Origin of the sequence: uncultured Jatrophihabitans sp. (genome assembly GCF_964244045.1) — a bacterium.
In the GTDB taxonomy this organism is placed as follows: domain Bacteria; phylum Actinomycetota; class Actinomycetes; order Mycobacteriales; family Jatrophihabitantaceae; genus Jatrophihabitans.
Window position 1 is genome coordinate 1 of record NZ_CAXTHK010000020.1, and the last position, 55,221, is coordinate 55,221.

At 70.7% G+C, this 55,221-nt stretch carries 58 protein-coding genes, 2 tRNA genes and 1 pseudogene (1 of these 61 only partly in view); 24 read left to right on the top strand and 37 right to left on the bottom strand.

Annotated elements, in window-relative coordinates; genetic code table 11:
• Positions 1–83: 83 nt before the first annotated feature.
• From ACFFC4_RS14750 to ACFFC4_RS14765, 4 genes are all read right to left on the bottom strand, one after another.
• Positions 84–341: a hypothetical protein gene (locus ACFFC4_RS14750; protein ID WP_375502165.1), complete on the bottom strand. Its 258-nt coding sequence runs from the start codon at positions 339–341 to the stop codon at positions 84–86.
• 139 nt (positions 342–480) lie between these two features.
• On the bottom strand, positions 481–1,053 hold the full coding sequence (locus ACFFC4_RS14755; RefSeq protein WP_375502167.1) for a hypothetical protein: 573 nt from the start codon (positions 1,051–1,053) through the stop codon (positions 481–483).
• Positions 1,054–1,059: 6 nt separating this feature from the next.
• On the bottom strand, positions 1,060–1,974 hold the full coding sequence (locus ACFFC4_RS14760) for a tyrosine-type recombinase/integrase (RefSeq protein ID WP_375502169.1): 915 nt from the start codon (positions 1,972–1,974) through the stop codon (positions 1,060–1,062).
• 82 nt (positions 1,975–2,056) lie between these two features.
• Positions 2,057–2,130: transfer RNA gene (locus ACFFC4_RS14765), tRNA-Ile, on the bottom strand.
• A 99-nt stretch (positions 2,131–2,229) separates the two neighbouring features.
• Between ACFFC4_RS14765 and ACFFC4_RS14770 the strand changes: the two genes are divergently transcribed.
• Together ACFFC4_RS14770 and ACFFC4_RS14775 are read left to right on the top strand one after the other, a co-directional pair.
• Positions 2,230–2,508, top strand: coding sequence for a hypothetical protein (locus tag ACFFC4_RS14770; protein ID WP_375502171.1), 279 nt, complete (start codon positions 2,230–2,232; stop codon positions 2,506–2,508).
• Positions 2,508–2,711, top strand: a complete 204-nt coding sequence (locus ACFFC4_RS14775; RefSeq protein ID WP_375502173.1) for a CsbD family protein — start codon at positions 2,508–2,510, stop codon at positions 2,709–2,711. The genes ACFFC4_RS14770 and ACFFC4_RS14775 overlap by 1 nt, the downstream gene beginning before the upstream one ends.
• 66 nt (positions 2,712–2,777) lie before the next feature.
• Here the strand turns inward: ACFFC4_RS14775 and ACFFC4_RS14780 are convergent, their stop codons facing one another.
• From ACFFC4_RS14780 to mftA, 7 genes are all read right to left on the bottom strand, one after another.
• Positions 2,778–2,960, bottom strand: coding sequence for a hypothetical protein (locus ACFFC4_RS14780; RefSeq protein ID WP_375502175.1), 183 nt, complete (start codon positions 2,958–2,960; stop codon positions 2,778–2,780).
• Positions 2,961–2,967: 7 nt separating this feature from the next.
• Complete coding sequence (gene mftD, locus ACFFC4_RS14785; RefSeq protein ID WP_375502177.1) at positions 2,968–4,137, bottom strand: pre-mycofactocin synthase MftD; 1,170 nt, start codon at positions 4,135–4,137, stop codon at positions 2,968–2,970.
• 64 nt (positions 4,138–4,201) lie between these two features.
• Positions 4,202–5,017, bottom strand: coding sequence for a mycofactocin-coupled SDR family oxidoreductase (locus ACFFC4_RS14790; protein ID WP_375502179.1), 816 nt, complete (start codon positions 5,015–5,017; stop codon positions 4,202–4,204).
• Positions 5,001–5,750: a mycofactocin biosynthesis peptidyl-dipeptidase MftE gene (gene mftE, locus ACFFC4_RS14795; protein WP_375502181.1), complete on the bottom strand. Its 750-nt coding sequence runs from the start codon at positions 5,748–5,750 to the stop codon at positions 5,001–5,003. Before mftE ends, ACFFC4_RS14790 begins: the two co-directional genes overlap by 17 nt.
• 3 nt (positions 5,751–5,753) lie before the next feature.
• Positions 5,754–6,983, bottom strand: a complete 1,230-nt coding sequence (mftC, locus tag ACFFC4_RS14800) for a mycofactocin radical SAM maturase (RefSeq protein ID WP_375502183.1) — start codon at positions 6,981–6,983, stop codon at positions 5,754–5,756.
• Positions 6,980–7,279: a mycofactocin biosynthesis chaperone MftB gene (gene mftB, locus ACFFC4_RS14805; RefSeq protein ID WP_375502185.1), complete on the bottom strand. Its 300-nt coding sequence runs from the start codon at positions 7,277–7,279 to the stop codon at positions 6,980–6,982. Before mftB ends, mftC begins: the two co-directional genes overlap by 4 nt.
• Before the next feature lie 17 nt (positions 7,280–7,296).
• On the bottom strand, positions 7,297–7,425 hold the full coding sequence (gene mftA / locus ACFFC4_RS14810; RefSeq protein ID WP_375502187.1) for a mycofactocin precursor MftA: 129 nt from the start codon (positions 7,423–7,425) through the stop codon (positions 7,297–7,299).
• Between the two features lie 104 nt (positions 7,426–7,529).
• On the opposite strand from mftA, the gene mftR reads away from it, so the two are divergent.
• Positions 7,530–8,156: a mycofactocin system transcriptional regulator gene (gene mftR, locus ACFFC4_RS14815; RefSeq protein ID WP_375502189.1), complete on the top strand. Its 627-nt coding sequence runs from the start codon at positions 7,530–7,532 to the stop codon at positions 8,154–8,156.
• Entirely contained in the window at positions 8,153–9,016 is an 864-nt protein-coding gene (locus ACFFC4_RS14820) for a hypothetical protein (protein WP_375502191.1), read from the top strand. The genes mftR and ACFFC4_RS14820 overlap by 4 nt, the downstream gene beginning before the upstream one ends.
• Before the next feature lie 18 nt (positions 9,017–9,034).
• On the opposite strand, the gene ACFFC4_RS14825 is transcribed toward ACFFC4_RS14820, so the two are convergent.
• Together ACFFC4_RS14825 and ACFFC4_RS14830 are read right to left on the bottom strand one after the other, a co-directional pair.
• Positions 9,035–10,024, bottom strand: a complete 990-nt coding sequence (locus ACFFC4_RS14825) for a helix-turn-helix domain-containing protein (protein ID WP_375502193.1) — start codon at positions 10,022–10,024, stop codon at positions 9,035–9,037.
• Between the two features lie 167 nt (positions 10,025–10,191).
• Complete coding sequence (locus ACFFC4_RS14830; RefSeq protein ID WP_375502195.1) at positions 10,192–11,016, bottom strand: acyl-CoA thioesterase; 825 nt, start codon at positions 11,014–11,016, stop codon at positions 10,192–10,194.
• Positions 11,017–11,136: 120 nt separating this feature from the next.
• On the opposite strand from ACFFC4_RS14830, the gene ACFFC4_RS14835 reads away from it, so the two are divergent.
• A complete protein-coding gene (locus ACFFC4_RS14835; RefSeq protein ID WP_375502197.1) occupies positions 11,137–12,174 on the top strand; it encodes an NAD(P)-dependent alcohol dehydrogenase in 1,038 nt (345 codons plus the stop codon).
• A gap of 52 nt (positions 12,175–12,226) precedes the next feature.
• Positions 12,227–13,495: a competence/damage-inducible protein A gene (locus tag ACFFC4_RS14840; RefSeq protein ID WP_375502199.1), complete on the top strand. Its 1,269-nt coding sequence runs from the start codon at positions 12,227–12,229 to the stop codon at positions 13,493–13,495.
• Between the two features lie 108 nt (positions 13,496–13,603).
• Here the strand turns inward: ACFFC4_RS14840 and folP are convergent, their stop codons facing one another.
• Positions 13,604–14,464 (bottom strand): dihydropteroate synthase, encoded by an 861-nt coding sequence (gene folP / locus ACFFC4_RS14845; protein ID WP_375502201.1) that lies wholly within the window; start codon positions 14,462–14,464, stop codon positions 13,604–13,606.
• A gap of 10 nt (positions 14,465–14,474) precedes the next feature.
• Complete coding sequence (locus tag ACFFC4_RS14850) at positions 14,475–15,416, bottom strand: glucosyl-3-phosphoglycerate synthase (RefSeq protein WP_375502202.1); 942 nt, start codon at positions 15,414–15,416, stop codon at positions 14,475–14,477.
• A gap of 217 nt (positions 15,417–15,633) precedes the next feature.
• Here ACFFC4_RS14850 and ACFFC4_RS14855 point away from each other — a divergent pair, with 217 nt between their 5' ends.
• A complete protein-coding gene (locus ACFFC4_RS14855; RefSeq protein WP_375502336.1) occupies positions 15,634–15,873 on the top strand; it encodes an alpha-hydroxy-acid oxidizing protein in 240 nt (79 codons plus the stop codon).
• Here the strand turns inward: ACFFC4_RS14855 and ACFFC4_RS14860 are convergent.
• The 6 genes from ACFFC4_RS14860 to ACFFC4_RS14885 form a co-directional block, all read right to left on the bottom strand.
• Positions 15,833–16,243 (bottom strand): PIN domain nuclease, encoded by a 411-nt coding sequence (locus ACFFC4_RS14860; RefSeq protein WP_375502204.1) that lies wholly within the window; start codon positions 16,241–16,243, stop codon positions 15,833–15,835. The two genes, ACFFC4_RS14855 and ACFFC4_RS14860, sit on opposite strands and share 41 nt — an antisense overlap.
• Complete coding sequence (locus tag ACFFC4_RS14865) at positions 16,240–16,452, bottom strand: type II toxin-antitoxin system VapB family antitoxin (RefSeq protein WP_375502206.1); 213 nt, start codon at positions 16,450–16,452, stop codon at positions 16,240–16,242. Before ACFFC4_RS14865 ends, ACFFC4_RS14860 begins: the two co-directional genes overlap by 4 nt.
• A 51-nt stretch (positions 16,453–16,503) precedes the next feature.
• Positions 16,504–18,384, bottom strand: coding sequence for a penicillin-binding transpeptidase domain-containing protein (locus tag ACFFC4_RS14870; protein ID WP_375502208.1), 1,881 nt, complete (start codon positions 18,382–18,384; stop codon positions 16,504–16,506).
• Complete coding sequence (locus ACFFC4_RS14875) at positions 18,381–18,815, bottom strand: chloride channel protein (RefSeq protein ID WP_375502210.1); 435 nt, start codon at positions 18,813–18,815, stop codon at positions 18,381–18,383. Before ACFFC4_RS14875 ends, ACFFC4_RS14870 begins: the two co-directional genes overlap by 4 nt.
• Before the next feature lie 258 nt (positions 18,816–19,073).
• Positions 19,074–19,958, bottom strand: coding sequence for an alpha/beta fold hydrolase (locus ACFFC4_RS14880; protein ID WP_375502212.1), 885 nt, complete (start codon positions 19,956–19,958; stop codon positions 19,074–19,076).
• Positions 19,955–20,806: an alpha/beta fold hydrolase gene (locus ACFFC4_RS14885; RefSeq protein WP_375502214.1), complete on the bottom strand. Its 852-nt coding sequence runs from the start codon at positions 20,804–20,806 to the stop codon at positions 19,955–19,957. The genes ACFFC4_RS14880 and ACFFC4_RS14885 overlap by 4 nt, the downstream gene beginning before the upstream one ends.
• 69 nt (positions 20,807–20,875) lie before the next feature.
• On the opposite strand from ACFFC4_RS14885, the gene ACFFC4_RS14890 reads away from it, so the two are divergent.
• Positions 20,876–22,078, top strand: coding sequence for an MmgE/PrpD family protein (locus tag ACFFC4_RS14890; RefSeq protein WP_375502216.1), 1,203 nt, complete (start codon positions 20,876–20,878; stop codon positions 22,076–22,078).
• A 41-nt stretch (positions 22,079–22,119) separates the two neighbouring features.
• Positions 22,120–23,133 (top strand): hypothetical protein, encoded by a 1,014-nt coding sequence (locus tag ACFFC4_RS14895; RefSeq protein WP_375502218.1) that lies wholly within the window; start codon positions 22,120–22,122, stop codon positions 23,131–23,133.
• Here ACFFC4_RS14895 and ACFFC4_RS14900 read toward each other — a convergent pair.
• Positions 23,117–25,231 carry a hypothetical protein gene (locus ACFFC4_RS14900; protein WP_375502220.1) on the bottom strand — a complete coding sequence of 705 codons (2,115 nt, stop codon included), beginning with the start codon at positions 25,229–25,231 and terminating at the stop codon, positions 23,117–23,119. The genes ACFFC4_RS14895 and ACFFC4_RS14900 overlap by 17 nt on opposite strands.
• 89 nt (positions 25,232–25,320) lie before the next feature.
• Here ACFFC4_RS14900 and ACFFC4_RS14905 point away from each other — a divergent pair, with 89 nt between their 5' ends.
• From ACFFC4_RS14905 to hrpB, 4 genes are all read left to right on the top strand, one after another.
• Positions 25,321–25,749 (top strand): nitroreductase/quinone reductase family protein, encoded by a 429-nt coding sequence (locus ACFFC4_RS14905; RefSeq protein WP_375502222.1) that lies wholly within the window; start codon positions 25,321–25,323, stop codon positions 25,747–25,749.
• The gene (locus ACFFC4_RS14910; protein ID WP_375502224.1) at positions 25,731–26,198 is read left to right on the top strand and encodes a DUF6314 family protein; all 468 of its coding nucleotides are present in this window, start codon (positions 25,731–25,733) and stop codon (positions 26,196–26,198) included. Before ACFFC4_RS14905 ends, ACFFC4_RS14910 begins: the two co-directional genes overlap by 19 nt.
• Positions 26,195–27,682, top strand: a complete 1,488-nt coding sequence (locus ACFFC4_RS14915; protein ID WP_375502226.1) for a long-chain fatty acid--CoA ligase — start codon at positions 26,195–26,197, stop codon at positions 27,680–27,682. The genes ACFFC4_RS14910 and ACFFC4_RS14915 overlap by 4 nt, the downstream gene beginning before the upstream one ends.
• Positions 27,683–27,783: 101 nt before the next feature.
• Complete coding sequence (hrpB, locus tag ACFFC4_RS14920) at positions 27,784–30,297, top strand: ATP-dependent helicase HrpB (RefSeq protein WP_375502228.1); 2,514 nt, start codon at positions 27,784–27,786, stop codon at positions 30,295–30,297.
• 5 nt (positions 30,298–30,302) lie between these two features.
• Here hrpB and ACFFC4_RS14925 read toward each other — a convergent pair whose 3' ends face one another.
• A complete protein-coding gene (locus ACFFC4_RS14925) occupies positions 30,303–31,190 on the bottom strand; it encodes a Rieske 2Fe-2S domain-containing protein (RefSeq protein ID WP_375502230.1) in 888 nt (295 codons plus the stop codon).
• 218 nt (positions 31,191–31,408) lie between these two features.
• On the opposite strand from ACFFC4_RS14925, the gene ACFFC4_RS14930 reads away from it, so the two are divergent.
• The gene (locus tag ACFFC4_RS14930; RefSeq protein WP_375502232.1) at positions 31,409–31,603 is read left to right on the top strand and encodes a hypothetical protein; all 195 of its coding nucleotides are present in this window, start codon (positions 31,409–31,411) and stop codon (positions 31,601–31,603) included.
• Between the two features lie 17 nt (positions 31,604–31,620).
• Here ACFFC4_RS14930 and ACFFC4_RS14935 read toward each other — a convergent pair whose 3' ends face one another.
• Entirely contained in the window at positions 31,621–32,235 is a 615-nt protein-coding gene (locus ACFFC4_RS14935) for a hypothetical protein (RefSeq protein WP_375502234.1), read from the bottom strand.
• Positions 32,236–32,444: 209 nt separating this feature from the next.
• Here ACFFC4_RS14935 and fdh point away from each other — a divergent pair, with 209 nt between their 5' ends.
• Genes fdh through nrfD form a run of 3 tightly spaced genes read left to right on the top strand, consistent with a single transcriptional unit; the run spans position 32,445 to position 37,689 of the window.
• On the top strand, positions 32,445–35,678 hold the full coding sequence (gene fdh / locus ACFFC4_RS14940) for a formate dehydrogenase (protein WP_375502236.1): 3,234 nt from the start codon (positions 32,445–32,447) through the stop codon (positions 35,676–35,678).
• Positions 35,675–36,706, top strand: a complete 1,032-nt coding sequence (locus ACFFC4_RS14945; RefSeq protein ID WP_375502238.1) for a 4Fe-4S dicluster domain-containing protein — start codon at positions 35,675–35,677, stop codon at positions 36,704–36,706. The genes fdh and ACFFC4_RS14945 overlap by 4 nt, the downstream gene beginning before the upstream one ends.
• Positions 36,703–37,689: an NrfD/PsrC family molybdoenzyme membrane anchor subunit gene (gene nrfD, locus ACFFC4_RS14950; protein ID WP_375502240.1), complete on the top strand. Its 987-nt coding sequence runs from the start codon at positions 36,703–36,705 to the stop codon at positions 37,687–37,689. Before ACFFC4_RS14945 ends, nrfD begins: the two co-directional genes overlap by 4 nt.
• A 1-nt stretch (position 37,690) precedes the next feature.
• Here nrfD and ACFFC4_RS14955 read toward each other — a convergent pair whose 3' ends face one another.
• Positions 37,691–38,341 (bottom strand): FMN-dependent NADH-azoreductase, encoded by a 651-nt coding sequence (locus ACFFC4_RS14955; RefSeq protein WP_375502242.1) that lies wholly within the window; start codon positions 38,339–38,341, stop codon positions 37,691–37,693.
• A 43-nt stretch (positions 38,342–38,384) separates the two neighbouring features.
• Entirely contained in the window at positions 38,385–38,927 is a 543-nt protein-coding gene (locus tag ACFFC4_RS14960; protein WP_375502244.1) for a YceI family protein, read from the bottom strand.
• A 117-nt stretch (positions 38,928–39,044) separates the two neighbouring features.
• On the opposite strand from ACFFC4_RS14960, the gene ACFFC4_RS14965 reads away from it, so the two are divergent.
• Positions 39,045–39,539 (top strand): MarR family winged helix-turn-helix transcriptional regulator, encoded by a 495-nt coding sequence (locus ACFFC4_RS14965; protein ID WP_375502246.1) that lies wholly within the window; start codon positions 39,045–39,047, stop codon positions 39,537–39,539.
• On the opposite strand, the gene selD is transcribed toward ACFFC4_RS14965, so the two are convergent.
• On the bottom strand, positions 39,540–40,529 hold the full coding sequence (gene selD, locus ACFFC4_RS14970) for a selenide, water dikinase SelD (RefSeq protein ID WP_375502248.1): 990 nt from the start codon (positions 40,527–40,529) through the stop codon (positions 39,540–39,542).
• A gap of 105 nt (positions 40,530–40,634) precedes the next feature.
• On the opposite strand from selD, the gene ACFFC4_RS14975 reads away from it, so the two are divergent.
• Entirely contained in the window at positions 40,635–41,237 is a 603-nt protein-coding gene (locus tag ACFFC4_RS14975; protein ID WP_375502250.1) for a dihydrofolate reductase family protein, read from the top strand.
• Here ACFFC4_RS14975 and ACFFC4_RS14980 read toward each other — a convergent pair.
• Positions 41,196–43,346, bottom strand: coding sequence for a DEAD/DEAH box helicase (locus tag ACFFC4_RS14980; protein ID WP_375502252.1), 2,151 nt, complete (start codon positions 43,344–43,346; stop codon positions 41,196–41,198). The two genes, ACFFC4_RS14975 and ACFFC4_RS14980, sit on opposite strands and share 42 nt — an antisense overlap.
• A gap of 473 nt (positions 43,347–43,819) precedes the next feature.
• Here ACFFC4_RS14980 and ACFFC4_RS14985 point away from each other — a divergent pair.
• The 4 genes from ACFFC4_RS14985 to ACFFC4_RS15000 all read left to right on the top strand — a co-directional run bounded on the left by ACFFC4_RS14985 (position 43,820) and on the right by ACFFC4_RS15000 (position 47,429).
• Positions 43,820–43,912, top strand: a tRNA-Sec gene (locus ACFFC4_RS14985).
• 24 nt (positions 43,913–43,936) lie between these two features.
• On the top strand, positions 43,937–45,232 hold the full coding sequence (selA, locus tag ACFFC4_RS14990; protein WP_375502254.1) for an L-seryl-tRNA(Sec) selenium transferase: 1,296 nt from the start codon (positions 43,937–43,939) through the stop codon (positions 45,230–45,232).
• The gene (locus ACFFC4_RS14995; RefSeq protein ID WP_375502256.1) at positions 45,232–46,995 is read left to right on the top strand and encodes a SelB C-terminal domain-containing protein; all 1,764 of its coding nucleotides are present in this window, start codon (positions 45,232–45,234) and stop codon (positions 46,993–46,995) included. The genes selA and ACFFC4_RS14995 overlap by 1 nt, the downstream gene beginning before the upstream one ends.
• A gap of 101 nt (positions 46,996–47,096) precedes the next feature.
• Positions 47,097–47,429, top strand: coding sequence for a DUF6221 family protein (locus tag ACFFC4_RS15000; protein ID WP_375502258.1), 333 nt, complete (start codon positions 47,097–47,099; stop codon positions 47,427–47,429).
• A gap of 4 nt (positions 47,430–47,433) precedes the next feature.
• On the opposite strand, the gene ACFFC4_RS15005 is transcribed toward ACFFC4_RS15000, so the two are convergent.
• Positions 47,434–47,730, bottom strand: a complete 297-nt coding sequence (locus ACFFC4_RS15005; RefSeq protein WP_375502260.1) for an ANTAR domain-containing protein — start codon at positions 47,728–47,730, stop codon at positions 47,434–47,436.
• 89 nt (positions 47,731–47,819) lie between these two features.
• Positions 47,820–49,086: pseudogene (locus tag ACFFC4_RS15010) on the bottom strand (alpha-amylase family glycosyl hydrolase).
• A gap of 88 nt (positions 49,087–49,174) precedes the next feature.
• Here ACFFC4_RS15010 and ACFFC4_RS15015 point away from each other — a divergent pair.
• On the top strand, positions 49,175–49,390 hold the full coding sequence (locus tag ACFFC4_RS15015) for a sigma factor-like helix-turn-helix DNA-binding protein (protein WP_375502262.1): 216 nt from the start codon (positions 49,175–49,177) through the stop codon (positions 49,388–49,390).
• On the opposite strand, the gene ACFFC4_RS15020 is transcribed toward ACFFC4_RS15015, so the two are convergent.
• The 7 genes from ACFFC4_RS15020 to ACFFC4_RS15050 all read right to left on the bottom strand — a co-directional run.
• The gene (locus ACFFC4_RS15020; protein ID WP_375502264.1) at positions 49,378–50,388 is read right to left on the bottom strand and encodes a hypothetical protein; all 1,011 of its coding nucleotides are present in this window, start codon (positions 50,386–50,388) and stop codon (positions 49,378–49,380) included. The two genes, ACFFC4_RS15015 and ACFFC4_RS15020, sit on opposite strands and share 13 nt — an antisense overlap.
• 12 nt (positions 50,389–50,400) lie before the next feature.
• Positions 50,401–50,931 carry a hypothetical protein gene (locus tag ACFFC4_RS15025; protein WP_375502266.1) on the bottom strand — a complete coding sequence of 177 codons (531 nt, stop codon included), beginning with the start codon at positions 50,929–50,931 and terminating at the stop codon, positions 50,401–50,403.
• 90 nt (positions 50,932–51,021) lie between these two features.
• Positions 51,022–53,010 carry a metallophosphoesterase gene (locus ACFFC4_RS15030; protein ID WP_375502268.1) on the bottom strand — a complete coding sequence of 663 codons (1,989 nt, stop codon included), beginning with the start codon at positions 53,008–53,010 and terminating at the stop codon, positions 51,022–51,024.
• A gap of 94 nt (positions 53,011–53,104) precedes the next feature.
• Positions 53,105–53,380 carry a hypothetical protein gene (locus ACFFC4_RS15035; RefSeq protein ID WP_375502270.1) on the bottom strand — a complete coding sequence of 92 codons (276 nt, stop codon included), beginning with the start codon at positions 53,378–53,380 and terminating at the stop codon, positions 53,105–53,107.
• Between the two features lie 26 nt (positions 53,381–53,406).
• Complete coding sequence (locus ACFFC4_RS15040) at positions 53,407–53,898, bottom strand: metallophosphoesterase family protein (protein WP_375502272.1); 492 nt, start codon at positions 53,896–53,898, stop codon at positions 53,407–53,409.
• 29 nt (positions 53,899–53,927) lie between these two features.
• Positions 53,928–54,512, bottom strand: a complete 585-nt coding sequence (locus ACFFC4_RS15045; protein WP_375502274.1) for a TetR family transcriptional regulator — start codon at positions 54,510–54,512, stop codon at positions 53,928–53,930.
• Positions 54,509–55,221, bottom strand: the 3' portion of a protein-coding gene (locus ACFFC4_RS15050) for an MFS transporter (RefSeq protein ID WP_375502276.1). Its footprint extends 898 nt past the window's final position; 713 of the gene's 1,611 nt are visible here — the last part of the coding sequence; its start codon lies beyond the right edge, outside the window — the gene reads right to left on this strand; its stop codon occupies positions 54,509–54,511. Before ACFFC4_RS15050 ends, ACFFC4_RS15045 begins: the two co-directional genes overlap by 4 nt.

Sequence of the window (55,221 nt, forward strand, 5' to 3'; positions counted from 1 at the left end):
AACAACGCAGAGCTGTACGCGAACGATTTACACCACTCCCCGGGGCACGACCCGCAGGAAGTGATCAAATGCTCGGCCGGCGGTCATGCCTCACCGCCGCGGCGTGCTTGCGCTGCCTTCAGCGACATTCGGAGCATGTGGGCGCGCATGAGATGGTCCGCGCGCCGCGACAGCTCGTCGGGGGTCAGCGCACCCTCGGGGTCGACCTCCCGCTCGAACTTGGCCTGTAGGCCAGCACGGGCGGGTGACGTGGCCGCGGACCGGTCGGGCTCGCGCGCCCAGCGCTCGGCGGAGGCAATACGTGCGATGAGTACTCGCTCATCGGAGGATCGTGCGGGCATGGCAACCAACGCCCCTACGGGATCGTTGCTCGGAGCCCAATCCCGAGCCGACTGCGGCGGTGGCCAAACGTCTAGCGGATGTCACGCCTGGTGCAGTCGGGCAGCTGTGTGAAGTTGGTTCCAGCATAGCGGTAGGGAGTCACTTCGGCGTCCACTTCGCGTAGGGGCCTACGAGCAGCGGTTGTGTCGAGGTAACCGGTCCGTTCGGTGACGGAGAGGTCATCACGACCTCGTCGGTGATGCGGCGGTTCGCCCCCCGTGGCAGTCCGGCGAACAGGACGAGGTCGATCGCGGAGTAGAGGACGAACTGTCCTGCGCCGTGCCGGCAGGAGATCGGGGCCCACATGTCCGGGTCCATCCCGTCGTCGGTAGTTCCGCCGTTCGCGTAGAAGGTCTTGCGGCCTTTCGTTGTGTAGGCCGTCAGGAACACCCGTTGACCTTCGGTGGCGGGCCGCTGAAGGAAGACCTCTACCAGCAGGCAGTTGAGCGGGCACCGGATGAACACGTCGACGCGGCGCTTCCGCAGCACTGGGGACAACGAGGACAGACGTTGCTCGAACTTGGCGGCCCGCGCCCTGTTCGCGGCGACGTCTATGGCCGTCTTCAGACCCAGGACCAGCTCTTCCTCGTCGGGGTCCGCGTAGCGGTACGGCAGGGCGATGATCTGTTGGGCGGTCATCGAGCGCAGCTGCACCGCGCGCTCAGCATCCACCGGGGCCTACAGCCGGTCGCCGCGGGCCAAGCGGCGGTGGGCATCGCGGGCCCGCCCGTCGGCGGCGGAGGAGGCGTAGCGGCCGACCATCTGCCGCGAGCGCCAGCCGGCCAGCCGCATCAGGTCGTGTTCCTGTCCGCCGGCGGCGAGCCAGTCGTGCGCCATAGTGTGCCGGAACTGGTGCGGGTGGATTGGGGGGATGCCGGCGTCGAGGCAGCGGCGCTCGAGCATCTGGCGGACGCCGGAGTCGGTGAACGGGCCCTTCTTGCCGAGCCACAGCGACGTGGTGCTGGCTGCGGGGTGCCGGTCGCGGATGCGCAGGTAGCGGCGCAGCGCTTCGGCGGTCTTCGGGCCGAACGGGCAGGCCCGACCGCGGCCGCCCTTGCCGATGACGTGGGCGACCTGGTGGTCCCAGTCGATGTCGTCGACGGCGATGGCCACGAGCTCGCCGCAGCGCATGCCGGTGTCCAGCAGCAGCCGGACGATGGCGGTGTCGCGGCGGTTCTCGAAGGTGTTGCCCTTGGCGGTGGCCAGCAGCTTGGTCAGCGTGTCGTCGTCGAGCACCGGTACCGGTTGTTCGGATACGGACGGCGCGGTCATGCGCTCCATCGGGGAGCGGGTGGTCTCGCCCTCGTCGGTGAGCCACTTGAACAGCTGCTGCAGTGAGCGGTAGTGCTTGGCGCAGGTGGCCGGGGCGACGCGGTCTCGCAGGTCGGTGATGTAGTTCTCGACGTGCTCGCGGGTGATCGAGCCGGCAACGGTCGGCATGCCGTGCTCGGTCAGGTAGACGGTGAACGCGGTGCCCACGCCGAGGTACGAAGCGATGGTTGCCGGCGAGCTGCCCTTGGCCCGCAGGTGCAGCCGCCAGTCGGGCAGCAGGCGGCTGAGCTCGTCGAAAGCGGTGCTCCCGGCGACCGTCATCAGGCCAAAGTCCGCTGTGCGGTCCTTGTGCAGAACACAGAACCTCTGTCATGTGGCTGCAGCCCAGCAGATCCGGGCCTTGTGGGGCGGGTGGGACTCGAACCCACGACCCAGGGATTATGAGTCCCCTGCTCTAACCGGCTGAGCTACCGCCCCAGGCGGCCCCAAAGGTAGCGCAGGGGGCCGGATGGGGTGCCTGTCACAGGGTGTGTGGACGTGGCTACCGGCGGGTAACAAACTGTGGACAGCGCAAGCATGACCCGAGAGGAGAAGCACGTGCAGATTCCGCGGATTGACCCGAAGAACGCCGCCGGCTTGGCCGACAAGGTCATCGGCCTCGGCAAGGAGGTCGTGGGCACGATCACCAGCCGCGACCGCCTCACCAAGGCCGGTCAGGTGCAGCAGGAGAAGGGCACGGAGCGGCTGAAGGCGATTCAGGCCCAGCTGCAGTCCGAGGCCCACGAGAGCAAGGCCGCAGCGGCGGACCGAGCCCAAAAGGCCGCTCAGAACACCAAAGAGACGGTGAACAGCTGATGGGCATCGGCGAGAGCATCAAGGGAACCGTGAAGCAGAAGGCTGGCGACCTACTGGACGACGAGAACCTCGAGGCCGAAGGTCAGGCGCAGGAGACCAAGGGCAACGAGGAGACCGCGTCGACCAAGGAGCAGGCCGAGGCGCAGGCCCACGAGAAGAAGGCCGATGCGCTCGAGAAGGAACAGCACAGCCTCGAGCAGTAGACGGCACCACTGACGCAACGACGCCCGGGCGAGTTCCCGGGCGTCGTCATCTGTTCGCAGCGTCAATCAATCAGCGCGGCGCTTGCCGGTCGAGCCGCTGGTGGCCCATACCGTCGGATCCTTCGCGGCAGCGCGGCGTCGGCGCCGTTGCACCGCCGCCCCTGTCACGATGGCGCCGAGCGCCGCGATGCCGATCGCGGATCGCACTGGGGTGGGCAGGTAACGCAGCACGCCGCGAGCCTCAGCCATGTCGAGGTCATACCCCCAATGTGCGGGCGAACGTGTCAGGCACGAGGACGCTCGAGCGACCCAGCTCGTGCACCGAACTGAGCCCAAGACCGAGCAGGGCAGAGTCGATCCCGCTGCGCAGCACATCCAGGACGTTCTCGACGCCGGCCTGCCCATTGGCACCGAGGCCCCACAGGTAGGCTCGGCCGATCATCACGGCCCGCGCGCCCAGGGCCAACGCCTTGACCACGTCCGAGCCGCGGCGCACGCCGCCGTCCAGCAAGACCTCGATCTGGTCGCCGACGGCGTCGGCCACCGCGGGCAGGCAGCGGATCGTCGCTGGAGTGCCGTCAAGGTTGTTGCCGCCGTGGTTGGACACCGAGATCGCACTGACGCCTGCGTCGACGGCCCGCTTCGCGTCGTCGACGCGGGTGACGCCCTTGAGCATGAACGGTCCTCCCCAGGTCTCGCGGATCCACGTCACGTCGTCCCAGGACGGGGCGGGTGTCTGCATCCACTCGCCGTAGACACCGAAGAAGGTCGGCGCCGGCTGGCCCGGGTTCTGCATGTTCGGCACGGTGAGGTCCGGGATTTTGCCCGACCGCGCGAACGCGGCCAGCCACTTGGGGTGCGTGAGCGCTTCGGGTGAGAACCGCAGCGCCTCCTTGACCGTCAACTTCTCGGGGATGTGCGGGCTGCCCCAGTCGCGGCCCATCGAGAACGACCAGTCGAGGGTGGCGATCAGGCCGACCGCGCCAGCAGCCCGGGCCCGCTCGATGCGCTCGGTGATCTGCTCGCGAGTACCGGACCAGTACAGCTGGAAGAACGTCTGCGGGTTGGCGGCGACGACCTCCTCGACGGGCTTGCTCGCGAACGAGCTGAGCCCCATTGCCGTGCCGCGCGCCGCGGCGGCACGGGCCACGGCCACCTCCCCGTCGGGGTGTACGGCCTGCACGCCGGTCGGCGAGATGATCACCGGCAGCGAGATGTCCTGGCCCAGCACCGACGTCGCCAGCTCGCGCGTGCTGTGGTGGCCGGCGGTGTGCGGGGCGAACCCCAGCTCGTCGAAAGCGGCGACGTTGTCGGCGACCGTCAGCCCTCGCTCCGAGCCGGCGACCAGCGCGCTGTAGACGGACTTGGGCAACCGCTTCTGTGCGCGGCGCTCGGCCTCGGCCACGGTCTCGAACCATGCGTTCACTGGACTGACTCCTTCATCGGGGTGCGGGTCGGCGCAGGGTGCTGGTTCACCCGAACCGGGTAGGTCACAGCGCCAGTCCTCCATCGACCGGCACGACGGCTCCGGTCATGGCGCCGCTACGTGGACCAGCCAGGAAAGCCAGGACGGCGGCGACCTCGGCCGGGTCGAGCAGGCGGTGCTGCGGCTGCTGGTCGGCGAACGCCTCGGCGTCCGGCAGGTCGTAGAGGCGCGCGCTCTCGTCCAGGATCCGGGTCCGGGTCGAGCCGGGGCTGACCGCGTTGGCGGTGATCCCGGAGTCGGCGAGTTCAACGGCGAGCGCCCGGACGAGCCCGGCCACCCCTGCCTTGGCCGCGCAGTAGGCGGCCAGCATCGGCAGGCCGCGGGTGGCGGCGGCCGAGGCGACGGCCAGGAAGCGACCCGACCGTGGCATCGGGCGCCGCAACAACGCCGGGACGGCGGCGCGGGCGAGGGCCAGCACGCCCCCGAGGTTGATGTCCAGTACGGCCTGCTGTCGGGCCGGCGGGACCTCCCAGAGCGGCACACCGCCGGCGATGACGCCGGCCACCGCGAGCGCAGCATCCAGGCCGCCGAAGCGCTCCTCGGCGTGCGCGACCGCGGCGGCCATCGCGTCGCCGTCGCGCACGTCGGCGACCCAGGACACGACACGTTCCGCGCCGGCCCGCGCGTTCGCCTGGTCGGTAACAACCGCCAGCTCGGCCATGGTGCCGAGCGCGTAGGGCAGGTCCGGGTCGTCGGCCGCGAGGTCCACGGCAAGCACCGACCAGCCGTCGTCGACAAGCGCGTGCACGGTGGCCGCACCGATCCCCCGCGCCGCGCCGGTGACGAGCGCGGCTTTCATGCCCTCACTCCGTTCGGCCATGCAAAGACGCGACGCCGACAGTCGCTGCGCAAGCGTCGCTCCGTGCCGCCGTCCTGCCGGCCCATGCCGTGACGTCGTCGAGCATTGCCGCGGCTACGTCGTCGAGCAGGGCGTGGCCCTCGTCGGCCCCGGCGCCGGTTGGGTCACCCAGCACGCCGGTGGCGGTGACGGCTCGTACGCCCCCGGCACGTAGCAGCGGCAGCAGTTCGGTCAGCGGACGTGTGTCGCCGGGGACTGCGTGGTCGCGACGCACCGACTCGGGACGCAGCGCGAGCATCATCGACGTCTCCGTGCGCCCGGCGTGCGCGTCGCCGCGGTAGCGGGGTTGGAACAGTCGGACGTCGCGGCCCTCGGTCTGCAGCAGCCGGACGGCCCGCGCCGCCGCCGCGCTGTTGCCGCCATGACCGTTGACGAAGGCGATCCGGGAGAACGTCTCACCAGCCGAGCGACCCAGCTCGAGGACCAGGTGCTCCAGCACGGCTGCCCCGATCGACAGCGTGCCGGCGAAACCGGAATGTTCGCCGCTCGAGCCGTAGGACACTGCAGGGGCGATGACGATGTCGCTGCGCGCCGCGCGCAATCGCTCGCACAGTTCCTGGGCGACGTCGGTGTCGGTCGTCAGCGGCAGGTGCGCACCGTGCTGCTCGGTCGACCCGAGCGGCACGACCAGGATGGCGCCGTCAGCGACCAGCACGCCGACCTCGGCGAAGGTCAGGTGCGCCAGGTAGGACACCGCTCAGTCGCCGGTCAGCGCCAGCCCGGCAAGCGGGTTCTCGTCGCACGCCTTGGCCGGTGGGCGCCGGTCGATGATGGTGTCGCCGGCCGGGCGGGCGGTCAACGTCAGCGTGACCGGCTTGCGGGTCGTGCGGTGCGAGTGATCGAGCGACGGCTTCGGGTTGGCGCTTGCGTCGATGAGCGTCAGAGCGCGCTCGCCGTGGCCCTTGACGCACTCCGGGTCGGGGCCGTCCAACGGCAGGCCGGTGAAGAACTTGGCCGCCATGCAGCCGCCCCGGCACGCGTCGTACGCCGAGCACGACGAGCAGGCTCCGCCGCTCTGCGGTTCGCGCAGGTCACGGAACAGCTCGGAGGTCTGCCAGACGCCCCGGAAGCCGCCCTCGGCGCGGACGTTGCCGGCCAGGAAATTGTCGTGGATGGCGAACGGGCAGGCATACACGTCACCGACCGGGTCGATGAGGCACACGACGCGGCCGGCGCCACACAGGTTCAGGCCGGGCATGGCGCCGCCGCCGTAACCGGCGAGGTGGAAGAACGAGTCGCCTGTGAGCACGTTCTCGCCGTGCGCCACCAGCCAGTCGTAGAGCTGGCGCTGCTGGGCGGCCGTGACGTGCAGGTCGTCCCAGACGTCCGCGCCGCGTCCCGACGGGCGCAATCGGGTGATCCGCAGCTGAGCGTCATAGCGATCGGCGATGGCCTTGAAGGCGTCGAGTTGGTCGACGTTCTGCCGGGTCATGACCACGGAGATCTTGAACCCGCGGAACCCGGCGTCGGACAGGTTCTGCATCGCCCGCAGCGCTGTGTCGTAGGACCCCGGCCCGCGCACCGGGTCGTTGACCTCGGCCGTCGCACCGTCGAGCGAGATCTGGACGTCGACGTAGTCGCTCGTGGCCAGCCGACGAGCGACCTCGGGCGTGATCTTGACACCGTTCGTCGAGAACTTCACGCCGACGTGGTGCTCGGTGGCGTAGTCGACGAGCTCCCAGAAATCGCTGCGCACGGTCGGCTCACCGCCGCCGATGTTAACGTAGAAGACCTGCATGCGCTCGAGCTCGTCGATGACTGCTTTGCACTCATCGGTCGACAGCTCGCGGGGGTCGCGCCGCCCGGAACTGGACAGGCAGTGCACGCAGGACAGGTTGCACGCGTAGGTGAGCTCCCACGTGAGGCAGATCGGGGCGTCCAGCCCGAACTGGAACTGCTCGACGAGCGGCAGTGGAGCGGTGGTCACGGTGAGGTCCTCTCCGAAATCATCTGCGATCCGGCCAGCGTGGTGAGCGCGGCGCGGTAGGACGGCAGTTCATCGGCGGTGACGCCGGCGCGTTCACAGGCGGCCCGGGCGCTGGGCGCCGCAGCCAGGCCTTCGAGCACCGCCAGCAGCTTCGGGTCCTTCAAGAACGACAGCCGGCGGGTGCCGAAGTGGTAGAGCAGGGCACCGAAGCGTTCAGGGCGGACGGACACCTGGGCGTGCACCGTCCAGGCACCGTCGAGGTCGAACGCCGGGCGAGCCGCGGTTGTAAGGGGCACGGTGGTCCCGGTCACCGTCAGTAAACGCCGCACATGCCGTCGATGGAGACCTCTTCGACCAGGACGTCCTCGACGAGAGCATCCTGTTCGGTCTCAGGCGTCGCCTGCGTCTCGACGGTCGTTCCCTGTGCGCTGTCAGCAGCCATGACGTGCTCCTCGGGTCGATGTGCCGGTGTTTCGTCACCGAGTGACGAATGCGTTCGTACGCTAACGTCACCTGCGTCACACCACAAGGGATTGCGCGGGATTCATGCCGAAAACAGCTGAACCGGCTCGACGCGGCCGTCCGCCCGGCACCAGCGCCCGGGCACTCGAGCTCATTGCCCTCGACCTGTTCACCCGACAGGGTTTCGACGACACAACGATCGACCAGATCGCCGCCACGGCCGGGGTCAGCAAGCGAACGTTCTTTCGCTACTTCGAGTCGAAGGCCGACGTGCTGTGGCATGCCTTCGATGCCGAGGTCGACAACCTGCGGCACACCCTGGCGGCCGTGCCGACCGAACAACCTGTCATGGACGCGGTCCGGCAGGCTGTTCTGGAGGTCAACCATTATCGAGCCGAGGACGTCGCCGAGTTGCGCACCCGGATGACGCTCGTCAGCAGTGCGCCGGAACTCGGCGCCAGCGCTGCCGTGCACTACGACGCCTGGGAGCGGGCGATCAGCACCTTCGTCGCGACCCGGACCGGTCGAGATGTGCAGTCGCTGTACCCGCTGACGGTGGGTCGGGCAACCCTGGCCACCTGCCGCGCCGCCTACGAACGCTGGGCCGCCCTCGCCGATGCCGACCTCACCGTGTACCTCGACGCCGCGTTGCAAGCCTTGGGCAGTGGTTTCGCTGACGATGTGTTGACCGGTCGGGGCTCGCGCACGTGACGGACCTGTCACCCGAGCTGCTGGCCAAGTTGTACACCGCCGACCCCGACCAGTTCATGTCCGTGCGAGCCGCGCTGGCCACCGAGGCAAAACAGTCCGGCGAGGCCGAGCTGTCTCGGAGTGTGGCGGCGCAGCGCAAGCCGACCGTCGCAGCCTGGGTCGTGAATCGGCAGGTCCATTCCGACCCTGCGACGGTCGACCGCCTGCTCGATCTCGGCACCCGGTTGCGCGCCGCACACGAGCGGCTCGACGCAGCTGCGCTCAGAGAACTGTCCGGCGAGAGACGAGAGCTGATCACCGAACTGAGCACTGCGGCGCTGACCACTGCCGACCGCGATGCTGCTGGCGCGACCCTGCGCGACGAGGTCGCCGACACCTTCGATGCGGCCGTGGCCGACCCGCAGATCGCTGCTCGACTAGGTCGGTTGACCCGTGCCGAGAAGTGGTCCGGGTTCGGCGTGGCCATGGACGCCCCGCCCGGTGCACCGGAGCTCACCGTCATCCGCGGCGGTCGGGACTCCAAGACCACCACGTCGGCCCGCCCGACCGCCAGCACAGCAGCGGACGTTCCGCCCCGTCCCGAGAAAGGCGCTCGACAGACCGCTCGGGAGAAGGCCCGCAGCAGGGCTGCCGAGGCGCTCGCTGCCGCCGACACGGCCCTGCACGAGTGCGAGCAGACCCAACACGTCGCCGCGCAGCGCATAGGCGATCTGACCACCGAGCTGAACCGCCTGCAGCGCGAGTTGGACGCTGCCAAACACGACCACGACCGGTCGAAACAGGATCTGCGGTCGGCCCGCAGCCGGCGCCGGGAGGCACAGACGGCGCTGTCCCGCGCTGAGCGACCAGCGAAGGAGTGACCGAGGGGATCGAAGCTGTCAGCGCGCGGTGGTGTCGCGGTGCGCCGAACGGTAGGCCCGTGGACTCAGGCCGAACTCGCGACGGAACGCCCGCGAGAAGTACTCGGCCGAAGCAAACCCGCATTCGAGTGCAACGCGTTCGACGTGTCCCGGCCCGTTACGGGAGGCCAGGATCTCCGCAGCCCGCTCGAGGCGCCGGCGCCGGATCCGGGCTGCCGGGCTTTCCACCCCGTTGAACGCCCGGTACAGCTGCCGTAGCGAGATGTTCAGCTGCGCGGCGATCGAGGCCGGCGTGAGGTTCGGGTCGGTGGCCTGCTCGAAGATGATCGCGTCGGTGCGCAAACGTACCTGCTCGACGGCAGCGAGATCCGGGGATGCCTTCTGCACAGCGGTGCGCAGGAGCAGCGCAGCCATGGCTGCGAGGTAGCGGTCGACGCCGACCAGGCTCGACGCGGTGTTGAGCTCGTCGCCGCCCACCAGCAGCAGCGACACCGCCGTACGCAGCAACTGGCTCTGGAACGGCGTGAGGTCGTAGGTGCGGTCGCGCATGCCCCGGATCGCGCCGGGCTCGATGCCGATGGCGGCCAGCGGGATGCTCAGGGTGAACAGGTGGGTGTTGGCCACGAATTGTTCGGCGATCTCGTCCAGCGGATCGAAGACGCGCATGGTGCCGACCGAGGTCCCGACCGGATCGAACACCGACCCGCCGCCCTCCATCCTGGCCAGGATCTGCACGCCGCGATCGAAGGACGGTGCGACCACGGTGCGGGCGGCCCGGTACAGGTCGGCACCGCTGAGCGTGGACGCCGACCAGATGCAGCGGGTGCCGCGCAACCGGGCGCCTTTGAAGAAATACGGGGCTCGGGCGTGCCGCAGCGGCGCGATCCGCAACCCCAGCGGACCCGTTCGCAACCGGCCCGTCCAGGTGTTGGGGTTGTCGGCCGAGACGTCGAGCCAGGCAACCGCGCCCGGCGGCGGAACGTCGTAGCGAGTGGTCGGGTCGGTCATCGCCGGGCACCCGAAAGCCACAACGCGCGCACGGATGTCGCGCGTGGTACGGATTCGTGGCCGCAATCGGCACCTGGCATGACCCGCACGGTAGGGAATACCGGGCAGTTGACGCAAGCACGGCGCCCCGCCACGCCGCCGCGGAACGGCTATATACGCCATTGTGCTTAGCCAGGTGAGCTACCCGGTGACCCGTACAACGCCTCCTGGGCGATGCTGGCCACCAACCGGCCATCGCGGGTGAAGACCGAGCCCGAGTAACAACCGCGGCCACTGCCCACGAAGCGCGGCTGGTAGTCCGAGAGCACCCAGTAGGTCAGATCGGCCCGGTCGTGGAACCAGACCGCGTGATCGACGCTGGCGCCGGGCCGCTCGGAGCCGCCACGGCTCGGCAGGACTCCCGTCGAGATGTCGGACAGGTAGGTCAGGACACCCGCGTGCAGGAGCGGATCGTCGAGCAGCGGCACCGCGGCCCGAGCCCAGAACCGGGTGGGCCAGACTGTTCCCGGGTGCGGCTGGAGCGGAACGCGGCACTCGAACGAGCACAAGCGGGACAGGACGTAGCTGTTACACGCCTCCGGCGGCGCCACATCGGGCATCGGCTCGGCTTGCGCGCTCGACGTCGACCGGCCGACGTGGAAGGACGCAGCCATGTTGAAGATAACCTTGCCGTGCTGGATCGCGACCACCCGGCGGGCCGAGAACGAGCGCCCGTCACGGTCGCGGTAAACGGTGAAGACGATGGGCAGCAGCGGATCTCCGGGGCGCAGGAAGTACCCGTGCAGCGAGTGCGGCCGGCGCGCCGGGTCGACCGTTGCACCCGCCGACATCAGCGCCTGCGCCGCCACCTGGCCGCCGTAAAGGGCGTGCTCCTCGCGGACCACGGTCGTGGAGCGAAACAGGTCCTGCTCGATGCGCTCGACCGTCAGCAGCTCGCGCAGGTCAACGTCCTCGACCCCGCCTGCCGGCCGCGATGCGGGTGTCTCATCCATCCCGGCATCGTGTCAGCGGCCGGCACTCGGCACGCACCCGGGCCCTATTCCGATCCGACGCTGATTGAGACAAGGACCTTGGCCGGGGATGGTCTCCTCGTGCCCGGGTAAGTGCAGGACATGAAAACTGTCAGTGCTTATGCAACCCCGGCCGCGAAGGCCCCGTTCGAGAGGATTGAGATCGAGCGTCGCGACCTCAATCCCGAAGACGTATTGATCAAGATCGCCTTCGCCGGCATCTGCCACTCCGACATCCATACCGGACGCGGCGAGTGGGGCGAGGTCAACTACCCGCTCGTCCCGGGTCACGAGATCGCCGGCACCGTCGAAGAGGTCGGCAGCGGCGTCAAGAAGTACCAGGTCGGCGACCGCGTCGGCGTCGGCTGCATGGTGAGTTCCTGCGGCACGTGTGCGAACTGCAAGGCCGGCGAGGAGCAGTTCTGCGTCGAGGGCAATGTCGGCACCTACGCGGGCATGCTCGACGGCAAGCCCACCGACGGTGGTTACAGCACGCACATCGTCGTGGACGAGAACTATGTTCTGGGCATCCCCGAGAGCATCGAACTCGACGCCGCGGCGCCGCTGCTGTGCGCCGGCATCACCCTCTACTCGCCGCTGAACCACTGGCAGGCCGGCCCCGGCAAGAAGGTCGCCATCGTGGGCATGGGCGGCCTCGGCCACCTGGGCGTGCAGATCGCGCATGCCATGGGCGCCGAGGTCACTGTGCTGTCGCAGACGTTGTCGAAGAAGGAGGACGGCGAGAAGTTCGGCGCCGATCACTACTTCGCCACCAGTGACGACGATACCTGGGACAAGCTCGAGGGTCACTTCGACCTGATTATCAACACGGTGTCGGCCTCGCTGCCGATGGCGAAGTACCTGTCGCTGCTCAAGACCCGCGGCGCGCTGGTCAGCGTCGGCGCTCCGTCCGAGCCGCTCGAGGTGCCTGCCTTCTCGCTGATCGGCGGCGCCAAGATCTGGGCCGGTTCGATGATCGGCGGCATCCCCGAGACCCAGGAGATGCTCGACTTCTGCGCAGAACACGGTATCGGCGCCCAGATCGAGACGATCAGCGCCGACCAGATCGACGAGGCCTGGGATCGCGTGGTCGACAGCGACGTGCGCTACCGCTTCGTCATCGACAACTCAACGATCTAGTCCGTCACCACCGATCCCCGCTCCCGCGCGAACCCCACATAGGATCGATCAGGTGGGGGTTCGCGCGGGAGTTGTCGTCACGGGCACCGAGGTGCTCACCGGTCGCGTCGCCGACCGCAACGGACCGTGGCTCGCCGACCAGCTGCGCCGGGTCGGGGTCGACATTGCCGACATCGTTGTCGTCGGCGATCGTCCCGAGGACCTGCGGGATGCGCTGGCTTTCCTCGCCGGCCTGGACCTGATCATCACCACCGGTGGGTTGGGCCCGACCGCCGACGACCTGACCGCCGAGGTGGTCGGCCAGTTCCAGGGTCGTGCGTCGGCCCTGGACGTCCAGCTCGAAGTGCAGATCGGCGGCATCGTCGAGCGGTTGATGGTCGGTCGCGGGTGGAAGACCGACTCCGACGCCACCGCCGCAGCAACCCGCAAGCAGGCCATGGTTCCCGAGGGCGCATCGGTACTGTCCCCAGTCGGCACGGCGCCCGGTCTCGTGGTGCCACCGGCAGTTGGGCGCGCAGGTCCGCCAGTGCTGGTCCTGCCCGGCCCACCGCGCGAACTGCAGGGCATGTGGGCCGCCGCGCTCGCCGATCCGCTCGTCGCGGCTGCGCTTTCCGGCCGCGAGGAGCTGCGGCAGGACACGATGCGGCTCTGGAGCACGCCGGAGTCCGAGCTGTCGGCCGCATTGCGCCGGCACAGCCACGAGCTGGCCGGCCTGGAGATCACCACCTGTCTCAGCGACGGCGAGCTCGAGGTGGTCACCCGCTACGCGCCGGCCGCGCAGCCGGCCTACGAGAGACTCACCGCGGCGTTGACCGGCGATTTCGGTCCGGCGCTGTACTCCCCGGACGGGCGCACCGTCGACCGCATCGTGGCTCAGCTGCTGCTCGAGCGGTCTTGGACGATCGCCACCACCGAGTCCTGCACCGCCGGTCTGCTCGCCGGGCGGCTCACCGAGCAAGCCGGGTCGTCGGCCTATCTGCTCGGCGGGCTGGTCACCTACTCCAACCTGGCCAAGCACGAGCTGGCCGGCGTGCCGCTGGAGCTCATCGACCGGGTCGGTGCCGTGAGCGAGGAGGTCGCCGAGGCCATGGCGTCCGGCGCCAGGTGGCGCCTCGGTGCGGACGTCGGCGTCGGCATCACCGGGGTGGCCGGGCCCGACGGCGGTACGGCTGACAAGCCTGTCGGCCTCGTCCACCTGTACGTCGTGGCGCCCGGTCAGTCACTGTCGCGTGCCGTGAACCTGCCCGGTTCGCGCAGCGACGTCCGACAACGCACCGTGGCCATCGCGATGCACATGATCCGCAGCGTGCTCAGCAGCTGACCGATTGCGACCAACCCAAGCGCGCTTGTCCGCTGAGATGGTCGTGATCCGTGTCGATATCACGACCATCTCAGCGGACAAGCGCGGGTTCCGGGCGGGTCAAGAGTCTCAGGCCAGGCCGCGCACCGAGCGGGCCGGCGGGCGGGTGCCGCGGATGCTGGCCACCATGTCCAGCGTCTGCCGCGTCTCGGGCACGTTGTGTGCGCGGAACACCCGCGCGCCCATCCAGGCCGACACCGAGGTCGCGGCCAGGGTGCCGATCAGGCGTTCCTCGAGCGGGCGATCGAGCGTCTCGCCGACGAAGTCCTTGTTCGACAGCGACACCAGCACCGACCAGCCGGTCGCCACCATCTCGGGCAACCGGCGGCTGGCCTCGAGCGAGTGACGGGTGTTCTTACCGAAGTCGTGCCCCGGGTCGATGAGCACGCTCTCGTGCGGCACCCCGGCGGCCACGGCCCGTTCGGCCAGGCCGACGGTGCGTTCGAGGATGTCGGCCACGACGTCGTCGTAGGTGACGCGGTGCGGCCGGGTGCGCGGCTCGGCGCCGCCGGCGTGCGTGCACACGACGCCCACGCCGAACTGGCCGGCGACCTCGACCAGCTCGGGGTCCCAGCCGCCCCACGCGTCGTTGAGCAGGTCTGCGCCGGCCCGGCAGACGGCCTCGCCGACCTCGTGGCGCCAAGTGTCGACGCTGATGACGACGTCGGGGAACTCGGCGCGTACCGCGGCCACGAACGACACCGTCCGCTCCAGCTCTTCGGCAGTGTCGACCGGCTCGCCCGGCGCGGCCTTCACCCCGCCGATGTCGACGATCTCGGCGCCGTCGCGCACGACGTCGCGCACCCGCTGGAGTGCGGTCTCGAACGCGAACGTCTCGCCGCGGTCGTAGAACGAGTCCGGCGTGCGGTTAACGATCGCCATGATCAGCGGACGGTCGTCGCCGAAGTCGTGCCCGCCCAAGCTCAACATGTGGCCGGCCTCAGCACGGCGCGGCCGCGCCGGCGGCTGGTGGGCGTTCGCGCAGCGGCACGTCGCGTCCGTCCCACGGCGGATTACGGCCGCGGTCGTACTGCCACAGGACGGCGGCGTCCGCGTCGGCGTTGCTGCGGCCGGTGCGTCGCGAGGCCACCTCGATGAGCTCCGTCGCCATCACCCCGAGATCATGCACCGCCTGGTGCGAGTGGGCGCGGGCCCCCAGGTCCACCTGCGCGAGCGCCTCGAGGCCCCAGCGCTCGTGGACATCGAGCAGCAGCGCAATCTCGACGCCGTACCCGGTGGGCACCGGCAGCGCGGCGATGGTGTCGCGACGCACGGCCCACTCCCCCGCCAACGGCTGGACGACCGCGGCCAGCTCGGGGCGCCACAGGTTGAGCAACGGCCGGGCGACGAGCTCGGTGACCCGACCGCCCTGCGGCGCGTGCAGGCCGGACCCGTCGTCCAGCAACCGGTCATAGAAGCCCTTGACGAGCCGGACGCGGTCGTCGGTCAGCAGCGGCCCGAGCAGGTCGGACACGAAGTGCGTCCCCCAGCCGGTGAGGTCGGCGTCGATGAAGACAAGCAGCTCGCCGGTGGCAACGAACAGGGACTTCCAGATCGCCTCACCCTTGCCGGGCGCGCCCCCGAGGTCGGGACGGATGCTCCGAGCGGCATGCACCTGCGCGCCGGCGTCAGCGGCGATGCGGGCCGTGCCGTCCGTCGAGTCGGAGTCGATGACCACCAGCTCGTCCACCAAGGGATGGGTCTCGACGAGGTCGGCGCGGATGCCGGCCACGATCGCGCCGATCGTCGGCTCCTCGTTGCGAGCCGGGATCACCACGCTGACGCGCCGCCCTCGTTTCGCCGCGATCAGGGTCGCGACGTCCCACTCCCGCCCATCGGAGGTGGACCGGTCGAACCACGCCTGCGCCCGAGCGTCCACCATGGCATTGTGTCCTGCGCCAGAATGTCGGCGTGCTTGCCGAGCTGAGCGCCGCCCGCGCGGCTGCGAAACAGCGGCTGCCCGCCGACGTCCGGGACTACATTGCCCGCGGCGACCCGTTCGACGCGGCAGAGGCGGCCCTGACGCGGTGGGCGCTGCGACCGCGGGTGCTGCGTGACGTAGGCACGGTGTCGACGGCGAGGTGCTCGCCGATGGCGGGGTGCCCGACGGCGAGACGGCAGCTACCGCGCTGGCGCTCGGCGCGCAGGGTGTGTCCGTCGGTCGGCCGGTGCAGTGGGGCCTTGCCGCGGACGGCGCCCGCGGCGTCGAATCGGTGCTGAGTGCCCTTGATCGTGACCTCGCCCGTATCTGCGGTCTGCTCGGCGCTTGCGATGGCGACGAGCTGAGCCCCGATCTGATCACCCTCGACGCGACGCAGGATCCATCCCGACGCCGATGACACCGGCGACCCGGTCCAGGTCGACGTCGGACGCGAGCACGGTGTCACCGCGGCGCCAGGCAACGGCTGCGATCAGGCAATCGGTCAGGCCACGTGGGGTGACCCCCTGCCGGCGGCACCGCCGATAAATCCGTGCCGCGGCCTCGAAGTCCGACGCGGGATCGATCGAGTGCAGATCGAAGCGCAGCAGCAGCCGGCGCAGATCGCGCTCCCGAGTCTCGGTGCGTGCACCCGCCAAGACCTCCGTCACGACGGGTTCAGTGACGGCGAGCGGTCCCTCATCGGCGATCAACTGGCGAAGGCGAGTGTCGACGTCGCTGCCGGTGGCACGGTCGTACTCGACCCAGGCCGAGGTGTCGGCCAGGATCATGCGTCCGGCCGGGGACCGGTGTCAGCCGGCACGTCGTCAATCGAGCCCGAACCGCGCATGGCGAGCGCCTCATCTCGAGTCATCGGCTGGCCCGCGAGGTGACGTAATGCGAGGTCAACCGCCTCGGTCTTGGTGTGGACGCCGTAGCGATCCATGACGGCTTGAACGTAATCGTCCTCGATCTCGATGTTCGTTCGCACCCTCGCCATACACCTAGGCTACACGTCACGTGTACCTAACGTGTACGACGCTGCGCGGCGCTAGCGCAGCGCTCGCAGCAGCGTTCGGGCGATGGGCACGGCCTTGACCTTCGCGGTGTCGCCGCCGTAGACAAATACCGCGAAGGCGTAGTCGCCACGCACCCCGGCGAACCACGAGTGGCTGCGCGGTGGCGTGTCGGTGCCGTACTCGGCGGTGCCCGTCTTGCCTTCGACCCCGCCGACAGATGCGAGGTCGCGACCCGTGCCCTGCGGCAGGTCGACGGTGGCCCGCATCAGCGAGTTCAGAGCAGCGGTGCGGGCCGCCGGAATGGGCGTCCCGGGCGCGGTGGTGGTGCCAGCAACCAGCGAGGGCAGCACCGGCCTGCCCGTCGAGGCGTTGCCGGCGATCAGCGCCATGAGCAACGGCGAGACGAGCACCCGTCCCTGGCCGATTGCATCGGCGGCCTTCTCGGTCGGGCCGGCCGGCGCGGGCAGCGAGCCGGAGAACGCCTTGACGGGCAGCGTCCAAGTGGCGCCGAGTCCGAGCGAGGTCGCGGCCGTGCGCAGGGCGGCATCCGGCAGCGTCAGTGCGGTGGCGATGGCCGTGGTGTTGCAGGAGTAACCGAAGGCGTTGCGCAGCGGGATGATCGGGTAGGAGAAGCCGTCCTCGTTGGTGAATCGCCGGCCGTCGACGGTGATGGTGGCCGGGCATGCGACGCGCGTCGACGGCGTCAGCGTCGGACGGCTCGCGAACGCGGCGCTGTAGGTCACGATCTTGAAGGTCGAGCCGGCCGGGAACGCGCCCTGCAAGCCGAAGTCATAGGTGGTGGCTGCGCTGTTCGCGTCGGCGAGCACGTGACCCGTCGAGCGGGATACCACGACAATCGACGCCGCGGGTGCGACGCGGGACAGCGCCGCCTCGGCCGCCGTCTGCACCGTCCGGTCGATGGTGAGCCGCACCGGCGTCCCGGGTTGCGCGCGGGTGAGGGTAACCAGGGTGCGCACCGTCTGTTGCGACCCGAACCGGGCCGCGACGACGGACACACCCGCGCGGCCGGCGAGCCTGGCGTCGAACACCTGCTGCAACCCACCGGTGCCGGTCTGGTCGCCGGTCTGCAGGCGTCCTTTCGACGCCGCGATCTGGTCGGCCGTTGCCGCGCCGACCGTGCCGAGCAGCGGTTGGCCGAAGCCGGCCGTCGGGGCGAGCAACAGCGTGTCGGATTGGAAGACGGTGCCCGGCAGGTCGTAGATCCGGGCCTTGATCGTCTCGTACGCCGGCTTGCGCAGCGTGATGACGGGGACGAAGTCGGTGGGCGCCGCGGCCTTGACCGCGGCCGTCACCTCGGCGGCAGTGGTCTGCAGCGCCGGCACAGCGGAGAGCTGCCTGGCCAACCTCGGCAGGTCGGTGACGAGCTTGGGCTCCAGACCCACCCGCACGACGGGCGTGGGTGCGAACAGCGCCCGACCGGACCTGTCCTGCAGCGCGGCCCGGGCGGGTTGAGCGCGGCGTAGGAGCAGGTGCGTCTCGGCGGTCAGCGACGGGTGCAGGTCGCTCGGCGACCAGCTGATCTGCCAGGCCTTGCCCTGCTTGCGTAGCGCCAGCGAGCCTCGATAGCGCCAGCGGGTGGCGACGCCCGGGATCGTCCACGAGGCGGTGAACGACGCGGTGGCCTTCGTGCCCTTCGTCGCCACCTTGTCGACCTCCAGCGAGCCGCGGGCGCCTCGGCCCAGACCCGCGAGGCTCGCCGTCAGCGCGGTTCGGGCATCCGCGGGCTGGTTGGTGAGCTCGGCCGCGGTAGCGACCGAGCCCTTGCCGACGGCGTTCAGCCAGCGCTGCGCGGCACGCTGCTGGGCCGACGGTCCGGACCCACCGGTGCAGGCCGTCAGCACACCGGCGCCAAGCACGACAACGGCGAGCAGGGCCGCGGCGCGACGGATCATGCGAGGCCTGCTTCCGGTCTCCGGCTGCGGGGCCTCGACTGGCGGCCCAGCAGGGATCCGCTGCCGCTTGCCACGAGCACGGCCAGCGCCGTCGGTGCGAGCAGGACAAGTGCGACGTGCGGTACGTGGTCGGCGCCGACGAACTCGAGCGTCAGCACCGTGGCCGTCACCGGCGCGCGCTGGGTCACCGCGAGGAACGCAGCCGCGCCGACGACGGCGAACGACACCACCGGCTCCCCCGCCCACACGTGGTCGGCCAGCCGCGCAGCGACCGAGCCGAGTAGCGCCCCGGTGGCCAGCGCGGGCGTGACCACCCCGCCGATGGCTCCGGACGCCAGGCAGGCCGCCGTGGCCAGCGGCTTGAGTGCGAGCAGGAGTGCGGCCAGCCCCAGCTCGATCGTGCAGCTGACGGCCGCTCCGCAGCGCGCCAACGACCGAGAGCGACTCGCGTGCAAACACCCGGCGAGTCACCCACCAGGCCAGGCCCACCACGATCCCGGTACCGGCCAGCGCAAGCACGCGTCGGAGATGGCTCGCATGCTCGACACCGATGAGAAACGGGTACGTGGAGTAGCCGTAGAGCAGGTGCTGGATCGCGTGCAGCAACAACGTCAACGCCACCCCGAGCAGGCCCGCCGCGAGCCCGGTGCCCACCGTGGCCGCGATGACGCGCAGGGTGACGGATCGGTTCACCGCGGTGAGAGATGCTCGGTCAGCCACGCGACCAGCGCGGCCTCGACCTCTGCGCGGTTGGTCTCGTTGAGCAGCTCGTGGCGTGCGCCGGGGTAGTAGTCCTCCGTCACCGTGAGACCGGCCGACCGCATTGCCTCGGCGAGGGCCCTCGCCTGCGCCGTGAACGCCGACACCGGGTCACGTTCTCCGGCAATGACGAGCACCGGCAGCGTGGACGGCAGTCGGCCGACCTCGTCGGCACTGTCGCGGACGCCGGACAGCACCGCAGCGAGATAGCCGTACGTCAGCGGGTTCTGGTCGCCGCACCACGGGTCGGCGACGTAAGCGTCCACCTCGGCGTCGCTGCGGGACAGCCAGTCGTAGGGCGTGCGGGCCGGCTCGAACTCCTCGTTGAAGGGCCCGAGCGATTCGACGGGTGTGTCGGCGAGCCCGCCGTCGAGCGCGCCCTGCAGCTGCTGCAGCGCCACCTCGACCCCGGGCATGACCCCGATCGGCCCGGACAGCACCAACCCCGTCAGCGCGTCGGGGTGGGTTTCTGCGTAGCGCAACGCGATCACCGAGCCCATCGAGTGTCCGAGCAACAACACCGGGCCGGTCGCCAGGCTGACGACATGATCCAGATCGTCGAGGACGCCGGCCATCCCCCGCGGGCCGAGCAGTCCGGCACCGGTCGACGCCGAGGTCAGGCCGTGCCCGCGGTGATCGACGGCCAGCACCGAGAACCCGGCGGCGGTGAGCGTGGACGCCACGCGGGCGTAGCGGCCGGAGTGCTCGGACGCGCCGTGGGCGATGACGACGGTGGCCCGTGCCGCGCCGTCCGGCGTCCACTCGCGGTAGCCGATCGTCACGCCGTCGGCGTCGACGAAGGTGTGCTCGGTCATCGCGGTCCTCCCAGGAAGTCGAGCAGCAGCCCCGTGACCTGCTCCGGCGCTCGCACGGGCAGCCAGTGATCGACGCCAATTACCCGTTCGTAGCGCCACGGTGCGTCGACGAAGCGCGACGACTCGGTCATCTGCGCCTCGTTGAGGAACGGGTCGAGGTCGGACCACACCCCTAGCGTCGGGCAGGTCACGTGCGGCAGCCGGTCATCGGGGGGCATGCCGAATGTCTTCGGATCGATGTTGGCGCGGTACCAGTTCAGCGCCGCGGTCAGCGCCCCCGGACGGGCGAGTGCGTCGACCTGGCGCTGCTCGTCGACGCCGTCGGACGGTTCGCGCCAGCCCCACTGCCGCAGGAAAGCCCAGTCGTCGCGCGGCAGCACCGTCTCGGCGACGTCCGGCAGCAGGAACCAGAGCATGTACCAGGACAGCTCGCTCTGCTCCCAGCCGGCATGTGACCGGGCCGACGGGTGGCCGACCGACAGCGCAACGAGCGATGAGACGCGGCCGGGCGCGAACATGCCCATCGCCCAGGCCAACCCGGCGCCCCAGTCGTGCCCGATCACGGCGGCAGACGGGATCTCGAGAGCGTCGAGCAGGCCGGTGACGTCACCGATGAGGGTGCGCATCCGATAGGCCGACACGTCGACGGGACGCGAGCTGTCGCCGAACCCGCGCAGGTCGGGCGCGAGGACGCGGTACCCGGCGCCGGCCAGCGCCGGCACCTGGTGGCGCCAGAGCTCGGCGGTGTCCGGGAAACCGTGCAGCAGCAGCACCGGCGGTCCGTCGACCGGGCCCTCGGTCGTCACTGACAGCGTGACCCCGTTGACGTCGAATCGCTCGGTGGACACCACCTCACCATCTCATCAGAGGTCGGCCTCGCCGACCCCCCTGCCCGACAGTTGGGCAATGATCGAGCGATGACCGACATCGCGACGCGGCTCGCGACCTGGGCCGACGCGCTGGGCAGCGCTTCGCAGGAGGTCGCGGCCGAAGACGTCGCATTGGCGCAGCGCTCACTGGTCGACACCGTGGCTGTCACGCTCGCCGCGCGGTCGCACCCCCTCGGGCAGGCGGCGCGGGTGCTCAGCGAGCCGGGACGGTGGGCCGTGCTCGGGCACGTACTCGACTTCGACGACCTGCACATGCCGTCGACCACCCACGTCAGCGTGGTCTGCGTGCCCGCCGTGCTGGCCGCCGGCGGCGACGCGCGCGCGTACCTCGCGGCCGCCGGCGTCATGGCCCGTCTCGGCACCGCCCTGGGCTGGCCGCACTACGCCGCCGGCTGGCACGCGACCTGCACCGCCGGCGCGCCTGCCGCCGCCGTCGCGGCCGCGTCGTCGTGGGGGTTGTCGGTGCGTCAGACCGCGGTCGCGATCGCGCTGGCCGTCCCGGCCGCCGGCGGGGTGCAGCGCGCGTTCGGCTCCGATGCGAAGTCGCTGCAGGTCGGCTTCGCCGCCGAGGCCGGGTTGCGGGCGGCGCGGCTCGCCCGGGCCGGTGCCGACGCCGACACATCGGCGGTAGACGCCTGGCTGCCCCTGGTCGGCGGCGACGTGGCGCGGCTCGACACCGAATCCGGCGCCCCGGCCCTACCCGACGGTCTGGCGATCAAGATCTACCCGGCCTGCTACGCGCTGCAGCGACCGATCAGCGCCCTCGCGGGCCTGGGCATCGCGACGGGTGACGTCACCCGAATCGTTGCGCGCAGCCCGGTCGCCACCGTCGCCCCGTTGATCCACCACCGGCCAACCACCGGGTTGCAGGGCAAGTTCAGCCTCGAGTACGCGTGCGCGACCGCCCTGCTCGACGCCCACCAGGGGTTCGCCAGCTTCGCCGACGATGCGGTCCGGCGCGCCGAGGCGCAGCGGCTCGTCCGGCTCGTCGAGATCCAGCTGACGCCGGGCGGCAACGGCTTGCTGTCCGGCGCGTTCGAGGCCGAGGTGTACACCGGCCGGGGTGTCGAGACGGCCTGGCTCGACCTGCCGCCCGGCGCCCCGCGACGCCCGCCGACGCCCGAACAGCTCGCGGCCAAGGTGACCGACTGTCTGGGCGGCCTGACCCTCGACCCGCAGTCGTGGACGTGGTCCACCGCCGCCGACGTGCTGCGCGAGCACCTCGGGTGACCTGCGCCGGGTCTACGTCGGAACGAACCGGGCTCGACGCCGTGTTGCCGACCCGTGAGCACCATGAGCGTGACGTCGCAACCCGCGTCGAAGGATCCGTCGAGAACCACGCGGCGCCTGCCCCGCGCCGCCGCCTTCTGGACCCGGCGAGCGCCGTCAGCGCGCTCGCGCCCCGCACCATCAGCACGGTGGGCACGGCGACGCTGGTGGCCGGCACCCTGGTCTTCCTGCTCGGGATCGACCGCGAGTCGCTGGCCACCTTCGTGGTCGCCGCGGTCGTCGCCGGCGTGGGCTTCGGCTCGGCGTTCCTTGGCGTGCTGCGCTCGATGACCCAACTGGCGCAGCCGCACGAGCGGGCGTCATTGCTCTCGGCCGTGTACGTCTTCAGCTACCTCGCCTTCAGCGTCCCGGCCGTCGTCGGTGGGGTACTCATCACCCACATCGGCCTGCGCGACTCCTCTCTCGCCTACGGCACCCTCGTTGCCGTCCTTGCGGTGTTCAGCCTGGGAATTGCGGTGGCCGCCAGCGCGGCGCACCCACCCGGTGCCGCAACAGGCCTGATCGACACCCAACGGCCACCCGGATGCCACGTACCGGACCCCTCCGCGAGGAAGTGTCGACGCATGGCCGCCAGGACGCAGACGCGAATGCCTGCGCGCGAGCGCGTCACCGCTGCGCTGAATGCGCCACTGGCGAGCGCGCTGGGCTGTTTCCTGCTCGACCCGGACGATGCGTCGTCGGGCGTGGCCTTCGTGCCCGGGGAGCTGGCCGACAACGGCACGGGCGGGGTACATGCCGCGGCCTTGGCCGCGGTGCTCGAGCTGGCCGCCGACCTGCTCGTACTGCCCACCCTCGACGACGACGAGCACGCGGTCACCCACGCCAGTTCGCTACAGGTGCTGGGCGGGGCAGTGCGCGGCTACCGGGTGGAGGCCCGCGCGCAGCTCGATCGACGCTCACGCCGGTTGGCGTTCGTATCCGCCGCAGCCACCGTCGACGGCATGGTCGTCGCCACGGCTCAGCTCACTGAATCCGTGGTCAAACGGAAGCAGTGAAGTCGACGAGCATCCCGTTCGCCCGAGGATCGGGCTTGCGCTCGCCCGCCACCGCGGTACCGACCATCAGGGCCAGTGCGAGGGCGAACACGAGAGCGCCGGTCACGCCGAACACCGCGACCGCGCGGGTCGGACGGGTTGCCGGCGCCCCGTGCACGTCGATCTTGCCCGGAACCGGCGGCGTGGCGCCCGCCAGGAACACGGCGGTGTCGCCGGGCGCGGGCGTCTGCACCCGGACGGTGGGATCCGCAGTCATGGCCAGCGTGGCAACCACGCCGTAGCACCGGTTCTGTCCCGGAACGGGGCTGCGGAACGGGTAGTCGCCGTCGCCGTCCGTAGCGACCATGGTGGAGCCGCCCGTCTGGCCGGTCGTTGCAAGAAAGGGCAGGCCGTGGCAGCCCGTCACCGGGGCCGGGGCCGATACCAGCCCGACGGTGACATTGCCGGCCAGCCCCAGCGTGCCGGTGACGTGGATGGTGCCGTCCATCGGCACACCCTGCCGGCCGTCGTAGGCGCTGTTGGTGACGCGCACGGCGGGGGCGATGACCGTGACTGTCGTGCCGGCGGTGCCGGGTGCCGTCGACACCACCACCGAGCGGCCTTCCTGGGTCACCGTCGAGCGAGCCACGAGCGCATAGCACCCCGTCGCGGTGACTGCCGTCGTGCGCACCGCGGCCGTCAACCGGTTGCCCCGCGCGGCCAACGCGACGTCGGCCGAGCGGGCGACCACCTTGGCGCGGGTCCACGTCAGGCCTGTGTCGCAGTGCCCGCCGGCCGCGGCGGGCAGCGGGCCGTAGGTGGTCACCGTCGAGGACACCGACGCGCCGGCCGCCTGGGTGGCCGTCACCGTCGCGGTGAGCGCACCGACCCGCGAGATGCCGGAGCCCACCGATTGCGTCACTTGCAGCGCCGACACCACCGCCGCCTTGGCCGGGTCGGCACTGACCGTGGCGGTCACCGCGGGCGTGGCGTCGGTGGTGACGACACTGCCGGCGAAGGCGTAGCAGCCGGGTTGCAACGCGCCGGTGCTGCCGATCGGCTTCGGGCCGTCGCCGACGAAGGCGAAGGTGCCGCTCCAGACGCTTGTTGCGCCCGCGAAGTTCGCGTCCGAACAGGTGCCCCCGGCTGGCGGCTGCACCGGGCCGAGGACGGTCGTCGTTCCGGTGCCCGCGTACCCGTCCGTGTCGGTGACAGTGGGGATCGGGGTCAGCGAGCCGCCGGCCAGCACCAGGGCCGCGCCGCCGGTGATGCTGAGCTGCGGGGTGGGATGCAGTACCGGCACGACGGACGCGCGGGCCACGAAGGGTTGCGGCGCGCCGAGGGTCACCGATGCAGGACCGGATCCGATCAGACGCAGGCCGGTTGGTTCGGCCACGGTGGCGGTGAGCGGGCCCCCCTCCTGGGCGACGGGGAGGCGGGTACTCGCACGTCCATCGGCACCGGTGACGACGGTGCTTGCGGTGCCTTGGGCGGCGAACGACACCGCGATGCCCGGAGCGGGCACGCCCGTAGCGGACCGGACGGTTGCGATCACCGGGGCGCTGGACCCGGGCTTGGCGCGGACGTCCGACACCTGCACCGTGTACGGGCCGGCGAAGCGGCGCGCCGCGAGCGCCAGCGCCGAGGCGTCCGCGGCCGAGGTGCCCTGCTGACCGAGACACTGCTGTTGGGCGGCGCCGCCACCGAATGACTGGGCGACGAGCGCGCTGGTCTCGGCTACCTGAACCGGCGAACCGACACCCGGATGGCCTATGAGGTAGGCCAGGACGGACAGCTCGGTCGCGCTGAGCCCGCGGCTCCCCGGGGCGAGGTCGCGGGTCGCGCCGCTGAGCGGTGCCGCGCCGTAGGACGACCCGCGGGCCACGACATCAGCCACCGAGAACGCCGCCGTGCCGTCGACCGTCCAGGACGCAAGGGCTACCCGGCGCCCGTCAGACAGCGTGCAGATCACCCCGGAGCGGTAGTTCGCGCCGGTCGCTCCCCAAGGGGTGTCGGCCTGTGCCGCGACCGTCGGCAGCAACAGGACGAGCAGGACGCCCACGACGGCCCTCCACGCGGTGCCGGCGCGCAGCAGCGAACGGCATGGACGTCGGGGCATGGGTTGGATCATGAGGCGTCCCAACCCGCTTTCCTGACAGCACGCGCCGCACGGCCGGCTGTGAACGTCGGCGCAGTTACAGTCCCAGCATGCCTCACGATGTCGCCCTGAAGACGATGAACCTCGCGCACCGGCTGCTCATCAAGGCGAGCCTGGGTCGGTTCGGCTACGACGCTGGGAACATGCCGGTGCTCGAGCTGACCACCGTCGGGCGTAAGAGCGGCGCCGCGAGGTCGGTGATGCTGACGGCAGCCGGGCAGGACGGCGACCGGCTGATCGTAGTGGCCTCGCGAGGCGGCGACCCGACGCACCCGGCGTGGTTCCTGAACCTGCGCGACAACCCGGACGTCGAGGTCAAGCTGCGCGACGGCCCACGCGTCCCGATGCGGGCGACGGTGCTGAGCGCCGACGAGCGCGCGCGGGTGTGGCCAGAACTCTCGACCCGGCACCCGATGTATGCCGCCTACCAGAAGCGAACCGACCGCGAGATCCCGCTCGTATGGCTGGCGCCGCGCTGACGGCGCCGCTCGCACTGGTCGGTACCTGGCAGCTGCACCGCCGCCTGGCCGATCTGCGCACGGGCACGGCGGGCACGATGACCGGCACGTTGGCGCTCAGCGTGGACACCGAAGGCGTCGAGTGGTCGGAGTCCGGCGTGCTGCATTGGACGGGCCGCGACGTCGAGGTGACCCGGCGCTACCTGCTGCGTGACGGTTCCGACGGCTGGTGGGTGTACTTCGACGACGGTCGGCCCTTCCACCCTTGGACGCCGGGCCGAACCGTCGAGCACCCGTGCCGCGCCGATCTGTACCGGGGCCTTGTCCGGGTGGACTCGCCGCACCGCTGGCGCATCGCCTGGGACGTCATCGGGCCGGCGAAGCACCAGCGCATCGTCAGCCGGCTCGTCAGGCGCGGCGTCCCGAAAGCCGCCACACTCGAGGCACCGACCCACCAGGAGGACCGATGACGAACCTCGCCAGCAACCTCGTCGACGCCGCGAGCGAGCATGCCGGCCGCACTGCGGTCCGGCTCGACGACGCGACGCTGACCTACGCCGAGCTGCATCGGGCGGCGGCCGCGGTGGCGGGTGACCTCGTGGCGCGGGGCATCTCGCCGGGCGACCGCGTGGGCCTCGTGCTGCCCAACGTGCCCGCCTACCCGGTCCTGTTCTATGGCGCGCTCTACGCCGGAGCAATCGTGGTGCCGATGAACCCGTTGCTCAAGGCACGCGAGGTCGAGTACTACCTCAAGGACTCCGGCATGTCGCTCGTGTTCGGGTGGGACGGTGGCGGCGACGCAGTGCCGCAGGGCGCCGAGGCCGTCGGCATACCTTCGGTCATGGTCGGTGCGCTCGGACCTGATGCTCTTGACGGTTCACCGATCGACGATCCGGTCGAACGCGCCGACGACGACACCGCAGTCATCCTCTACACCTCGGGCACCACCGGGCAGCCCAAGGGCGCCGAGTTGACGCACCACAATCTGAACAGCAACGCGAGCACGACCGTCACGGCACTGGTGCAGACCGGGCCGGACGACGTCGTGATGGGCTGCCTGCCGCTGTTCCACGTCTTCGGCCTGACGTGCGGGCTCAACGCGTCGGTGATCGCCGGCGCGTGCCTGACCCTTATCCCTCGCTTCGACGCCGGCAAGGCGCTGGAGGTCGTTGCCCGCGACCGCGTGACGGTGTTCGAGGGCGTCCCGACCATGTACGCGGGCATGCTGCACCACCCCGACGCCGACAGCGCGGACATGTCCTCGCTGCGCACCTGCATCACCGGCGGCTCGGCGATGCCCGTCGAGATCCTGAACTCCTTCGAGAAGGCCTTCGGCTGCGAGATCTTCGAGGGTTACGGGCTGTCCGAGACGGCGCCTGTCGCGTCGTTCAACCAGCCGGGCCACGAACGCAAGCCCGGCACGATCGGCTTCCCGGTGCCCGGGTGCGAGATGCGCCTTGTCGACGACGACGGTGCCGAAGTCGAGGACGGCGACCCCGGCGAGATCGCCATCCGCGGCGAGAACGTGATGAAGGGGTACTGGGGGCGGCCCGACGCCACCGCCGAGGCCATCCCCGACGGCTGGTTCCGATCCGGCGACATCGCCACCAAGGACGACGACGGCTACTACACGATCGTCGACCGCAAGAAGGACCTGATCATCCGTGGCGGCTACAACGTCTACCCGCGCGAGATCGAGGAGGTGCTGTACGAGCACCCCGCCGTGGCCGAGGCGGCCGTCATCGGCATCCCGCATTCCGAACTCGGCGAGGACGTCGGCGCCGCGGTCGCGTTCAAGCAGGGCGAGTCGGCCACCGTCGAGGAGCTGCAGGCGTTCGTCAAGGAGCGCGTCGCGGCCTACAAGTATCCACGCGAGATCTGGGTCGTCGACGAGCTGCCCAAGGGCCCCACCGGCAAGATCCTGCGTCGCGAGGTCAAGGCCGCGCAGGACTGACCTCTGCCGACAACCATGGGTGCGGATCTGCAGGTGTAGTACGCCGTGTTACACCGGCAGAACCGAACACCAGTCCTGTGGCCACAACTACCGTCACCACCATGACGTCGCGACGCTTGCTGCCGGCGGCATCCGCACCCGGAGCGGATCTCCCGGTACGCCCGGCGCTCAAGGACGTCGTGACGGCGCTGCAGGAGCGCGGTACGGCCGTGCTGGTGTCCCCACCGGGCTCGGGCAAGACGTCCCTGCTGCCGCTGGCGCTGGCCGATGCGTTCGACGGACAGGTGATCGTCGCCGAGCCGCGCCGGCTTGCCACGCGCGCGGCCGCACAACGCCTGGCCACGCTCGTCGGCGAGCCGCTCGGCGAATCCATTGGGTACGCGATGCGCGGCGAGCGCGCGGGCGGGCGCGACATCCGCGTCGAAGTGGTCACAACCGGGCTGCTCGTCCAGCGCCTGCAACGCGACCCGGACCTGCCCGGCGTCGCAGCCGTGGTGATCGACGAGTGTCACGAGCGACACCTGGACGCCGACCTCGCGTTGGCTTTCTGCATGGACGTGCGCGCGACCCTGCGCGACGATCTTGCCGTGGTCGCGACGTCAGCCACGCCAGACATCGGTGCCATGACGCGAGCGCTCGGCGACGGCAGGCCGGCGCCCGTGCTCACCGCCGAGGCCGCCCGTTTCGACGTCAACACGATCTGGGCCCCACCACCGACCCCGCTGCCGCTGCTGCCCGGGGCACGCGTCGACCGCCGCCTGCTCACCCACGTTGCCGACGTGACTCGACGAGCGCTTGCCGAGGGTGACGGTGACGTGCTCGTGTTCGTGCCCGGCGAGAGCGAGATCCGTACGGTCTCCACAGCGTTGTCCGACGTCGCCGAGGTGCTGCCGCTCTACGGGCGCCAGTCGCGCGCGGACCAGCAGCGGATCTTCGAGCCGTCGGGACGGCGACGCGTAGTGGTGACGACGTCCGTGGCCGAGAGCTCGTTGACCGTCCCGGGCGTGCGGGCGGTCGTCGACAGCGGGCTGGCCCGCCAACCGCGGCTCGACCCGGCCCGCGGCCTGACGGCGCTCGTTACCACCCGGGTCTCGCGGGCGTCCGCCGACCAGCGGGCCGGCCGCGCGGGACGCGAGGGACCGGGTCGCGCTTACCGGTGCTGGTCCGAGAGCGAGCACGTCCACCTCTCCCCGCAGACACTGCCCGAGATCGCGACGACCGACCTGGCCGGCTTCGCCCTCGCAGTCGCGGCATGGGGCTCGCCCGGCGGCGCGGGCCTGGCGCTGCTCGACGCGCCGCCCGCACCGGCGCTCACCGCTGCGCAGGAACTGCTGCGCACCCTCGACGCCGTCGGCGCCGACGGGCGCATCACCGAGCGGGGCCGGCGCCTGGCAGCGGTCGGCACCCACCCGCGACTTGCGCGTGCCCTCCTGGACGGGGCAGAGCTGGTGGGCGCCGAGCGGGCGGACGAGGTGGTGGCCCTGCTGTCCGACGACAGCCTCGCCGGCCGTAATGACGACCTGCCCGCGAGGCTGCGCGAGCTGCGCAGCGGGCGTGACCGCGCCGCCACCGCGCGCTGGCGCGAGGAGATCCGTCGGCTGCGCACCGCCGAGCGCCGAGGCGGGCGACGGGAGGTAGGCGACGATCTCGCAGTCGGCACGGTGGTAGGGCTCGCCTACTCCGACCGGCTGGCCCGCGCCCGCCGCCCGGACTCGGCTGCGTACCTCACCAGCGGCGGCACCGGCGCCGCCCTCGCCGACGGTTCCGGGCTGCGCGGATCACCGTGGCTCGCGATCGCCGTCGCCGACCGCCCGGTCGGGCGGACCGACGCACGCATCCGCTCGGCCGCACCGATCGACGAGGCGACGGCACGGCTCGTCGCGCCCGACCTGTTGCACACCGACGACGAGATCGCCTGGACGGACGCCGGTCTGGTCGCCCGGCGCGTCCAGGCTCTGGGCGCGCTACCGCTGACGGAGTCGCCGATCGACCGACCCGATCCGGCCCGGGTACTCGCCGCCGTCCGTGACGGCATCGTCCGCTCGGGCCTGGACGTGCTGAGCTGGACCGACGCCGCCCACTCGCTGCGCGAACGGCTCGCCTTCTGCCACGCCCACCTCGACGCACCGTGGCCGGCCGTCGACGACGGAGCCCTGCTCACTGCGCTCGACACCTGGCTGGGCCCCGATCTCGCCCGCGTGCGCCGCACTCGCGACCTCGCACGCATCGACGTCGCCGCCGCGCTGCGTCGGCTGCTGCCCTGGCCGGCCGCCACCCGCTTCGACGAGCTGGCGCCCGAGCGGCTGACCGTGCCGTCGGGCTCCCGCGTGCGCGTCGGCTACGACGGCGCGCAACCGCCGGTGGTGGCCGTCAAACTGCAGGAGACCTTCGGGTGGACCGCGACCCCGGCGCTCGCCGACGGCCGTGCACCGGTGGTGCTGCACCTGCTGTCACCTGCTGGCCGGACGGTGGCCGTCACGGCGGACCTCTCGTCGTTCTGGACGCAGGGATACCCTCAGGTACGGTCCGAGCTGCGCGCCCGGTATCCGAAGCATCCGTGGCCCGATAACCCGCTCACCGCCACGCCGACGGCCCGCACGCAGCGGCGCCGCTGAGGAGGTCAGGTGCCGGTCGGGTTCGTGCGCAAACTGCGCTCGTCGGCCCGCCGCACCTGCAACCGTCCCTCGTGCAGCCGCGTCTCGAGCAGCGGCTGCGGACGGTTGGCCGGCCCGGACTGCACCGAGCCGTCGTCGAGTGAGAACGCGCTGTCGTGCCAGGGGCACACAACGCAACCGTCGACGACCGAACCCTCGTGCAGCGGCGCGCCGCGGTGGGTGCAGCGATCGGCCATGACTACCGGCCGACCGGCCCGCACCGTCACGAGCACCGGCACCCCGGCGACCTGCACCGAGGTCAGCGCGTCCTCGCCCGGCAGGTCGTCGACCGCCAAGGCGTCCGTCCAGTCGGCCGGGTACTGCTGGAAGGCCGTGGTGTCGACGCCGACGCCCTGCGCGTAGGCCAGGTGCCCGCCGAGGTAGCCGCCGGCGCTGAGTAGCGAGGCGCCGGCCAGCGAGCAGCCGATCCCCGTACCCCGCCGGCCGGCACGACGCGCGAACCACGACGCGGCGTACATCCCGATGGCGCCGTAGTTGAACAACGCATGGACCAGCCCGACGCGCTTCTCCGCGCCCTCCGTGGACAGCCAGTCCGACGCCCCGGACGCCGCGGTCGGAAGGGCCGACACCAGTCCCAGCCCGACGAGCCGACGGGCGCCTTCCTCGTCGCCGACGGCGTCCAACAGCAGCGACGACGACCAGGCCCCGATCGGCACTGCGACGAGCAACGGGTGCAGCGGGTGCCCGATCGGCGTTCCGCTGAGCGTGTCCTCGACGGCACCTGGCCGAATGACCTTGCGCAGCACGCCGCTGAGCGCGGAGGCAGGTGCGTCGAGGGCGGCATTGCCCTCGATGCGGTCGACGAGGCTCTCGAGCAGGCGAGGTGTGCGCACGGCGGTCTCCAAGGATACGAGGGGCGGGCGGGGCGGGCCAGTGGCGTTGGTGAGGCTCTACCGCCGCGCGAGGGCCGGCTAACCGGCAGCTGCGTCCGACGGCGCCGACACGCCGAGAGCGGTTGACTGATAATTCGTCACATTCGAGGATGGGGCGGTCGTCCCACCGTTCTTCGAAGCATCCGGGGGGCTGGGACCTCGATAGTCAGGACGCGCACGTGCAGATGCTCAGCAGCACCATCCCGTGCCCGCGATGCGGTGCGAACTCAGTCGTCACCATCTTCGGCCCGAACGGGCCGGACCTCAGCCGGGCCGAGATCTCCTTCGCCTGCCAGGTCGGGCACGACGTGCCGGTCGTCGACGTGCTGGCCGCGTGGGAGGTCAGCCGCGGCGTGCAGACCACCGCCGGCTGACCCCTACTCGGTCACCCTCAGCTGCTCTTCCTGGCCGCCTTCTTCGCTGTGGCCTTCTTCGCGGCCGCCTTCTTTGCTGCCACCTTCTTCGCGGCCGCCTTCTTCGCTGCCACCTTCTTTGCTGTCGCCTTCTTCGCTGTCGCCTTCTTCGCCGGCGCCTCCTTTGCAGCAGCCGCCTTCTTGGCCGGGACCTTGGCTACAGCCTTCTTCGCGGCCGCCTTCTTCGCTGTGGCCTTCCTGGCCGCCGCCTTCTTCGACAGCGCCGGCGGTGATACCGGGTCGGCGGCCGCCGTGACGTCCGCGACGACGCCGGCAACATCGGTCTCTTGTGCCGCGTCCCGGTGCAGTGTCGAGCCGTAATCGTTGATGACGTGTGCCGACTGGTCATCGAACCAACGACCGCCGCTGGCCAGGTACCGGAAGTGCACGTCACCGGGGTGGTGTACCTCGACGAGCACCACGAGGCTGCCGTCCTCCTGCGGGGCGAGCACGTGCACCCCGGGCACCCAGTCGTTGAACGACCCGACGACCGAGACCACCTCGTCGTCAGCGGAGTCGAGAGTGCCGGAATCGAGGACGAACTGGGCAAAGGTGCGTCCGCTGCTGCGGTCCACGAGAAGAAGCGCTGTCATGTCGGTGTAGTCCCCTCAGGCGATCCAGCTCACGTTGCAGATCTTGTCAGATGGTGTGCGACGAAGGCCGGTCAGTGGGCGCGTCTTTGCCGGAGAGGTTGACCGACATGCAGCATCGCCCCAGCTCGAGTTCGTGGCTGCGTTACCCACCGGGTCGCTGCGCTTATCGAGGCGGTGCTCAAGATCGGCAACTGGGGTACCGTGCGCTCATGGGTGTCGCCAAGACGTTCCTGGGCTGGCCGGTGGTTCGGCAGGTCACGGGTGCTGACCGGCTCGGGCGCGGTTCCGCCGTGCGCTCGCCTGCCACCATGGCGAGGGTCGCGCGCACCGAAACGGCCGACCGCGTCGTCAAGAGCATCTGCCCGTACTGCGCGGTCGGCTGCGGCCAGAACGTGTTCGTCAAGGACGAGAAGGTCATCCAGATCGAGGGTGACCCGGACTCCCCGGTGTCCCGCGGACGCCTGTGCCCGAAGGGCTCCGCCAGCGAGCAGTACGTGAACTCGCCGGGCCGGCAGACCGCGATGCTCTACCGCCGCCCGGGTGGCACCGAGTGGGAACCGCTCGACCTCGAGACCGCCACGGACATGATCGCCGACCGCATCGTCGACACCCGCGCGCGCACCTGGCAGGAGCAGGACGACGAGGGCCACTTCGTCCGACGCACCCTGGGTTTCGCCGGCCTGGGCGGCGCCACGCTCGATAACGAAGAGAACTATCTGATCAAGAAGCTGTTCACCGCGCTCGGCGCCATCCAGATCGAGAACCAGGCCCGTATTTGACACAGCGCCACCGTCCCCAGTCTGGGGGCTTCTCTTGGTCGCGGTGGCGCGACCAGCTTCCTGCAGGACCTGCAGAACTCCGACTGCATCGTCATCCAGGGCTCGAACATGGCCGAGTGCCATCCCGTCGGATTCCAGTGGGTGATGGAGGCCAAGGCACGCGGCGCGAAAATCATCCACGTCGACCCGCGGTTCACGCGCACCTCGGCCGTGGCCGACACCCACGTCCCGCTGCGGGTCGGTAGCGACATCGCGTTCCTCGGCGGGATCGTGCGCTACATCCTGGAGAACGAGAAGTACTTCCGTGACTACGTGGTGGCCTACACGAACGCCGCCACGATCCTGCGCGCGGACTTCCAGGACGTCGACGACCTGGACGGACTGTTCTCCGGCTACGACCCCGAAACCGGCACCTATGACACCACGACCTGGCAGTACGAGGACGGCACCGCGCACTCGGCCGCCGGCAAGCGCATGGTCGGCAACGACCTGCCGCTGACCAACGATCCGCAGCACCGCGACGAGACACTGCAGGACCCGCGGTGCGTGTTCCAGGTGCTCAAGCGGCACTACGCCCGCTACACCCCGGAGATGGTCTCGACGGTGTGCGGCGTGCCCGTCGAGCAGTTCCTCGAGGTCTGCGAGGCCGTCACCGCCAACAGCAACCGCGAGCGCACCACCGCCTGGGTCTACTCCGTCGGTTGGACGCATCACTCGGTCGGCATCCAGTACATCCGCGGCTCGGCGATCATCCAGCTGCTGCTCGGCAACATGGGCCGCCCCGGCGGCGGCATCATGGCGCTGCGCGGGCATGCGAGCATCCAGGGCTCCACCGACATCCCGACCCTGTTCGACCTGCTGCCCGGTTACCTGCCGATGCCCAGCATCACCCAGGACTCGATGGCCTCGTATCTCGAGGACCTCGTCGACGCCGACCAGAAGGGCTTCTGGTCGGCGGCGGAGAACTACAGCGTCAGCCTGCAGAAGGCCTGGTGGGGTGACGCCGCGACCGCCGACAACGACTGGGCCTTCGACTACCTGCCGCGCATCAATACCGACCACGGCACCTATCGCACGGTCATGGACATGATGGACGACAAGGTCGAGGGCTACCTCGTCTTCGGGCAGAACCCCGCGGTCGGCTCCGCCCACGGCAAGCTGCAGCGCCTCGCCATGGCGCACCTGAAGTGGCTGGTCGTACGTGACGTCAACATGATCGAGACCGCGACGTTCTGGAAGGACTCCCCCGAGATCGAGACCGGCGAGCTGCGGACCGAGGACATCGACACCGAGGTGTTCTTCTTCCCCGCCGCCGCGCACACCGAGAAGGACGGCACGTTCACCCAGACGCAGCGGATGCTGCAATGGCACCACAAGGCTGTCGAGCCGCCGGGTGACTGCCGCAGCGAGCTGCACTTCTTCTTCCATCTCGGCCGCAAGATCCGGGAGCGGCTCGCCGGCTCCACCGCCCGCCGGGACGCGCCGATCCTGGACCTGACCTGGGACTACCCGGTCGACGAGCACGACGACCCGTCGGCCGACGCGGTGTTGCGCGAGATCAACGGCACGCACCTGACCGGCGACAAGGCCGGGCAGGCGCTGAGTTCCTACACCGAGATGACGGCTGACGGGTCCACCGCCGGCGGGTGCTGGATCTACACCGGTGTGTATGCCGACGAGGTCAACCAGGCTGCCCGACGCAAGCCTGGGAGCGAGCAGAACTGGGTAGCCCCCGAGTGGGGTTGGGCGTGGCCGGCGAACCGCCGCACGCTCTACAACCGCGCATCCGCCGATCCGGACGGCAAGCCGTGGAGCGAGCGCAAGGCCTACGTCTGGTGGGACGACGACGCGCAGAAGTGGACGGGGCACGACGTCCCCGACTTCGTCGCGACCAAGGCGCCGTCCTACCGCCCCGAGCCCGGTGCGACGGGTCCGGACGCTCTCCGCGGCGACGAGCCCTTCATCATGCAGGCCGACGGCAAGGCCTGGCTCTGGACGCCCACCGGGATCGTCGACGGTCCACTGCCCGCGCACTACGAACCGGCCGAATCCCCCGTCACCAACGCCTTCTACCGCCAGCAGGCCAACCCAACCCGCGAGGTCTTCCCGCGCAAGGACAACCTGCAGAACCCTTCCGGCAACAACCCGGGGGCCGACGCCTTCCCCTACGTCTTCACGACCTACCGGCTGACCGAGCACCACACCGCCGGCGGGATGAGCCGCTGGGTGCCCTACCTGTCCGAGCTGCAGCCGGAGTTCTTCTGCGAGGTCTCACCGGAGCACGCCCGCGAGCGCAACCTCGAGCACCTCGGCTGGGCGACCATCGTCACCGCCCGATCGGCGATCGAGGCCCGGGTGCTGGTCACCGACCGGGTCGTCCCGCTACGGGTCGGCGGTCGCGTTCTCCATCAGGTCGGCCTGCCCTACCACTGGGGCGTGGGCAGCGACGCGCTGTCCACGGGCGACTCCGCGAACGACCTGTTCGGCGTGACGCTGGATCCCAACGTGCACATCCAGGAGTCGAAGGTCTCGTCGTGTGACATCGTTCCTGGACGGCGGCCGACCGGCCCGGCGCTGCTGCGCTTTGTCGAGGAGTACCGCAGCCGGGCGGGCATCACCGTCCGGACGGGAAACACGAGGCTGACCCCGGAGGAGGACACATGAGCCAGTTCTCGGGTCCCGACCCGCAGGTCGCCGCGAACTCCGGCTGGGACGAGCCGCCCGCGCGCAAGGGCTTCTTCACCGACACGTCCATCTGCATCGGCTGCAAGGCGTGCGAGGTGGCGTGCAAGGAGTGGAACGGCGTCCCCGCTGACGACATAGCCGGGCTGAACCTGCTGGGCTCCTCGTACGACAACACCGGCGCGCTCGGCGCGTCGACCTGGCGGCACGTTGCCTTTATCGAGCAACCCAAGCAGTTGGGGACGCAGACGATGGGCGCCGCCCACACGCCCACCGGACCGGCGGCCACAGACGCCTTAAATCGAGCGGCCGACGACGCGCTCAGCGGTGATCGCAGCCTGCTGGGCACAGACAGCACTGCGGTCAGCCTAGGCATGCCGTCGACGACGCTGCCAGGGGCGACCGATCCCGAGGGCCGGCGTACGGATTTCCGCTGGCTCATGGAGTCCGACGTCTGCAAGCACTGCACGCACGCCGCCTGCCTCGACGTCTGTCCCACCGGCTCGCTGTTCCGCACCGAGTTCGGCACGGTCGTGGTCCAGGACGAGATCTGCAACGGCTGTGGCTACTGCGTGCCCGCCTGCCCGTTCGGCGTCATCGACCGGCGCATCGGCGACAAGAACACGACGAAGAACGTGGGCATCGCCCAGAAGTGCACGCTGTGCTACGACCGCATCAGCGCGGGACACGAGCCGGCGTGTGCGCAGGCCTGCCCCACCAAGTCGATCCAGTTCGGTGACCTCGACGAGCTGCGCACCCGGGCCGCGGCGCGGGTCGAGGCCCTGCACGACAACGGCTACCCCGAGGCCCGGCTGTACCTCGAGGACCCCGACGACGGCATCGGCGGCGGCGGCGCGTTCTTCCTGCTGCTCGACCAACCCGAGGTCTACGGCCTGCCGCCCGACCCGGTCGTCACCACGCACGACCTGCCGGCCATGTGGCGCCGAGCCGGCGTGGCCGCGGTGGGCTTGCTCGCCGCGGCGGCCGCGGCCTTCGCAGGTAGTCGATGACCGAGACGAAGCCGCGACGCCGGAGACGAGGACGTGGTGGTGGTGGGGGTGACGGTGCGCCGGTCGTCCCGGACGTCGAGTTCACGTCGTACTACGGCCGTCCGGTGCTCAAGGCCTCACCCTGGCAGGACGACATCCCGGCCTACCTGTTCCTCGGCGGCGTCGCGGCCGGCTCGTCGCTGCTGGCTGCAGGCGCCGACCTGACCGGTCGCCCGGCGCTGCGTCGCTCGGGCCGCATCGCCGCGCTCGTCGCCATCACCGGCAGCTTCCTCGCGCTGGTGCACGATCTCGGCCGGCCCGAACGGTTCGTCAACATGCTGCGAGTGGCGAAACCGACCTCGCCGATGTCGGTCGGCACCTGGATCCTCACCGTCTACGGCCCCATGGCCGGCGCGGCCGGAGCGAGCGAGCTGGCGTTCCTGGCGCCGCGGTTCCTGCGCCCGCTGCTGTGTTGGCTCGGCCGCCCGGCCGGTTTGGTGGCCGCGCTCACCGGGCCGGCCGTGGCGTCGTACACCGCGGTGCTGCTGTCCGACACCGCCACCCCGGCCTGGCACGAGGCGCACCGCGAGCTGCCGTTCGTCTTCGTCGGCTCGGCGGCGGCCGCCTCGGGCGGCCTCGGGATGATCGCGGCGCCGACCGCCCAGGCCGGGCCGGCGCGTCGACTGGCCGTGCTAGGAGCGGTGGGTGAGCTCGTAGCGGAGCAGAGGATGGAAGCGTCCATGGGCATGGTCGCCGAGACGCTGCACACCGGCCGTCCCGGCACGCTGATGAAGGCCAGCAAGACGCTGACCGTCGTTGGCGCGACGCTGACCGCGGTGGCCGGGCGACGGTCACGCGCCGTGTCCCTCCTTGCAGGTACGTCAATACTGGCAGGTTCGGCGTGCACCCGTTTCGGGGTGTTCGAGGCGGGTCAGGAATCCGCCCGCGACCCGAAGTACACGATCGTCCCGCAGCGTGCCCGGCTGGACTTACGGGCGCAGTAGCTCAGGCGGCCTGCTGCCCACCCAGCGAGCGGCCGTGCTCCCGCGCAACCTGCTCGGCCTCAGCTCGTAGTTGCCTGGCGAGGTCGCGGAACTCGGCCATCGCCGGGTTGACGTCGGCGAGCGTGAACTCGACTTCCACAATCTTGAGGTCCAGCGCCCAGACGTCCTCGAAGATGCGCCGGATCCACGCGGTGGAGTGGTCCCAGCCCTCACGCGGGGTGCCGGCACCGTAGGCGCCGCCGCGGACGACGACCAGTACGGCGGGCTTGCCCTTGAGCACCGGGTCGGTGCCCGCAGCCATCCGCGGGTCGGTAATGACCAGGTCGACCCAGGTCTTGAAGTGCTGCGAGACGCCGAAGTTGTAGAGCGGAACCGCGAACAGCAGCGCGTCGGCGTGGATCAACTCGTCGGTGAGTTCCGCGGCCAGAGCCACGGCCTCGCGCTGCTCGGGGCTGTGCTGGTCCGCGGGGATGAAGCGGGTGGACGCCGCAGCGCCCCAGGCGGTGGACGGGATGGGCTCGGTGCCGACGTGACGGCGCACGACGTCGGCGCCGGGGTTGGCCGAGCGCCACTCCTGCTCGACGACGTCGGCGAGTTCGCGGCTGTGCGAGCCCTCGACGCGGATGCTGGCGTCGAGACGGAACAACGACATGGTGCTTCTCTTTTCTCTCGGTGTTGTTGGGTGGCCGCGGCCGTCAGCTGGTCGCGCGGGTGAAGACGGCGTCGACGTCGAGGACGCTGATGTCCTTGATCATTCCGAGCTGGTTGCCCGAGATCCCGAAGCGGTTCCGGTCAACGGAGCCGGTGACGTGCGCGGACAGCGTGTCGGTGTCGAGGTTGCTGACCTCGGCGGTCAGGGTGATCGGCTCGCGGACACCGCGCGCAGTGAGCTCGCTGCTCAGCTCGAGATGTTCGCCGACCTGGGCCGCCGAGTGCACGGTGATGACGAAGGTGGGGTGCGTCTCGGCGTCGAAGAAGTCGGCGCTGCGCAAGTGCTTGTCGCGCTTGGCGTTGTTGGTGTCGATTGACGCCGCGGCGACGGTGATGGCGCCGGTGACACCGTGCTCGGCCGAGATCTCGCCGTGGCCGCTGACCTCGGTGAACACCCCCTTGACGGACCCGAGCCCCCAGAAGGTCTTGTGGGTGATCCGCACCTGGGTGCGGGCCGGGTCGAGCGTCCACCGACCGACGGCCGCATCGGAGGTGAGCAAGGTCGGGGAAGTCGGAAGCGATGTCATGGTCAATACGAAACCCGACCGATCGTCTGTCGTCAAGAGCATCTGTCGGACAGACGGCATGACGAGGGACACATCGCAGCTGGCCGTCGTCCTGCGTCGCGCGGTTAAGCTGAGCACATGACTACGGGCCCGGCCGCCGGCTGCAACGCCGAGCTGGGCTGGGGCCTGTCGGCGACGATGCGCGCGTTCGGGCAGTGGGCGTCGGCGTCGGTCGCGGACCTACCGGGTGGTCCTCGCGGGCACCTCGTACTCGCGACCATCGCGCAGGGCCGCCCGCCCTCGCAGCTCGCGCTGGCCAACGCCCTGGGCGTCGACCGCACCGTGATGACCTACCTGCTCGACGAACTGGAAACCGCCGGGCTTGTCGAGCGTCGCCCCGATCCGGCCGATCGCCGCGCCCGTCAGATCCTGATCACGCAACGGGGCAGCTCGGCTCTGCGGGAGTACAGCGCCCGGCTACGCGAGGTCGAGGACCGACTGCTCGCCCCGCTCGACGAGCGGGAGGCGACAGCCTTCCGCAGCATGATCGAACGCGTGGCGCGGGCCGCCCAGACCTCCCCCGACGCGGGCTGCCCGATCGACGACATCGCTTCGGGTGCAGGCCCGTGTTGATCAACGCACGCTGATAGCAGCCGCGCCACGGGCCGCGGTCTCGCCGATCACCGGCGCACCGGGCACCTCGCCGATCACCAGCAAGCCGCCGCTGGTCTGCGCGTCGGCCAGCAGCAACAGCTCGTCCTCGGACACCGACGCGGACAGCTGCGGGCGTACCCAGTCCAGGTTGCGCCGGGTGCCGCCGCTGACGAAGCCGTCGCGCAGCGCGTCCCGCGCACCGTCGAGGTAGGGCACCGCGGCGGCGTCGATCATGGCCGACACGCCCGACGCGCGCATCATCTTGTAAAGGTGCCCGAGCAGACCGAAGCCGGTGACATCGGTGGCGGCACGTGCGTTCGCGGCGACGGCGGCCTGGGCGGCGTCGGCGTTCAACGCCACCATCGACTCGATGGCCTGCGGGAACGTCTCCCCCGTCGACTTGTGCCGATTGTTCAGGACACCCACGCCGAGCGGCTTGGTCAGGCTGATCGGCAACCCGGGACGTGCCGCGTCGTTGCGCAGCAGCCGGTCGGGGTGCACGACGCCGGTGACGGCCATGCCGTACTTCGGCTCGGGGTCGTCGATGCTGTGCCCACCGCCCACGATGCAGGACGCCATGGCTGCTACATCAGCCCCGCCACGCAGCACCTCGCCCAACAGCTCGACCGGCAGCACGTCGCGAGGCCAGCCGACCAGATTGACGGCCACGATCGGGCGTCCACCCATCGCGTAGACGTCGGAGAGCGCGTTGGCCGCGGCGATCCGGCCGAAGTCGTAGGCGTCGTCGACGACGGGGGTGAAGAAGTCGGCGGTGGTCACTACCGCGGTGTTGTTGTCGAGGCGCACCACGGCTGCGTCGTCACCGTCGTCCAGGCCGACGAGCAGGTCGGGCGACGCGTCACCGGTCAGGCCGCGGACGATGTCTTCGAGCTCACCCGGTGGGATCTTGCAGGCGCACCCTCCGCCGTGGGCGTACTGGGTCAGCCGGATGCCCGTCGAAGCGCTCATAGCGCCACGGTATCCACGTAGCCAGTTCGGCTCACTCCCTTTCGGCGATGACCTGCTAGCGTGCGCCCGGCCGCCCGCACTTCGCACTCGTTCAGGAGGTTCGCCGTGCCGGACACCACCTGCCACATGTCGATCTCGTTGGACGGTTTCGTCGCGGGGCCGAATCAGAGCCGGGAAGACCCCCTGGGCAAGCGGGGTCGAGAGCTGCACGGCTGGCACATCGGCGACCCGCGGGCCAACGACGCCGACAGGATCGCGAACGAGTGGCTCATGCGCCCCCGGGGTGCGTACGTGATGGGGCGCAACATGTTCGGCCCCATCCGCGGAGACTGGAATGAGGACTGGTCCGGCTGGTGGGGCCCGGAACCGCCATATCACGCGCCGGTGTTCGTGCTGACCCATCACCGCCATGATCCGATCGAGCGTGACGGGGGGACGACCTTTCACTTCGTCACCGACGGCTTCGACGCGGCTTACGCCGCAGCGTGTCAGGCCGCCGGGAACGACGGGGTCGACATCGCCGGTGGGGCCTCGACCGTCCGGCAAGCATTGGCAGCCGGGGTGATCGACGAGCTCACCCTCGACATCGCACCCGTCCTGCTCGGCTCGGGAGAGCGCATCTTCGACGGGGTTGACTTCGACTTCGAACCTGGCGAGGTGCTGCACTCACCGCTGACCACCCACATCCGCTATCGACGCGTCAGCTAACGCGTCGGTCAACAGGGCGACGAGAGCTTCGAGCTGCACGTCGGCCGACGACGACACCTCGTCGTCCGAGCCGTCGAGCGCACGGGCGGCCAGGCCGGCCTTGCTGTCGATCAACCCGGCGATCCGGCTGTCGATGGTCCGCGCAGCGATGATGCGCCAGGCAGTGACCGGTTCGGTCTGACCGATGCGGTGGCTGCGGTCGATCGCCTGGGTCTGCTCCGCGTTCGTCCAGGACAGTTCGGCCAGCACGATGTTCGACGCGACCTGAAGGTTCAGGCCGACGCCCGCGGCAGTCAGGGAACAGACCGCGATGGCGACGTCCGGATCGTTGACGAAGGCGTCGATGTTGCGTTGCCGAACGGTCGGCGTCTGATCGCCCCGAATGGACGAGAAACGGATGTCCTGCTTCGCGAACACCTCCTGCGCGACGTCCATGACGTCGACGTGCTTGGCGAAAAAGACGACCTTGCCGGCGCTGCGCGCGAGTTGTGCCGCGTAGTCGGCGGCGAGGCCGGCCTTCGCCTGGCCGATGCGTCGCATCATGCTGAACACGTTCTCGCCGGCCGACGTCTCGCTCGTGTCCTTCTGCTCCGTCACAGCGACCTTGCGCACGAGGTCGTGGTCGATGCCCTCGACCGGGTCGCTGTGGCGAGCAGCGAGCGCGGTCTCGTACCGCTTGACGAGCCGTCGAGCGAGGTCACGCTCGGCGGCCCGGATCGAGCGGGCGGCCTTGTCGTCGAGCTCGACCGGCAGGTCGGCGATGCGGCGGGCGGGGATGTCGGCCGCGACGTCGACCTTGCGTCGACGGACGATGCCGAGGTTGATGACGCACGACCGGGCGGCAGGGTAGAAACCTGGATCGGCGGGTGTGAGGCCGATGTCCTCGAGCGCGGTCGTCAGCTCGGCGAGTGGCTCGGTGTCGTCGATCCAGCCGAGGAACTGCCAGATGGCGCGGAAGTCGTCGATGTCGTTGATCAGCGGCGTACCGGTGAGGGCCATCAGCAGCGGGCGAGCGGTGCGCGAGCGGATGCGCTGCGACAGGTTCAGGACGTGCTGCGAACGTTGCGAAGTCTTGTTCTTGATGAAGTGCGCCTCGTCGACGACCATGCCGCGGAACCCGAAGCTGCCGAGCCAGCCGATGTGCCGGTCCAGCACCTCGTAGTTGACGACCACGATGTCGGCAAAGCCATTGACGGTGTCGCCGTTGCCGTGCACCACCGTGGTGGAGCGGTTCGGCGTCCACAGCCCGGCCTCGCGCAGCCAGTTGATCTTCACGACGCTCGGCACGACCACCAGCAACGGGTACGCGTTCGCCACCTCGGCGGCGAGCAGCGCCTGCGCCGTCTTGCCCAACCCCGGCTCGTCGGCGAGCAGAAACGTTCGGTGGCCGGCCGCGGCGGCGGCGACCAGCTGCATCTGGTGCGGCATCAGCTCCTGCTTTGTGGACAGACGCAGGTGCGTCGCAGTGGGGAGGTCCATGCACGCCGGCGCCCCGCTGGCGGCGCGTTCGAACGAGCTCAGCAGTGGGTTGAGCAACTCCCAACCAGCGAGGCGGCGCGGGGTGACCGGGCCGGACCGGACCGCTGAGAAGTCCGGGGCGAGGAACGGGCTGGCCAGCTGACGAGAAGCCACCGAGCGCGGGACGAGGCGGCTCTCGGACCTGTTGTCGATGGTGGACTGTTCCGCAGGCGCAGCCTGTTCCGGCACCGGTTCGAGGCCTGCCGACCGCAGCATCTCGTTCGCTAACGACCGAGTGGCGTCAGAGACAGCGGCGTCCTCGGCGAGCAGGGCGAGAAGCGCAGGATCACGCACCGCGGTCTTGGCGAGGATCGTCGCGATCCCGTCGAGTCGCTTGAGCTCCTCGGCCCGGCGGGTCTGGCTGCTCGCTCGGTCGTTCTGGACCCGCGTGTGTTCTACGCGCACGAGCAGTGCAGCGGCCTGGAACTTCATCCGCACGGCGGGAGACACGCGTCGGCGCTCTACCGCTGCCTCGACCTCGCGGACGGCACGGGCCAGCGTCGAGATGATGTTCCCGGGCGCAGGATCGCGTCGCCGTTGGTCGGCAGTCGTCTGACGAGCAGTCGCCTGACGTCGAGCTGGTCGAGCCACTCATTCCTCCATAGCGCGCAGCGCAAGCCCACGCGTGGGTTCGGTCCACGTACGTCGTTCGACCTGCGAGATGTTGCCCCGCGAGCCGTGGGCGGCCGTCCGAGCAACCCCTGTACGTGATGAATCCACACGGTCGAGTCACGGGAGTCGACGACGACCGCACGACTCGCGAAGCGCGCCGTTGCGCCGCCTCGCAGGGTGTCACCGGCGCTCACCGTCTCCCGACAAACGGGTGCGCGCACTCCCAACAATACGTGCCACCGAAAGGCGCCGTCAGCGGACACGCTCGGAGGTGTGAACCACCCCCGCGTTCCGGACGACGACGCTGGTGCGCCAACCGGTGCGACACGCGGTGTCGAGCCCGTTGCCGCTTCATCGTTGTGGTGGCCATGCACCCAGCCAACTCGCGAAACGTGCGGCCGCGAGCAACCCGTGCCCCGCGACTCACCGGACCGCCGGGTAGCGTCGCGGTTGGAGGCGTACGGGCGCCTGGTGGCCCTCCCGGTCTTCAAAACCGGTGAAGTCGAGTACCTCGGCTTGGCGGGTTCGATTCCCGTCCGCCTCCGCCGACTAGCACATCGGAGGTCCGCGTGTCCGACCCGCGACGGCAGGTACCGCGCACCGACGCGGTGCTGGCCGACCCGCGGTTGATGACGGCAGCCGATCGTCTCGGCCGCGAGCTGGTGAAGGCAGCCGTGCGCGACGCGCTGCAGCTCGCGCGCGACGGTCGGATAGCCGCGGACGACGTCGCTGCCGCTGCGGTTGCAGCCCTGCCAGCACGCGCGGCCAGCGCGCGGCCGGTACTCAACGCCACCGGCGTCGTGCTGCACACCAACCTCGGCCGGGCTGCGTTGTCGGAGCAGGCGCGCGACGCAGTGGCCGCCTCGGCGGGTTACGTGGACGTCGAGTTCGATCTTGCCGACGGGCAACGGGCCCGGCGCGGCCGTGGCCTGCTCGCGGCGCTGGCCCAGGCCGTGCCGGACGCCGGCGCGGCGTTCGCAGTGAACAACGGCGCCGCCGCGCTGATGCTGGCCACCACCGCGCTGGCTGCGGGCCGTGAATTGATCGTCAGCCGGGGCGAGATGGTCGAGATCGGCGACGGCTTCCGCTTGCCCGACCTCATCGCTTCCACCGGTGTGCGGCTGCGCGAGGTCGGCACCACCAACCGCGTCCACCCTGGCGACTACGCGGACGCGATCACCACCGACACCGGCGCGATCCTCAAGGTGCACCCCAGCAACTTCCGGGTCGAGGGCTTCACCAGCGCGGTCCCCGTCGCGGAGCTGGCCCGGCTGGGGGTGCCGGTGATCGCCGACGTCGGCAGCGGCCTATTGGCGCCGCATCCACTGCTGCCCGACGAACCCGATGTCACCACCGCGGTGCGGGCCGGCGCGGCCGTGGTCACCTGCAGCGGCGACAAGCTGCTCGGCGGCCCGCAGGCGGGGCTGCTGTTCGGCGACGCGACCGTGCTCGAACGCCTGCGCCGGCACCCGTTGTCTCGCGCGCTGCGCGTCGACAAGCTGACCATCGCCGCCCTCGAAGCAACACTGACCGGTCCCCGATCACCGACCGCCCGCTACCTCACCGCCGATCCCGACACGTTGCGGACCCGCTGCGAGGCGCTGGCCGCACTTGTCGGCGGGAAGGTCGTCGCCAGCGACGGCGCGGTGGGTGGCGGCGGCGCGCCCGGCGTGCCGTTGCCGGGCTGGGCGGTGGCCCTGCCACCGGCGCTCACCGCCCCGCTACGAACCGGCACACCGCCCGTCGTCGGTCGGGTGGAGGCCGGTCACCTGCTGCTTGACCTGCGCTGCGTAGAGCCGAAGGACGACACGGCCGTCGCTAGCGCGGTGGCCGCGGCCGTCGCACGTTCAGCCGCCGCGAGCTAATGCACGTCCTCGCCACCGCCGGACACGTCGACCACGGCAAGTCGACGCTCGTGCGCGCCCTGACCGGCATGGAGCCCGACCGCTTCGCCGAGGAGCGTCGCCGGGGCATGACCATCGACCTCGGCTACGCCTGGACGCGGTTGCCGTCCGGGGAACAGCTGGCCTTCGTCGACGTCCCGGGTCACCAGCGCTTCATCGCCAACATGCTCGCCGGACTGGGCCCCGCGCCGGCGGTGCTGTTCGTCGTAGCCGCCGACGAGGGCTGGTCGCGACAGTCGGCCGAGCACCTCGCTGCCATCGACGCGCTGCGGGTGCAGCGCGCGGTGCTGGCTGTGACCCGCAGTGATCTCGCCGATCCCGGCCCGGCCCTCGCCGACGCCCGTGCCCAGCTCGCGGCCAGCAGCCTCGGCGTGGTCGAGGCCGTCGCGGTGTCCGGAGCGACGGGCGCCGGTCTGGACGTCCTGCGCGCGGCGCTCGACCGGCTCGTCGCGAGCTTCCCCGCACCGGACGATCAGGCGCCGATCCGCCTATGGCTCGATCGCAGCTTCACCATCCGGGGCGCGGGGACGGTGATCACCGGCACCTTGGCTGCGGGCTGTGTCGCCGTGGGCGACGAGCTGACGGTCCTGACGGCCGACGGCACGCGAACAGCCACCGTGCGCGGATTGCAGAGCACCGGAGCGGGCCACGCATCGTTGGGCGCGGTCGCCCGCGTCGCGGTGAACCTGCGCGGGGTACCCGACGCCGACGTCGGTCGCGGAGACCTGCTGCTGACGCCGGGCGCGTGGCACCTCACCGACACCTTCGACGCCGACCTGGAGTCACGGGTTACGGCTGCCCTGCCGGGCGAGCTGGTGCTGCACGTCGGCACGGCGGCAGTGCCGGTGCGGTTGCGCCCGCTCGGCGGCCGGGCGGTGCGGCTCTCGACCAGCCGCCCGCTGCCGCTGCGGGCCGGCGACCGGGCCGTGCTGCGTGACCCCGGCCGGCAGTCGGTCGCGGCCGGTGTGCTGGTCCTCGACCCCGACCCGCCGGCCCTGGGTCGCCGCGGCGCCGCAGCCGCGCGCGCAGCGACACTGGCCGACGGCCGTCCGCGCCTCGACGCCGCCGAGGAGGTCGCCCGTCGCGGGCTGGTACGTCGCGACCACCTGCGCCGGCTCGGGCTGGACGTCGACGCGCTGCCCGGCGAGGGCGAATGGCTCGTCGACCCGCCGTGCTGGGCGGCGTGGGCCGAGCAGGCGCGACGCGCGGCGGCCGAGCATGCCGCGATCGAGCCGCTCGAGCCCGGGCTGCCCCTCCCTGCCCTGCGCCGAGCGCTCGGCCTGCCCGACGCCGGGCAGGTCCTGGGCCACGTCGTGCGCGAGGCCGGGCTGGTCATGGACGGCGGCCGGGTCACCCTGCCTTCGGCCGAACGCTCCCTGGGCCGGGCCGAGCGGGCGGTCCACGAGCTCGAGCAACGGCTGCGCGCCGACCCGTTCGCCGCTCCCGAGCGCGAGGAGCTGTCGAGGCTGGGGATGGGCCCGCGCGAGCTCGCGGCGGCCGCACGGCTCGGTCGCCTGTACCGCGTCTCGCCCGAGATCGTGCTGCTGCCCGCCGCGATCCCGCTCGCGGTGGAGCGGCTGCGCGCGCTGCCCCAGCCGTTCACGACCAGCTCGGCGCGCCAGGCGCTCGGCAGCACGCGACGGGTGGTCGTGCCCCTGCTGGAGCACCTGGACGATCTCGGCCGCACCGAGCGGGTCGGCGCCGGGTCACGACGGGTCCGTTGACCCGAAGAGCACCGTCCGTACGGTTACGACGGGGTTGTATTGGGTATGTCCTCGTACGGTCGAGCTAGCGGCCTCCCGTGTTCGTTCCGGAGGCTTTTCCTATGTCCCGTCCCGTCGCATTTGCCCCCACCGAGGTCGTCCGTTTCGTCCTGGCACGCCTGGACGACGAGGAAGCCGTCATCCGGCGCAGCGCCCGCTCGCTGCGCGGCCAGGACGATTCCCGCGTGGCCGATCTCGAGCACCGCAGGGCCGACTGCCTGGCCCGCCGTCAGGTGACGGGCGCGGTCCAGCAATTGCTCGTCCTGCGCGACCTGCCCCGGGAGAAGCCGGTGCGCGAGCACGCGACCCGCATCCTGCTCTCCCTCGCCTCGCCGTACGCCGACCACAAGGCCTACCGGGCGGAATGGAACGCCCAGTACGCGACCGCGAGCTGAGCGCCTACAGGCCGTCGAGCGTGCCCGTGCGCCGCACGTAGTCGGCGACGTGCCGCAACTTGCGATTGGTGCGCTGGCTGGCGTCACTGAGCAACGCGAACGCCGCGTCGTCGCTGATGTGGCGTTGCCCCATCAGAATGCCGATCGCCGCTCCGATGCGACGAGCCGACACCAGCGCCGCCCGCAGGTGTTCCAGCTCCTCGTTGACGAACTGCAACTCACCCTGACACTCGGTCAGCAGGTCGCGCTCGGAGACGAATCGTTCCACCGCCGCGTCTGCTTGCGTCTGCTCGAGGGTCATGAGACGGCGCAGTCGGAGCAGGACGAACGGGCATGGCCTTCGGCGGCCGGAGCGAAGCGGAGGTCGGTCACAGGGGTGAGCGTAGCCAGCTACCCCAACACAGCCCAGCCATGCCCCGGGACGCGCCACCGGCCGGCGCTCAGGTTGTCGGCAGACCCGGCCAGTACCGTCCCGGCGGCCTCGAGCTCGAGCGGCTCGTCGGCCAGGCAGAGCGCGACACTCAGCGCGCCGCCGCCGGTCAGGCGCAACACCATGGTGTGGTTCGTCAGCGTCGTGGTCCTGCTATGCGCGGTGTGCAGCCAAGGGTGCCGACGTCGCACCCCGATCAGCTGCTGATGCGTGCGCCGGGCCTCCTCACCGACGGCCCCGAGCTGGCCCGGCGTGGAAGGGAACGCCGGCCGCACGGCGTCGTCACCGCCGACGCGGTCCTCCTTGCGACCGGTCAGGGCCTGCTCGTCGCCGTAGTAGATCGCCGGGGTGCCGCCCAGGGTCAGCAGCAGCGCGGCGGCGTGGCCGTGATGTCTCGGATTCGCGACCGCCGTGGCGATGCGGGTGACGTCGTGGTTGCCGACGAAGGTGTACGGCACGAAGGCGTCGAGCAGGCGGTTGTGGCGCTGCAGCGTCCAGTCCAGCTCGAAGAGGTTCGCGTCGGCGATCGAGCTCCAGATCGCCTTCCACAGCTCGTACTGCGTCACCGAGTCCAGGCCCGAGCGTTCGACGTAGGTGGCGTAGTCGCCGTGCAACATCTCGCCCAGTACGTAGACGGCGGGGTGCGCCCGGCGGACCCGCTCGAGCACAACCCGGCCAGAACTGCGGCGCTACGGCATAGGCCGCATCGAGGCGCCACGCATCGGCGCCGGCGTCGAGCCAGTGCGTCATGACCTCGGCGACGTACTCGGCGACCTCGGTATTGCCGTGGTCCAGGGCGAGCAGGGCGTCGTGACCCTCGAACGTCTGGACCATGCCGTGCCGATCGCGGCGCAACCACCCGGCCCGCGCCCCGTCGAGGCCGACGAAATCCTGCCCGACGTGGTGGAACACGCCGTCCAGCATGATCCGCAACCCGCGCTCGCGGGCCGCGGCGACCAGCCGGTCGAATGCCTCGTCGCCGCCGAGCCGGTCGTCGACGTGCAGGTGGTCGACGGTGTCGTAACCGTGGCTGCCCGAGGCGAACACCGGCCCGAGCGCCAAGCCGTTCACGCCCAGCTCGAGGGCGTAGTCCAGCCAGCCGATCAGGTGGTCGAACCGGGGCGCGAACGAGCGGTCGGCCCCGGTCGTGTCGGCACCGGTGAACCCGAGCGGGTAGACGTGCCACCAAATCGCATGCTGCACCCAGCTGGTCGCGTCGTCGGGCACACGATGATCATGGCCCACGCGTGTCCGCCCCGTGCCGGCGGCGTGTCCGGATGCCGATCCGTTACCGGACGCCGTTAGCGTGTCGGTCGTGGACGACGACGTCGCACGGGACGAGCGCCTGGCGTGGGCCCGGGAGACGTTCGCCCACCTGGACGTCCTGCCGCACGAGCAGTTGCAGGCGCTGCGGCTCGTGTACCGCGACGGGCTGACGCTCTTGGAGGCCGCGGCGCGGCTCAACGTGAGCCTGACCGAGTTCGCCCGGCGGGTGGCCGCGGGTCTGCGCGCCCTCGGTCAGCCGGCCTGAGCGGCAGCGCCCCCGGTGCGCCCGAGCGGAGCGGCCCGGTAGACGACGTGGCCCGCGGCCCGGGCCAGCACTCCTCCGCTGCTGATGGCGTCCCACGTCGCCGGTGCGATACCGCTGCCGTGCGGGCGGACGATGAGGATGGCACCGCCCGAGCGCAGGTAATCGGTCAGGTCACGTTGCCAGCGCCGGTTGTCGATCCGTCGCGACGCACTGCGGTCGGGACCGTACGTGCGGCCGGTGACGTCGACCCAATTGCGGCAGCCATGGGTCAGGCCGCGGGTCAACGCGTCCAGTTCGATCTGGCCCGTCGGCGAGTCGCTGCTCACGCACTGCACGGAACGGGTTGCGCGCTCCAACGCGGCAGCGCCGCGGAACGGGACGACCGCGTCCCGGCCGATCACCAGGGCCGGCACCGTGATCGCGGCGGCTGCAGCGAGAGTGACCCAGCCGACCGGTAGCCCGATGGCTGCCGGCCGGCGCCGAACCGGGCGCCGGGGTAGCACCGCGGCGCCGCAGGTGATCGCCGCCGCGACGGCCAGGAAGTCTGCGTAGTAAGGGAACCACGACGGTGAAGCGAGTAACACCACGGCTTGCACGACGAGCAGCACCACGGCCGGCCGCGCGGCGACGACGCCCCAGGCGCGCAGGACCAGGACGGCGCCCAACAGCAGCACCAGCACGCCGGCCGCCACCGTGACCGGGTGCGACAGCGCCCCCGTCAATCGCGGCAGCGAACTGAGGTCGGCGAGGCGCAGCCACCGCGAGCCGGTGTCGGGGCGCGAGACCTGGTCCTGGATCACCGACGACCACATGGCGTGCGGCGCCGCCACGAAGAACGGCCCGTCGACCACCACCGTGATCAGCGCCGCCCCGGCCAGGACGGCGCACAGCTGCCGGGGTGCACGCAACCGCCACCCCACCCAGAGCACCGTGAGGGCGAAGGGCACGATCCACCAGATCTTGACGCTCACCGTGGCCCCGAGCGCCACGCCGGCCAACAGCGACCAGCGTCACGGACCGTCGGGGCGGGCTCGCAGCGCCGCCAGCAGCCCGAGCAAGAAGAACAGGTTGCCGACCGGTTCCAGCTTGATCAGGAACTCGCTGCCGACCGCGCCGAACCACAGCGCGTAGAACAGTCCCGCCACGGTGGCAGCACGCGGGCCGAGGCCGAGACGGCGCACCACACGCATGACCAGGACGGCGTTGACACCGCCGAGCACGGTGACGGCCAGCACGGTGACGGTGAACGCCGACTCGTCGCTGACCACCCGTGTGAGCTCTGCGAACGGGGTGAGGACGAGCATGAGACCCGGCGGGTGCAGCAGGACGAAGTCGCGGTACGGCAACCGGCCGTGCGCGAAGGCGTCACCGCCGGCGAAGTAGACGCCGGCGTCGTAGCCGTAGTCCCCGTGCAGCCCCCCGTGGCGCAGCACGACCGCCAGGCGGGCGGCGAGCGCCAGGACGAAGACGGCGAACTGGATGCCGACAACATTCGGCCGTCGCCGGCGGCGAAGTGGCGGGGCCGGCGCCGTGCCGATCAAGGGTCCTCCGTCCGGTTGGTGCCACCCACCGTGCTGCTGTTCGAATGAGAAAACGGTGTGGCTCACCGGCGGCACTCATCAGCCGTCAGCTCAGGGTCGGTGGTGCCCTGCGATGCGGTTCTCACCGGCCGTGCGACGCAACGTCACCTTGTCGATTTCGGTCAGCTGCTCGTTGCTGCCGGGCAACGCGTCGGCCAACGTGCGGATGGTGAAGGTGGTCGGGCGTCCCGGCCGGGCCGGAACCACGTCGACGGCGATGAACGCGTAGTCGTCGTAACGCACCTGCGACCACTCGATCGTCTCGGGCACCTTGGTTCCCGCCGGGTAGCCGGACGCGTTGACGGCCGTCCCGTCCTTGGACCAGACGTAGCTGTTGAGAACGTTCTCGGTGTTGTTCTCGGTCGTGTTGGCACCGCCCGGCGGTTGGTATCCGCGGTAGCGCTGCCCTTCGGCCAGGGCCTGCGGGCCCTGCGGGGTCACCCCGGCCGGGGCCGGAGCAGCGGCACTCGGCGCCGGACGGAACGGGTAGCGCGGCCGCCCTCCCGAACCGACGCAGAGGTAGGTGACGCCGTCGGTGCGCGGGAAGACCGTCGAACCGTCGGGCGCCTTGCGGGTGGGCTTGCCGTTCTTGATCGGGTCGGTGCGCTCGAGGAGATGGTTATGACCCTGGACGACGAGGTCGACCTGGTACTTCGTGAACAGCGGGTCCAGCACGTCGCGCACGCCGCCGTCGGAGGCGTGGTTGTTGGTCGTGGAGTAGGCGCAGTGGTGGAAGAACGCGACCACGAAGTCGATGGTCGGGGCCACCACCGGGTTGGTGCGCCACTCCGACAGCGTCTCCTCGAGCCAACGCAGTTGCGCGCCCTTCGAGTACCCGGTGTTGGTCTGGATCTCGGCCGAGAGGTCGTTCGCGTCGACCGAGATCACGCCGACGTTGCCGTAGACGAAGCGGTAGACCGACGGGCAACCCCTGGGCCCGTTCTTGGGCAGGTCGAGCCGCTTCTCGTGGCCGCCGTAACCGTGGTTCGCGCTGTCGCCGATCGCCTTGGTGTTGCCGTACAGCGGCTCCATGTCGTGGTTGCCGGTTGCGAACATCCACGGCGTGAAGGCGGCCTGGCTCTCGATCTGGTTCAGGAACACGTCCCAGACATAGGGGTTGTAGAGGTTCTTCCCCGGGGCTGCGCCGGTGGTCAGCGCAGTCGAGTCGTCGGCAGGCAAGCCGGTGCCGGACGGGTCGGCATAACAGATGTCGCCGGCCAGCAGCGTGAACACCGGGCGCTGCGAGGACATCTCGTTGGTCAGCGACACCGCCGGGCGCGGGTCGGTGCCGTTCAGCCCGGCGATCGGGTCGGTGGGGTTGTAGTAGTTGTTGTCGAACACGCCGCGCGGCCAGGTGCCGCCGGCGGCCGTCACTGCAGCCGGGTCCTGGCCCCAGGCGTAGCGCGGGTCGGTCGGGGCGTTGTTGGTGCCGACGTCGGCGAATGCGGTGAACGTGAACGGCGGCGGGACCTCGTAGTGCCGGCCGACGGCGTACTTCGGTGCGGTGCTGAAGTAGGCGTCGCCGGACACCGTGCCGTCGGACAGGCGCAGCCGGTAGTGGTACACGGTGTTCGGACGCAGGCCGTCGATGCGTGCCTTGACGTAGAACTGGCTGCCGATCGGGCCGCCGGGAATCGCGTACTGGCCGACGAGGTGCACGATGTCGGCCTCGTAGCGGTGCCCGTACTCGCCCCGGGTGTGGCCGACCTCGACGTGGGCGCGCAGCCGGTTGGGAAGCACCCCGGTCCTGCTGACCAGCTGCGCAGTGATCGCCATCGCCGACTCGGGACGCCCGCTGCGGTCCTGGACGAAGGACAGGTGCCGGCCCGAGATGACGACACCAGCGGCCCCCGCCGTGCCGCCCGCAGCGGCGAAGGCCGAGTTGGCGAGCGTGAACTGGGCCAGCGCCACGCCGCCGGCCCCGGCGATCGTGGCCTTGAGCATGCTGCGCCGCGTGACGCTGCTGCGGGCCAGCTCACGGGTGTTCCAGTCGGTGTACTCGTCGACGGTCGTCGGGTGTCCGGAGATCGGTGAGGTCATGGGGACATCATGGGTCGATCACCCCGACGGGCGGGTCCACCGGCAGGCGTCGTCCTGGTGAACGGTTCGTGGCCGAACGGTGCCGTGCTCCGGATCAGCCGCGTCCGTCGGCTCCCCCGGCGCCTGCCTCACCCGTCGTCTCGACCTCTGCGGTCGATGCGGTGTCGAGGTCGCGGCCGGTCAGCGCGTTGACACCCTGCTTGAGCTTGCCCTTCAGGCCGTGCTCGGTGCCCCGGCCGCGTGCACCGTCGGGCTCGTCATCCGGACCGTCCTTCGCGCTCGTGCCGTAGACGGTGACGTCGCGGCCGTAGGCCGATTCGTCGTCGGACAGCTCGTCGGCCGGGACGTGGTCGTGCTTGTCGGTCGCCATGTGTGCGGGCTACCCCCGCGTCGGACTCAGCTCACCGAAACGGTGCGTGCTGTGACGAGCCGGCCCGCACGGATGTCCAGCTCGCCGACGGTGCCGGTGGGTTGTCGGCGCTTGTCGGTCGGCGAGCCGGGATTGAAGATCCGCAGGTCGTCGTGGGTCTCGTCCGTCGGGATGTGCGAATGACCGAAGACGACGAGCTCGGCGTCCGGGAAGTGGCGCCGGAGCCGTGCCGGCCGGCCGGGACGCGGGCCGCTGTCGTGGATCATGGCTACGCGCAGGCCAGCCAGCTCGAGCTCGAGCGTGTCCGGCGCCCCCCAGGCCGCGACGTCCGCGCCGTCGTTGTTGCCGCGCACCACGTGCACCGGCGCGAATTGCGCCAGCTCGTCCAATGTCTCGGCCCGGCAGACATCGCCCGCGTGCAGGATCGCGTCGCAACCGTCCAGGAGCTGGGCCACCCGAGGCGGGCAGCCCTTCCAGAACCGCGGGGAATGCGTGTCGGACAGCACCACGACTCGCACGACCCAACCCTAACGCGAGCCGAGACGGGTCAGGCTTCGAGCGCGGCGTCGATCATGGCCCCGAGTACCCGGGCCAGTTCGGCCGGATCGGCCGCGCTGAGCGCGGTGAGCGATTCCGCGCCACGGCTGAGCACCACCCCGGCGAGCGCCGCGACCGCCAGCTCGGCGCGGGCTCTGGCGGTCGGGTTCTGCACTGGGGCATCGCGGTCGCGCCGTGCGACGGTGGGCTCGATCAGGCGTCGTTCGAGCACCGCCATGGCCGCCTGTTGCAGCTCCCCGTCGGTGTGCGGTGCGACCGCCGCGTGCAGGGTCGGGTTCGGCAGGCCCGTCCGGGCCCGGGTCAGCGCGCGCTCGATCAGCGCCCGGTCGCGGAGGTCGAGCGGGTCGTCGCCGGGGGGCTGGTCGCGACGCAGTGCGGCGAGGTACAGCTCGGCCTTGCTGCCGAAGTACCGCGCGATCAAGGTTGGGTCCACCCCGGCGCGCTGGCCGACCTCGCGGATGGTGGTGCGCTCGAACCCTCGCTCGGTGAACAGCTCGTGCGCGGCACTGAGCAACCGCTCCCGGGTCTCGGCCGCGTTGCGCCGCCGCGGCGCCGCCTCGTGCGTGCTGGTCACTGCTCGGCCCGGTGCGCCCGGCGCGACTCGTGCTGTCCCGCGGATGGCGCGTCGTTCCGGGGCAGCTCGTAGGCCGTCACTCCGGCGATCCCGGCGTCCACGCTCTCCTCCACCTCCAACGCGATGTCCCCGGCGTCGACGTCCGACCCGGCGGCAGCTCGCCGGTAGCTCGGCAGCACTGCACTCACCACCGCGGTGACGACGCAGAGCCCGATCGCCACGAACGCTCCGACGGTGTAGCCGCGGTTGCTGGGCAGCACCGCCGGCGCCACGGTGTGCGCGGTGAGAATGGTGGCGCTGAGGGCGCTGCCGATCGAGTAGCCGATCGAGCGCAGGACCTGGTTCAGCGCGAGCGCGCTGCCGGTGTCCTCGTTCGGGACGGCGGTCACGATCAGGCGCGGCATCACCGCGAACGAGCATCCGATGGCCAGGCCGGCGATCCCCATCTCGACGAAGATCTGCCAGAGGTGGTCGCGGTAGCCGGCGAACAGCAGCAGCGCGAGCGCGAAGAGCAGCGCACCGACCGGCAGGATCCGCGTCGGGCCGACCCAGCGTGAGGCGTAGGTGACCAGCTTGCTGGCCGTGTAGCTGGCCGCCGACAAGGGAAGCAGGACCAGCCCCGCAACCACCACCGACTCCCCCAGCCCGTAGCTCGTCGTGGTCGGGGTCTGGACGTAGCGGATGATCATCGACATCAGCATGTACATCC

Coding starts and splice junctions, on each gene's coding strand:
- ACFFC4_RS14750 (WP_375502165.1), bottom strand. CDS start 341: ATGCCCGCACGATCCTCCGATGAGCGAGTACTCATCGCACGTATTGCC.
- ACFFC4_RS14760 (WP_375502169.1), bottom strand. CDS start 1,974: ATGACGGTCGCCGGGAGCACCGCTTTCGACGAGCTCAGCCGCCTGCTG.
- ACFFC4_RS14770 (WP_375502171.1), top strand. CDS start 2,230: ATGACCCGAGAGGAGAAGCACGTGCAGATTCCGCGGATTGACCCGAAG.
- ACFFC4_RS14775 (WP_375502173.1), top strand. CDS start 2,508: ATGGGCATCGGCGAGAGCATCAAGGGAACCGTGAAGCAGAAGGCTGGC.
- ACFFC4_RS14780 (WP_375502175.1), bottom strand. CDS start 2,960: ATGGCTGAGGCTCGCGGCGTGCTGCGTTACCTGCCCACCCCAGTGCGA.
- ACFFC4_RS14790 (WP_375502179.1), bottom strand. CDS start 5,017: ATGGCCGAACGGAGTGAGGGCATGAAAGCCGCGCTCGTCACCGGCGCG.
- mftA (WP_375502187.1), bottom strand. CDS start 7,425: ATGGCTGCTGACAGCGCACAGGGAACGACCGTCGAGACGCAGGCGACG.
- mftR (WP_375502189.1), top strand. CDS start 7,530: ATGCCGAAAACAGCTGAACCGGCTCGACGCGGCCGTCCGCCCGGCACC.
- ACFFC4_RS14825 (WP_375502193.1), bottom strand. CDS start 10,024: ATGACCGACCCGACCACTCGCTACGACGTTCCGCCGCCGGGCGCGGTT.
- ACFFC4_RS14830 (WP_375502195.1), bottom strand. CDS start 11,016: ATGGATGAGACACCCGCATCGCGGCCGGCAGGCGGGGTCGAGGACGTT.
- ACFFC4_RS14835 (WP_375502197.1), top strand. CDS start 11,137: ATGAAAACTGTCAGTGCTTATGCAACCCCGGCCGCGAAGGCCCCGTTC.
- folP (WP_375502201.1), bottom strand. CDS start 14,464: ATGTTGAGCTTGGGCGGGCACGACTTCGGCGACGACCGTCCGCTGATC.
- ACFFC4_RS14850 (WP_375502202.1), bottom strand. CDS start 15,416: ATGGTGGACGCTCGGGCGCAGGCGTGGTTCGACCGGTCCACCTCCGAT.
- ACFFC4_RS14860 (WP_375502204.1), bottom strand. CDS start 16,243: ATGATCCTGGCCGACACCTCGGCCTGGGTCGAGTACGACCGTGCCACC.
- ACFFC4_RS14865 (WP_375502206.1), bottom strand. CDS start 16,452: ATGGCGAGGGTGCGAACGAACATCGAGATCGAGGACGATTACGTTCAA.
- ACFFC4_RS14870 (WP_375502208.1), bottom strand. CDS start 18,384: ATGATCCGTCGCGCCGCGGCCCTGCTCGCCGTTGTCGTGCTTGGCGCC.
- ACFFC4_RS14880 (WP_375502212.1), bottom strand. CDS start 19,958: ATGACCGAGCACACCTTCGTCGACGCCGACGGCGTGACGATCGGCTAC.
- ACFFC4_RS14890 (WP_375502216.1), top strand. CDS start 20,876: ATGACCGACATCGCGACGCGGCTCGCGACCTGGGCCGACGCGCTGGGC.
- ACFFC4_RS14900 (WP_375502220.1), bottom strand. CDS start 25,231: ATGCCCCGACGTCCATGCCGTTCGCTGCTGCGCGCCGGCACCGCGTGG.
- ACFFC4_RS14905 (WP_375502222.1), top strand. CDS start 25,321: ATGCCTCACGATGTCGCCCTGAAGACGATGAACCTCGCGCACCGGCTG.
- ACFFC4_RS14910 (WP_375502224.1), top strand. CDS start 25,731: ATGGCTGGCGCCGCGCTGACGGCGCCGCTCGCACTGGTCGGTACCTGG.
- ACFFC4_RS14915 (WP_375502226.1), top strand. CDS start 26,195: ATGACGAACCTCGCCAGCAACCTCGTCGACGCCGCGAGCGAGCATGCC.
- hrpB (WP_375502228.1), top strand. CDS start 27,784: ATGACGTCGCGACGCTTGCTGCCGGCGGCATCCGCACCCGGAGCGGAT.
- ACFFC4_RS14935 (WP_375502234.1), bottom strand. CDS start 32,235: ATGACAGCGCTTCTTCTCGTGGACCGCAGCAGCGGACGCACCTTTGCC.
- ACFFC4_RS14945 (WP_375502238.1), top strand. CDS start 35,675: ATGAGCCAGTTCTCGGGTCCCGACCCGCAGGTCGCCGCGAACTCCGGC.
- nrfD (WP_375502240.1), top strand. CDS start 36,703: ATGACCGAGACGAAGCCGCGACGCCGGAGACGAGGACGTGGTGGTGGT.
- ACFFC4_RS14955 (WP_375502242.1), bottom strand. CDS start 38,341: ATGTCGTTGTTCCGTCTCGACGCCAGCATCCGCGTCGAGGGCTCGCAC.
- ACFFC4_RS14960 (WP_375502244.1), bottom strand. CDS start 38,927: ATGACATCGCTTCCGACTTCCCCGACCTTGCTCACCTCCGATGCGGCC.
- ACFFC4_RS14965 (WP_375502246.1), top strand. CDS start 39,045: ATGACTACGGGCCCGGCCGCCGGCTGCAACGCCGAGCTGGGCTGGGGC.
- selD (WP_375502248.1), bottom strand. CDS start 40,529: ATGAGCGCTTCGACGGGCATCCGGCTGACCCAGTACGCCCACGGCGGA.
- ACFFC4_RS14995 (WP_375502256.1), top strand. CDS start 45,232: ATGCACGTCCTCGCCACCGCCGGACACGTCGACCACGGCAAGTCGACG.
- ACFFC4_RS15000 (WP_375502258.1), top strand. CDS start 47,097: ATGTCCCGTCCCGTCGCATTTGCCCCCACCGAGGTCGTCCGTTTCGTC.
- ACFFC4_RS15005 (WP_375502260.1), bottom strand. CDS start 47,730: ATGACCCTCGAGCAGACGCAAGCAGACGCGGCGGTGGAACGATTCGTC.
- ACFFC4_RS15030 (WP_375502268.1), bottom strand. CDS start 53,010: ATGACCTCACCGATCTCCGGACACCCGACGACCGTCGACGAGTACACC.
- ACFFC4_RS15035 (WP_375502270.1), bottom strand. CDS start 53,380: ATGGCGACCGACAAGCACGACCACGTCCCGGCCGACGAGCTGTCCGAC.